General features: G+C 44.5%; 54 protein-coding genes and 2 pseudogenes (1 of these 56 cut by a window edge). 19 read left to right on the plus strand and 37 right to left on the minus strand.

The genetic code is table 11. The annotated features are described in order from the left end of the window. Nucleotides 1–172: 172 nt before the first annotated feature. Together OCU36_RS11290 and OCU36_RS11295 are read left to right on the plus strand one after the other, a co-directional pair. A complete protein-coding gene (locus OCU36_RS11290) occupies nucleotides 173–865 on the plus strand; it encodes a hypothetical protein (protein WP_261838090.1) in 693 nt (230 codons plus the stop codon). A gap of 116 nt (nucleotides 866–981) precedes the next feature. Further along, nucleotides 982–1,917, plus strand: a complete 936-nt coding sequence (locus tag OCU36_RS11295; RefSeq protein WP_261838091.1) for an LPD25 domain-containing protein — start codon at nucleotides 982–984, stop codon at nucleotides 1,915–1,917. Nucleotides 1,918–2,250: 333 nt separating this feature from the next. Here OCU36_RS11295 and accD read toward each other — a convergent pair whose 3' ends face one another. Then, on the minus strand, nucleotides 2,251–3,117 hold the full coding sequence (gene accD, locus OCU36_RS11300) for an acetyl-CoA carboxylase, carboxyltransferase subunit beta (protein ID WP_029189428.1): 867 nt from the start codon (nucleotides 3,115–3,117) through the stop codon (nucleotides 2,251–2,253). 108 nt (nucleotides 3,118–3,225) lie between these two features. Between accD and OCU36_RS11305 the strand changes: the two genes are divergently transcribed. From OCU36_RS11305 to OCU36_RS11345, 9 genes are all read left to right on the plus strand, one after another. After that, nucleotides 3,226–4,131 (plus strand): LysR family transcriptional regulator, encoded by a 906-nt coding sequence (locus OCU36_RS11305; RefSeq protein WP_261838092.1) that lies wholly within the window; start codon nucleotides 3,226–3,228, stop codon nucleotides 4,129–4,131. 465 nt (nucleotides 4,132–4,596) lie between these two features. Then, nucleotides 4,597–5,070, plus strand: a complete 474-nt coding sequence (radC, locus tag OCU36_RS11310; RefSeq protein WP_261838093.1) for a RadC family protein — start codon at nucleotides 4,597–4,599, stop codon at nucleotides 5,068–5,070. After that, nucleotides 5,067–5,504, plus strand: coding sequence for a DUF2787 domain-containing protein (locus OCU36_RS11315; RefSeq protein WP_207897955.1), 438 nt, complete (start codon nucleotides 5,067–5,069; stop codon nucleotides 5,502–5,504). Before radC ends, OCU36_RS11315 begins: the two co-directional genes overlap by 4 nt. Nucleotides 5,505–5,550: 46 nt before the next feature. Further along, nucleotides 5,551–5,994, plus strand: coding sequence for a DUF2787 domain-containing protein (locus OCU36_RS11320; RefSeq protein WP_261838094.1), 444 nt, complete (start codon nucleotides 5,551–5,553; stop codon nucleotides 5,992–5,994). A gap of 3 nt (nucleotides 5,995–5,997) precedes the next feature. Further along, the gene (locus OCU36_RS11325; RefSeq protein WP_004735711.1) at nucleotides 5,998–6,174 is read left to right on the plus strand and encodes a hypothetical protein; all 177 of its coding nucleotides are present in this window, start codon (nucleotides 5,998–6,000) and stop codon (nucleotides 6,172–6,174) included. A 137-nt stretch (nucleotides 6,175–6,311) separates the two neighbouring features. After that, nucleotides 6,312–7,079 carry a transcriptional regulator gene (locus tag OCU36_RS11330; protein ID WP_261838095.1) on the plus strand — a complete coding sequence of 256 codons (768 nt, stop codon included), beginning with the start codon at nucleotides 6,312–6,314 and terminating at the stop codon, nucleotides 7,077–7,079. Nucleotides 7,080–7,126: 47 nt separating this feature from the next. Continuing rightward, on the plus strand, nucleotides 7,127–7,456 hold the full coding sequence (locus tag OCU36_RS11335) for a hypothetical protein (protein WP_226088531.1): 330 nt from the start codon (nucleotides 7,127–7,129) through the stop codon (nucleotides 7,454–7,456). A gap of 55 nt (nucleotides 7,457–7,511) precedes the next feature. Further along, nucleotides 7,512–7,799, plus strand: a complete 288-nt coding sequence (locus OCU36_RS11340; RefSeq protein ID WP_261838096.1) for a hypothetical protein — start codon at nucleotides 7,512–7,514, stop codon at nucleotides 7,797–7,799. A gap of 13 nt (nucleotides 7,800–7,812) precedes the next feature. Next, the gene (locus OCU36_RS11345) at nucleotides 7,813–8,046 is read left to right on the plus strand and encodes a hypothetical protein (protein WP_261838097.1); all 234 of its coding nucleotides are present in this window, start codon (nucleotides 7,813–7,815) and stop codon (nucleotides 8,044–8,046) included. A 171-nt stretch (nucleotides 8,047–8,217) separates the two neighbouring features. Here the strand turns inward: OCU36_RS11345 and OCU36_RS11350 are convergent, their stop codons facing one another. Further along, nucleotides 8,218–9,180: an aldose 1-epimerase gene (locus tag OCU36_RS11350; RefSeq protein ID WP_132980893.1), complete on the minus strand. Its 963-nt coding sequence runs from the start codon at nucleotides 9,178–9,180 to the stop codon at nucleotides 8,218–8,220. A gap of 214 nt (nucleotides 9,181–9,394) precedes the next feature. Between OCU36_RS11350 and OCU36_RS11355 the strand changes: the two genes are divergently transcribed. Continuing rightward, the gene (locus OCU36_RS11355) at nucleotides 9,395–10,672 is read left to right on the plus strand and encodes an ROK family transcriptional regulator (protein ID WP_261838098.1); all 1,278 of its coding nucleotides are present in this window, start codon (nucleotides 9,395–9,397) and stop codon (nucleotides 10,670–10,672) included. 48 nt (nucleotides 10,673–10,720) lie between these two features. Here OCU36_RS11355 and OCU36_RS11360 read toward each other — a convergent pair whose 3' ends face one another. From OCU36_RS11360 to OCU36_RS11390, 7 genes and pseudogenes are all read right to left on the minus strand, one after another. Beyond that, the gene (locus tag OCU36_RS11360; RefSeq protein ID WP_132980895.1) at nucleotides 10,721–12,148 is read right to left on the minus strand and encodes a sugar porter family MFS transporter; all 1,428 of its coding nucleotides are present in this window, start codon (nucleotides 12,146–12,148) and stop codon (nucleotides 10,721–10,723) included. A 92-nt stretch (nucleotides 12,149–12,240) separates the two neighbouring features. Then, complete coding sequence (locus OCU36_RS11365) at nucleotides 12,241–15,669, minus strand: DUF5107 domain-containing protein (RefSeq protein ID WP_132980896.1); 3,429 nt, start codon at nucleotides 15,667–15,669, stop codon at nucleotides 12,241–12,243. A gap of 202 nt (nucleotides 15,670–15,871) precedes the next feature. Next, nucleotides 15,872–16,120: pseudogene (locus tag OCU36_RS11370) on the minus strand (RNase H family protein); the annotation flags it as partial. Between the two features lie 80 nt (nucleotides 16,121–16,200). Next, nucleotides 16,201–16,386 (minus strand): AlpA family transcriptional regulator, encoded by a 186-nt coding sequence (locus OCU36_RS11375; protein ID WP_017090816.1) that lies wholly within the window; start codon nucleotides 16,384–16,386, stop codon nucleotides 16,201–16,203. Nucleotides 16,387–16,455: 69 nt separating this feature from the next. Next, nucleotides 16,456–17,055 (minus strand): inovirus Gp2 family protein, encoded by a 600-nt coding sequence (locus tag OCU36_RS11380; protein ID WP_261838099.1) that lies wholly within the window; start codon nucleotides 17,053–17,055, stop codon nucleotides 16,456–16,458. Continuing rightward, nucleotides 17,025–17,727: pseudogene (locus OCU36_RS11385) on the minus strand (inovirus Gp2 family protein); the annotation flags it as partial. The pseudogene OCU36_RS11385 and the gene OCU36_RS11380, both read right to left, overlap by 31 nt. 118 nt (nucleotides 17,728–17,845) lie before the next feature. After that, a complete protein-coding gene (locus OCU36_RS11390; protein WP_132980898.1) occupies nucleotides 17,846–18,526 on the minus strand; it encodes an inovirus Gp2 family protein in 681 nt (226 codons plus the stop codon). A gap of 737 nt (nucleotides 18,527–19,263) precedes the next feature. On the opposite strand from OCU36_RS11390, the gene OCU36_RS11395 reads away from it, so the two are divergent. Next, nucleotides 19,264–20,442, plus strand: a complete 1,179-nt coding sequence (locus tag OCU36_RS11395) for a hypothetical protein (protein ID WP_132980899.1) — start codon at nucleotides 19,264–19,266, stop codon at nucleotides 20,440–20,442. 107 nt (nucleotides 20,443–20,549) lie between these two features. Here OCU36_RS11395 and OCU36_RS11400 read toward each other — a convergent pair whose 3' ends face one another. Continuing rightward, nucleotides 20,550–21,884, minus strand: a complete 1,335-nt coding sequence (locus OCU36_RS11400) for a tyrosine-type recombinase/integrase (RefSeq protein WP_261838101.1) — start codon at nucleotides 21,882–21,884, stop codon at nucleotides 20,550–20,552. Between the two features lie 174 nt (nucleotides 21,885–22,058). Between OCU36_RS11400 and mutS the strand changes: the two genes are divergently transcribed. Further along, nucleotides 22,059–24,644, plus strand: coding sequence for a DNA mismatch repair protein MutS (gene mutS, locus OCU36_RS11405; protein WP_390207001.1), 2,586 nt, complete (start codon nucleotides 22,059–22,061; stop codon nucleotides 24,642–24,644). Between the two features lie 149 nt (nucleotides 24,645–24,793). On the opposite strand, the gene rpoS is transcribed toward mutS, so the two are convergent. From rpoS to rlmD, 13 genes are all read right to left on the minus strand, one after another. After that, a complete protein-coding gene (gene rpoS, locus OCU36_RS11410; protein ID WP_261838102.1) occupies nucleotides 24,794–25,774 on the minus strand; it encodes an RNA polymerase sigma factor RpoS in 981 nt (326 codons plus the stop codon). 98 nt (nucleotides 25,775–25,872) lie between these two features. Then, the gene (gene nlpD / locus OCU36_RS11415) at nucleotides 25,873–26,775 is read right to left on the minus strand and encodes a murein hydrolase activator NlpD (RefSeq protein ID WP_261838103.1); all 903 of its coding nucleotides are present in this window, start codon (nucleotides 26,773–26,775) and stop codon (nucleotides 25,873–25,875) included. Nucleotides 26,776–26,809: 34 nt separating this feature from the next. After that, nucleotides 26,810–27,436, minus strand: coding sequence for a protein-L-isoaspartate(D-aspartate) O-methyltransferase (locus OCU36_RS11420; RefSeq protein WP_261838104.1), 627 nt, complete (start codon nucleotides 27,434–27,436; stop codon nucleotides 26,810–26,812). Next, nucleotides 27,437–28,180 carry a 5'/3'-nucleotidase SurE gene (surE, locus tag OCU36_RS11425; protein ID WP_261838105.1) on the minus strand — a complete coding sequence of 248 codons (744 nt, stop codon included), beginning with the start codon at nucleotides 28,178–28,180 and terminating at the stop codon, nucleotides 27,437–27,439. Nucleotides 28,181–28,256: 76 nt separating this feature from the next. Next, nucleotides 28,257–29,303, minus strand: a complete 1,047-nt coding sequence (gene truD / locus OCU36_RS11430; RefSeq protein WP_261838106.1) for a tRNA pseudouridine(13) synthase TruD — start codon at nucleotides 29,301–29,303, stop codon at nucleotides 28,257–28,259. 22 nt (nucleotides 29,304–29,325) lie between these two features. Next, on the minus strand, nucleotides 29,326–29,805 hold the full coding sequence (ispF, locus tag OCU36_RS11435) for a 2-C-methyl-D-erythritol 2,4-cyclodiphosphate synthase (protein ID WP_261838107.1): 480 nt from the start codon (nucleotides 29,803–29,805) through the stop codon (nucleotides 29,326–29,328). 2 nt (nucleotides 29,806–29,807) lie between these two features. Next, nucleotides 29,808–30,509, minus strand: a complete 702-nt coding sequence (gene ispD, locus OCU36_RS11440) for a 2-C-methyl-D-erythritol 4-phosphate cytidylyltransferase (protein WP_261838108.1) — start codon at nucleotides 30,507–30,509, stop codon at nucleotides 29,808–29,810. Beyond that, nucleotides 30,509–30,790 carry a cell division protein FtsB gene (gene ftsB / locus OCU36_RS11445; RefSeq protein WP_261838109.1) on the minus strand — a complete coding sequence of 94 codons (282 nt, stop codon included), beginning with the start codon at nucleotides 30,788–30,790 and terminating at the stop codon, nucleotides 30,509–30,511. The genes ispD and ftsB overlap by 1 nt, the downstream gene beginning before the upstream one ends. 352 nt (nucleotides 30,791–31,142) lie before the next feature. After that, nucleotides 31,143–32,441, minus strand: a complete 1,299-nt coding sequence (gene eno, locus OCU36_RS11450) for a phosphopyruvate hydratase (protein WP_017056575.1) — start codon at nucleotides 32,439–32,441, stop codon at nucleotides 31,143–31,145. 78 nt (nucleotides 32,442–32,519) lie between these two features. Next, complete coding sequence (locus OCU36_RS11455; RefSeq protein ID WP_261838110.1) at nucleotides 32,520–34,160, minus strand: CTP synthase; 1,641 nt, start codon at nucleotides 34,158–34,160, stop codon at nucleotides 32,520–32,522. A gap of 132 nt (nucleotides 34,161–34,292) precedes the next feature. Next, a complete protein-coding gene (gene mazG / locus OCU36_RS11460) occupies nucleotides 34,293–35,108 on the minus strand; it encodes a nucleoside triphosphate pyrophosphohydrolase (protein ID WP_261838111.1) in 816 nt (271 codons plus the stop codon). Nucleotides 35,109–35,335: 227 nt separating this feature from the next. Next, nucleotides 35,336–37,558, minus strand: coding sequence for a GTP diphosphokinase (relA, locus tag OCU36_RS11465; RefSeq protein WP_261839732.1), 2,223 nt, complete (start codon nucleotides 37,556–37,558; stop codon nucleotides 35,336–35,338). A 136-nt stretch (nucleotides 37,559–37,694) separates the two neighbouring features. Further along, complete coding sequence (gene rlmD / locus OCU36_RS11470) at nucleotides 37,695–39,014, minus strand: 23S rRNA (uracil(1939)-C(5))-methyltransferase RlmD (RefSeq protein WP_261838112.1); 1,320 nt, start codon at nucleotides 39,012–39,014, stop codon at nucleotides 37,695–37,697. A gap of 165 nt (nucleotides 39,015–39,179) precedes the next feature. Between rlmD and barA the strand changes: the two genes are divergently transcribed. Beyond that, a complete protein-coding gene (barA, locus tag OCU36_RS11475) occupies nucleotides 39,180–41,993 on the plus strand; it encodes a two-component sensor histidine kinase BarA (RefSeq protein ID WP_261838113.1) in 2,814 nt (937 codons plus the stop codon). 125 nt (nucleotides 41,994–42,118) lie between these two features. Here the strand turns inward: barA and acpS are convergent, their stop codons facing one another. The 11 genes from acpS to rpoE all read right to left on the minus strand — a co-directional run bounded on the left by acpS (nucleotide 42,119) and on the right by rpoE (nucleotide 51,432). Next, nucleotides 42,119–42,499 carry a holo-ACP synthase gene (gene acpS, locus OCU36_RS11480; RefSeq protein WP_017077798.1) on the minus strand — a complete coding sequence of 127 codons (381 nt, stop codon included), beginning with the start codon at nucleotides 42,497–42,499 and terminating at the stop codon, nucleotides 42,119–42,121. Nucleotides 42,500–42,577: 78 nt separating this feature from the next. After that, entirely contained in the window at nucleotides 42,578–43,315 is a 738-nt protein-coding gene (pdxJ, locus tag OCU36_RS11485) for a pyridoxine 5'-phosphate synthase (RefSeq protein ID WP_009847651.1), read from the minus strand. After that, the gene (recO, locus tag OCU36_RS11490) at nucleotides 43,312–44,040 is read right to left on the minus strand and encodes a DNA repair protein RecO (RefSeq protein WP_012604785.1); all 729 of its coding nucleotides are present in this window, start codon (nucleotides 44,038–44,040) and stop codon (nucleotides 43,312–43,314) included. Before recO ends, pdxJ begins: the two co-directional genes overlap by 4 nt. 102 nt (nucleotides 44,041–44,142) lie before the next feature. Further along, nucleotides 44,143–45,114, minus strand: coding sequence for a GTPase Era (era, locus tag OCU36_RS11495; protein ID WP_261838114.1), 972 nt, complete (start codon nucleotides 45,112–45,114; stop codon nucleotides 44,143–44,145). Then, the gene (gene rnc / locus OCU36_RS11500; RefSeq protein WP_261838115.1) at nucleotides 45,107–45,784 is read right to left on the minus strand and encodes a ribonuclease III; all 678 of its coding nucleotides are present in this window, start codon (nucleotides 45,782–45,784) and stop codon (nucleotides 45,107–45,109) included. Before rnc ends, era begins: the two co-directional genes overlap by 8 nt. A gap of 26 nt (nucleotides 45,785–45,810) precedes the next feature. Next, a complete protein-coding gene (gene lepB / locus OCU36_RS11505) occupies nucleotides 45,811–46,704 on the minus strand; it encodes a signal peptidase I (RefSeq protein WP_261838116.1) in 894 nt (297 codons plus the stop codon). 143 nt (nucleotides 46,705–46,847) lie between these two features. After that, nucleotides 46,848–48,641: a translation elongation factor 4 gene (gene lepA, locus OCU36_RS11510; RefSeq protein ID WP_261839733.1), complete on the minus strand. Its 1,794-nt coding sequence runs from the start codon at nucleotides 48,639–48,641 to the stop codon at nucleotides 46,848–46,850. Between the two features lie 137 nt (nucleotides 48,642–48,778). Next, nucleotides 48,779–49,249 (minus strand): SoxR reducing system RseC family protein, encoded by a 471-nt coding sequence (locus OCU36_RS11515; protein WP_261838117.1) that lies wholly within the window; start codon nucleotides 49,247–49,249, stop codon nucleotides 48,779–48,781. Next, nucleotides 49,246–50,208, minus strand: coding sequence for a sigma-E factor regulatory protein RseB (rseB, locus tag OCU36_RS11520; RefSeq protein WP_261838118.1), 963 nt, complete (start codon nucleotides 50,206–50,208; stop codon nucleotides 49,246–49,248). The genes OCU36_RS11515 and rseB overlap by 4 nt, the downstream gene beginning before the upstream one ends. Then, nucleotides 50,205–50,828: a sigma-E factor negative regulatory protein gene (locus tag OCU36_RS11525; RefSeq protein WP_261838119.1), complete on the minus strand. Its 624-nt coding sequence runs from the start codon at nucleotides 50,826–50,828 to the stop codon at nucleotides 50,205–50,207. Before OCU36_RS11525 ends, rseB begins: the two co-directional genes overlap by 4 nt. Before the next feature lie 25 nt (nucleotides 50,829–50,853). Beyond that, nucleotides 50,854–51,432, minus strand: coding sequence for an RNA polymerase sigma factor RpoE (rpoE, locus tag OCU36_RS11530; RefSeq protein WP_008223963.1), 579 nt, complete (start codon nucleotides 51,430–51,432; stop codon nucleotides 50,854–50,856). 388 nt (nucleotides 51,433–51,820) lie between these two features. Here rpoE and nadB point away from each other — a divergent pair, with 388 nt between their 5' ends. Further along, nucleotides 51,821–53,431, plus strand: coding sequence for an L-aspartate oxidase (nadB, locus tag OCU36_RS11535; RefSeq protein ID WP_261838120.1), 1,611 nt, complete (start codon nucleotides 51,821–51,823; stop codon nucleotides 53,429–53,431). Between the two features lie 73 nt (nucleotides 53,432–53,504). On the opposite strand, the gene OCU36_RS20045 is transcribed toward nadB, so the two are convergent. Together OCU36_RS20045 and OCU36_RS11545 are read right to left on the minus strand one after the other, a co-directional pair. Further along, nucleotides 53,505–53,924, minus strand: a complete 420-nt coding sequence (locus OCU36_RS20045) for a protein YgfX (protein ID WP_315972661.1) — start codon at nucleotides 53,922–53,924, stop codon at nucleotides 53,505–53,507. Beyond that, on the minus strand, nucleotides 53,872–54,132 hold the full coding sequence (locus OCU36_RS11545) for an FAD assembly factor SdhE (protein WP_261838122.1): 261 nt from the start codon (nucleotides 54,130–54,132) through the stop codon (nucleotides 53,872–53,874). The genes OCU36_RS20045 and OCU36_RS11545 overlap by 53 nt, the downstream gene beginning before the upstream one ends. 166 nt (nucleotides 54,133–54,298) lie before the next feature. Here OCU36_RS11545 and ygfZ point away from each other — a divergent pair, with 166 nt between their 5' ends. The 3 genes from ygfZ to OCU36_RS11560 all read left to right on the plus strand — a co-directional run bounded on the left by ygfZ (nucleotide 54,299) and on the right by OCU36_RS11560 (nucleotide 56,496). Continuing rightward, the gene (gene ygfZ, locus OCU36_RS11550) at nucleotides 54,299–55,270 is read left to right on the plus strand and encodes a tRNA-modifying protein YgfZ (RefSeq protein WP_261838123.1); all 972 of its coding nucleotides are present in this window, start codon (nucleotides 54,299–54,301) and stop codon (nucleotides 55,268–55,270) included. A gap of 4 nt (nucleotides 55,271–55,274) precedes the next feature. Then, nucleotides 55,275–55,736, plus strand: coding sequence for an aminoacyl-tRNA deacylase (locus OCU36_RS11555; protein WP_261838124.1), 462 nt, complete (start codon nucleotides 55,275–55,277; stop codon nucleotides 55,734–55,736). Between the two features lie 553 nt (nucleotides 55,737–56,289). Next, nucleotides 56,290–56,496: a DUF1107 domain-containing protein gene (locus tag OCU36_RS11560; RefSeq protein ID WP_261838125.1), complete on the plus strand. Its 207-nt coding sequence runs from the start codon at nucleotides 56,290–56,292 to the stop codon at nucleotides 56,494–56,496. 135 nt (nucleotides 56,497–56,631) lie between these two features. On the opposite strand, the gene OCU36_RS11565 is transcribed toward OCU36_RS11560, so the two are convergent. Further along, on the minus strand, nucleotides 56,632–57,671 hold the 3' portion of the coding sequence (locus tag OCU36_RS11565; RefSeq protein ID WP_261838126.1) for an FAD-dependent 2-octaprenylphenol hydroxylase. The gene runs 184 nt beyond the window's last position; only the last 1,040 of its 1,224 coding nucleotides appear in the window; its start codon lies off the right edge, out of view — the gene reads right to left on this strand; its stop codon occupies nucleotides 56,632–56,634.

Raw genomic sequence — 57,671 nt, forward strand, 5'->3', positions numbered from 1 at the left:
CATCATTACGTAAGAGAAAACTCACATTTCCCCTAAAAAGATAAAGTCTCCCTCAAGAGTAAAATACTCATGAACTGATTACCCGCCTAATGTTTAGACCTACCTAAAACAAATCCAAACAGATTCAGATATATATCATTGATAGGAATCCCCAACCACAGGAGCCCTCCTTATGTCCTATGACATTGTCTATGAGCAACTGGCGCTGCGTGTACCAAAAGAAGACGTTGTTCAGCAAGCCTGTATATTCTTCAAAGAACGTTTAAACCATACCGACATCCGAACCCCAAACGAACTCAAACAAGCCCTATACGAACGTTACAGACTTAGACTGCGAGCAGAAGACTTATTCATGCTCCATATACTTATTGGCTCTAGCAATCTCTTTGACACGGAGACAAACAAACGAGCACGTAGCTGGCAGTTCTGTGGTGTAAACACATTCAACCAACTACTCGTGAAATACGGTTGTGACTGGTCAGCAGCCGCTGAATCAGGAGATGTCAAACTCAATGGTCGCGATACCAAAGCAGAAAGTTGGATACGTGCATTACGTAACACACTGAATCTCGCTAAAGACTATGGCGTGATGCCGTATTGCCACACTCTAGAGATATGGCTTAAAGCGCCATTGGACACCTCGAAACAAACCCAACTAGATGAGTTAAAAACGCAGCTAAGTGATTTAGATGCAACTTGGAAAGAACGGCAACGATTTGATGACGATGGCTTTGATGTCTCAATAAAACCCAAGTCTGCTTTTGAGATGTGGCTCTTTCAGCAGCTCATCAATGGTTACCAAGGCAAGTGCTGGATAAATGGCTCAGAGCCGCCCTATCACGCTGTAAAGAAGCACTCTATCTAATACTCCACCCCGTTAACAAAACCGCTTAACAACCCAAAAACACGTTTATCCACCATCTATAGGCCATCTTTTAACAAGGTGGCCTTTTTTATTTTATTCGTAAAAAGGAAGCACTCATGCAAACAACACAACCAAACAGCTCATCCAAAGACCAACAGGATTCTTTACTCACATCAGAGGCAAAAAAAATTAAACCGATCACAGTACTTGTCCAATGGTCGGAATCTCGCGAGTTCACTGAAGAAACACTCTATGACTTTAATGAATTCGAAAAGAAAGCTCTGGAGGTTGCTAAACGCAATCCATTAGGCGGGTACGACAAAACAAAAGTAACCGTGACCTTTGACAATGAATATCAGCACGAATGCCGCTTAGATTTAGGCTGTGGTGGTAATGATCAGGGTTTTGCTGAACACTGTTTAAGTATGGCTCGTTATTACCGTCAGCATAAAGGGGATGTCGATAAGCCTTGGCTTTATGACAAACACCACCAGCAGTTAATCGAACTCATAAACACTTATGAATTGGACCACTCATTCGTAGACCTAGGGCGTATGCAAGTTAAACAGGTCGAGGAGCAAGCTAAAGCCGAAGAAGCTGCAAAAGAAGAAGCCAAACAACAGGAGCGGGAAAGAGCGTGGCGTGAACACCAACAAGCGGAGGAGGCGTTTCAAGAGACCTTAGAAGTACCACAATGGGCAAAGGGCGTGATTGTTGCCACACTCACGGACTATGACGCTGAAATCAGTGAGCCGTATGCAGGAGAGTTTCACACCAAAACATTAAAGACCATCATTCTCGCTTGGTCGAAACACTCTCGAAACCTATTCCCTGAGCTGCGTAAGGCATGTCTGAATCACCCTGAAACGGCTGTTCTTAACGATCCAGAGAAAAGCATTGAACACCGTGAACGCTTTGCCATGGGAGAAGGCTATTACCTAACTGACACCAAATATATTCGTTATGGATGGCAAATCAAGAAGCGAAACTTTTACAGAGAGGACAACAAAGCACGGTATGTGCCTTTAGGTGAGATCGCGATAGGCGAATAAAAGAAAGAGAGGCGATCAATTCGCCTCTTTCAATGTAGTCTTATTTTTTTTGCCATTATCAACGCCAAAGTCGCTTGGTGATCACAGTCAACTTGCAAGGTTTGAAACTAATTTCTGGACAAAAGCAAGTTAACGTAAATACTCTACAATCTAGCTTTCAGATAACTTCTCGTATCTCAAAAAGCAATCAAGCACCGCTTTCCGCAGTGCCTAAGATGGAAGATTCTGGACAATAACGAGCATCGTAACCATGCTTTGCTCAAAATTTTTATGCAAGTATTCAGTGAGTATCATTCTAGTTTGCTAGCTCAATTTCGTTACAGAACCTATAAACTATGTTTCCAGTGGAATAGTGGTATTAGTCATCTTAGCTATTAGCCCTCCAATTCGCTTGCGCATCTCACGTCTATCTACAATCATGTCGATAGCGCCATGCTCTAAAAGGAACTCACTTCGCTGAAAGCCTTGGGGTAACTTCTCACGAACGGTTTGCTCGATGACACGACGCCCAGCAAACCCAATAATTGCCTTTGGTTCCGCGATATTAATATCTCCCAGCATGGCTAGACTCGCTGACACACCACCCAATGTTTGGTCTGTTAATACAGATATATAAGGGAGACTTGCACTGGACAAACGATTTAACGCTGCGCTGGTTTTAGACATTTGCATTAACGACATCAGGGACTCTTGCATGCGAGCACCACCGCTGGCAGAAAAACAAACTAATCCACAATTTGCATCAATAGCAGCCTCAACCGCACGGACAAAACGAGCGCCGACAACAGAACCCATTGAGCCAGCCATAAAAGAAAACTCGAAAGCACAGGCAACAACAGGTAAGCCCAGCAACTTTCCTTCCATCACAACTAAGGCATCCTTTTCCCTTGTACTTTTCTGGGTTACAGCAAGGCGTTCCTTATAGCGTCTCAGATCTTTAAAGTTCAGTAAATCTTGTGGTTCATATTCACTGGCAATCTCAACGCGTTCGCCTTTATCCAGAAAGCTGTCTAAGCGGTGGCGTGCCGACATTCTCAAATGATGATTGCATTTAGGACACACCTCCAAATTTTCCTCAAGAGCCATGCGGTAGAGGATTTGGTCACATGAGGGACATTTAGTCCATACTCCTTCTGGGATCGACGCCTTGCGTGTACGGATTATATTCTTTTTATCTAATAGCTTTTCTAACCAACTCATGGGACACCTTTACCATACGACTTCAGTAATGGGTATTGTATAAGCCAGTTTCTGGTAATAAAGTATGGCTTATGGATTTAATAATCCAATATTATGGGATTAAACGAAATGTTAGATAAGATTGACCAGCAGTGGTTAAAAAGTTTTCATTGTGTCTACGAGAACAACAGCTTTAAACGTGCAGCGGAATTTCTAAGCTTGCCGACATCAAACGTCAGTCGCCATATCGCTTTGCTGGAAGAGCGATTGGATACACGACTATTTGACAGAACTACACGGCGAATTGCTCCGACAGATGCAGGAGAACATCTTTATTTACGAACACAGCCGCTGCTGGACAAACTTAATGATGCACTCGAGGAAGTGACCCTTCATTCTCATGAAGTAATAGGACAACTTAAAGTCCTAATGCCTGATTCTCCAGCTTTAGCCAAAGCAGTGGTTTCTTTTTGTACCCTGCATCCCTCAATTTCATTGTGCTGTGATACGAGCATTAGTCCCAAGGAAGATTTACTTGATGGGTTTGACGTCATTTTAAGTTTTCACAGAGGAAAGCTCGAAGACAACAGTTGGGTAGCTAAGGAAGTTAAACGTTGGCAAAGTGTTGTTGTAGCATCCCCTCAACTTCTACAGACCTCTCCCAGACCTTTTCAGATTACTGATTTGAAACACGTTCCTTGCATCAATAGTTTTACCGCATTAAATGGTACTCCTTGGGTTTTCAAAAACGTTAAAGGTGAGCTAATTACCCAGAAGGTGCAGTCCTCATTTAAAGTTAATAGTGGACATCTTGCCAAATCAGGTGCATTAGCTAGTTTGGGTTTCGCTATACTACCAATCGAATCCTGCCTTAATGAGATAGATGCTGGCTCTTTGGAAATCGTTGAACTGGAGTATGAACCTGAAGATCTAGTTTTGTATGTCTTTTATGCTTCCAGAAAACACTTGGCCAAAAAGATCCCGATGTTTATCGAACACTTACAGCACCAAGCAAACATAGATAAAGGTACATAGATACAAGAGTAGTTCTGATGACAGACTTTGTATTAGCCACCTCTTTTGGAATAAATGGCTAGCTATATGAATTGTTATGCAAAAGTACGGCTACTGGGTATAGGCCGTGCGATGCTCGGGAGTGTGAGTTTTCAGTCACGGCCTCTTAACTGGTAACTATGAGTAAAAGTACGGTGATTTCAATGGCACGAGATCCGCCACTGAGTAATTACGTTAACGCGCTTTGGGGCAGATCCGAGCTAACCACTGGGGCGGTTTGGTTGTGATCACCAGCGACTCTCTCCAGCCCTCTCTCATTCTAATGCCAGCAGCTTTCCCTCTTAAAACTAACAAGCCACCTACCCTCAGTAGGAACCAGCCATTCCCTTCATCCGTTTCCTCCTTAATCTATACTCTAAAACAAAAAAAATTCAGGCATATGTCATCAATGTGAAACCCCATCATTGAATCCGACAGGAGCCCGTAATGACTACCCCTAATTCTGATTACAAAAAACAACAGCGCTATCAAGAGAATGAAATCCTAGAGCATGCCGCTGAGATACTCGCGACACGCTATGTACGTGGTGATGCCTTAATTAGCCCAGATGCGACCAAAGAGTATGTACGCTGCAAACTCGGCAGCTATGAACGTGAAGTATTTGCTTTACTGCTACTGGATAACCAAAACCGACTGATTGAGTTTAAAGAGCTCTTTCATGGCACCGTCGATGCCGCCAGTGTCTACCCAAGAGAAGTAGTAAAAGCTGTGTTGGAAGTGAATGCAGCTGCGGTGATTATGGCTCACAACCACCCTTCAGGCGACTCTACCCCCTCACAAGCGGATAGACGTATCACCGAAAGACTCAAAGACGCTTTAGCGCTGGTGGATGTGCGCGTATTGGACCATATCGTAACAGGCGAAATCTGCACCTCATTTGCTGAGCGAGGCTGGTTATGATTGAACAACACTATGGTGATATCAGTATCAATGATGCACTGCTCTCGTCACTAGAAAGTCTTCTTACTGGTCACACACTACCTGAACAGGCTGAAAGACTGGTATTGAACTGCCGTCAAATGAGTTACTACCGCCATCGTCAAGGACTGCACCCTATAGAGATACAGCTCAAACGAGAGTCAATCTCAGAGCCTTGGGTCATCGTGTTCTTTGCGAGCTTTTCTTACCCTAATGACAACAGTACTAGCGTAGAGCCGGAGCTGTACTTTCATCTTGCTAATCGTTGGTTTTATCAACCCGATACAGGTACAGCGGATTTATCCCATCCAGAAGTGCAAGAGGTGCTCTCTGCTTGGGTGAATGCATTAACTCGCCACCTAAGCCGCAACGTCTTTGATAGCGTGCAACTCTCGCTAGTCAGCTCGTTTAACTAAATCCCTAACTACTTTCTGATTTATCCCTAAACAAGGAGGACTGTCGATGTCCCAATTAGCCTTTACGTCATTACCCCTACCTGTTTCTAAGAAGCTGTATGCGTTGCTTAATGCGCGTTACTCGGCTCATTTGCTTAACAATGAAACGCTCTCCACCAGCCGTCATGTGGTCTTTAACTTTCGTGATAAAACTTACAGTGCTGATGCTGGTGGCTTTCACCCTGTCGAAATTTCTATTTGCCAGTCTTCAAGAGAAGAATGGTGTATTGAGTACATCACAGACTTTGCTTATATGGGGAGCTACTACCCTGAGCTTGAGCGGAATTTGGATTTTGACTTTCGCGCTCGTCAATGCTTTGCCAGCTATCACGGTTGGTTTTCAATGAAAGATAACCGTAACGCTGTCGAGCTGTATCGATTGTGGGAGAGTAATTTTCTCGCATACGTCGAGATGGAGACATTCGACGATATTACTCTTACCCCGCAATAACTCATGACTTCCCTTCTTCTACAAACCATCAAACTTATCTCTGCCCTCATCACGTTACTTTCTCTTTCCCCTTTCTTTGGTGCCATAGGAACCCTAACGACTTTAGGCTTTCTGGTGGTACTGCTGATTGGGTTACTGGTAGCCATCTCAGAGCTGAGAGATAAAAACAACCATCGATAATGTTAATCGACTCACGCTTTCGCAAAGCCGATTGATGGCGCTTTAACCGTTGGACATTATGTGTCGAACCCACCTCTATTCTCCCGACATTAAATGTCCGACTCCAACATGGAGCGCTATGTATTGAGAGAGTAGTCATGAGCAATAAAACCAGCATTGAAGGCTTATCTGCTTTGCTGCACACGCTGATGCTTATTCCTCAACATCGATGGATCACCGTTAGGGAGTTGCAGCAGCAGTTAGCCCTAATCGATATCCACCGCACCACGCGCAGTATCAAACGTTATCTCGATGACATCATTGTGGAGGTGTTTAACGTAGAGTGCGATTCGATGAGCATGCCCCATGTTTACCGAAAAACATCCGAGCAATTACTGAAGCTAAATAAGCAAGAAATGCTCTATTGGCAACTGACCAACAAGTACTTACAGCCGCTTATTCCTGATGCGATGAATTATGGACAGGGTCGGTCCTCGGAGAGAGACAACCCCTTACGGGATAAGGCTTTAGCCATTTCAAAAGAACAACTTTGGCTAAGTAAAGTACACCTCAACCTGCCTAATACAAGAAGCTGGAGTAACAAGCAGCAACAAGTCTTAGGGTCAGTCCATGAAGCATTACTTAATAACCGAATGCTAAAGGTCTCTAGCCAAGCTTTGCAGCAAGAGCAAACGCTCATTGAACCACTGGGACTCTCGGTTCAGTTTGACGCGCTCTTGCTGCTCTTTCGGTTATCCGACCAACATCCAATACACACCGTTGCCTTACCACTCATCAATGAGGCCAGTGTATCGACATTTTCATTTACCTATCCCTCTGACTTCAATGTTGAGCAGTTCATGCTGGCTCACGAAGGAACAGGCTACCCAGAATTTCACTCACCAATGAGGAGAGTAAACCCATGACAAAAATAAAACATCGACTAAACCAATCGGTTCGATACGCAGTCACGATGGCCCTGTTTATAGGAGCAACAGGATGCACTGAACAGGAAGAATCTCCTGAAGCCGTTGCGGATATAGAAGTATCTATCTCCACCAACTCTCATTGGGGAAGCTTAGTCTTTGACCTACAAGCCATCACCAACAACACCGTCATCACCGACGTTGTGATTAACCGAGGTAATTGTCGTATTCCTGCTGGTACGGCCTCAGAGCTATCTAGAAACGTTTCATTGAAGTTCGGGGAAACCTACACGGGATACAGCAACAACTGCACTGTCGATAACGTGAAAGAAATTGAAGTCACTTCAACGGCTGGCACCTTTGTTTACACCTTCTAAACCGAAAGCAAAACAAAACAACTCATCTATTTTTCAACACCAATAAGGATCGAATATGAAAAAATCATACGTACTCATTGCGATTGCATTGAGCTCATCTCTAAGCGTTTCATCAATGGCAAACGCTGCGCTCGGTGGAACACCAAACATATCTAAGGAGCATCTGGAAAAACACTGGAATGGAAAACAAGGCCCTCAATCCACTCTTGTCGCTGGAGCGCTTCTACATTGGACAGCCGATGCGTGTGGAAAGCTTAACGGTCATATCTCCGATAAGAATAAGTGCTCATCTGAAGCTGAACAAACGTCTAACTACCCCCCAATTTTCTTTTTAAAATTATAGTGAGAATGACACCATGAAAAACATCACAAACACACTTGTTCTACTGACAACCCTAGCATCACCTTTTGTTTTAGCTCAAGGTGGTGGTTCGCTTGGAGGTAATCCATCGGTAGAAACGGGAGCGGTTAACGTCAGTGTAGGTAAATGCACTCAATACAAGTTGGATGTGAAAGCAGCCCTAAACGCAGGTAAACAGGCATCGTCGGTTGCGATACCTAAAGGCTGTGAAGCCATCAAAGAAAAGTAGTGCCACCAACAAAGGCTCAAAATGATATAATGGGGAGCGTGATTGCTCCCCATTCTTTTTTTTGCTTCTGTACATAAATACACTTGTATCTTATAGGCGGCACTCGTTACCTTGTACCTATAAATTAATGAAATAAAAGATGTATTTAAGTAGCCATCTAATTGAATTTTATCAAGCTTTAGAATTAAGCCTATATAAACTACTATCTATTTTAATGGTCATAGTAAGTTGCATACTCTGATGCATGGCAAGTATGGTAAGTCCTAAACTTTCATGAATTGAATTATCGTTAGAAGTGCCGAATGACGATAAACACGCATGCGCATTTACCGCTTGGCTTTGAGGCTCTAAACACAGAAAACTCGCTGGCCCTATGGGTTTATACACTTGCAGGTAATTACACGGACTAATAAGCGTTACTAATAACCCGTTACCGTGTTTTAATGTGGCTTTTACTCCTGATTTATCCAGACGGTAACCATTATTAAGCCATATTTCTGGAATAGGTTTTGCTCGTTCAAAACTGTACATAGGAGGGATAACGCTTGTATAGTCTATTGGTAGATAAGTCTCATCTTCTCGCCACCACCCAAGCGCAGGGAATTGCACACGCGTATCCGGTAAGCAATGAAAGAAAGGGTGGAAACCCGCCCCGAATGGAAAGGCTTCCTTGCTAAGATTGGTCACTGTCATGGTTACAATCAAGCTGTCTTGTTCAAGCTGAAAACGCTGCTTGGCTTGATAGTGACACACGCCTTTAATGTCTGATGTCATCGCTAATTCTAGCCATAACTCTTGTTGGTTCTGTCGACACAGTTGCCAATGGGTTAACCAGCCATCACCGTGTAAAAAGAAATCGGGATCTATTTGTGAATGAATAGGCAATGTTATTTGATGTCCTAGCCATTCAAAGCTATTACCTCTAATGCGGTTCACCATGGGTACCATAGGGAACATGCTGGCTTCTCCCGCATTATTTTCACTCAGCTTTGTTCGTGGTCTCAGAATATTGAAAGCATGTTCTTCACCTTGATTGCATTTATTGTTATGCGTGTATTGAAAGGCATCAATAACCCCACCCAACTCATTAATTATCAGTTTTAATGTGTCATTTTCGAGTGTGTGAATTGCCATAAATTAACCCTTCTACCGTTGTGATACCATGCTACTTGCTAATTAACCCGCAACCGGCTTAGAAGCTACTGTAAGTGGGTGATGGTTAGTTAAGTGATAGCGAGGTCACAGGGATTACTTAACACTTATTACTAAACGCTGATTCCTAAAGGTGCTTATTAATAGGGTTAATCATGCGGCCAATTGAGCGACTTTGATTAGGTGGTGACAAACAATGATGACCAATACCTTAGGGTTCAATGGCCAGAAGGGCCTTAACAACCAACAGGTGCGACAATATAACTGCCGTATCATCATGGAGTTGCTGTATAAAAACAAAGGGATGACCAAGTCACAACTAGCGCAGGCAACGCAGTTAAGCATTCCAGCAATCACCAAGATCATTGATGCATTAATCGATCAAGGTCGCGTTGAAAATACCGTGTCGCCAGAAGTAAGCAAGGGCAACTTTAAAGGCTTGTACAATGTATCGCGCCATCGCCCCGATACCATTTGTCTTAACGTGTCCCCGACTCGTATTCAGGCCGTCATGGTTGATAATCAAATTAACCCTTGCTCTGTGTTCATCAATCAAGCCATCGCCCCTGCTACGCCAGAGGCACTTATCGACGATATAGTTAATGTGATTGTTGCTTGTCGCCAAATAAACCGCACCACACCTTATCGGTTATCGATTGCAGTACATGGGCAAGTGGATACTCATGTTGGATCGTCAATGCGAATGCCACAAGCCCCATGGACACAATCCATAGAACTTAAATACATTCTCGAACAACGCTTACGTGTTGATGTGCTAGTTGATAATGATTGTGTAATGATGGCATTAGCAGAAAAATGGTTAGGTGGCCACAGCAGGCAAGATTTCTGTGTACTGAATATCGATTACGGGATCGGCTCTTCGTTCCTGATCAACAATAATATCTACCGCGGAAAAATGTTTGGTAGTGGACAAATCGGTCACACTAAAGTAGCAAATAACGGCATTATTTGCGGTTGTGGCCGAGAAGGGTGTTTAGAGACCGAAGCCAGTTCAAAAGCCTTGTGCGATCGCTACTCTCAACAATCTGCGTTACACAGTCAAAGTAAGGCGGATCATAAGAGTGAGATTACGCATTACCTGCAAACACTTGAGGCTATGATAGAAGAACAAGCTCTCGCGTTTGATGATTTTGTTCTGCGCTACCAACAAAACGATCCTATCGCATTAGATGTCGCTCAGCGCGCCGCAATAGTGCTTGGTCAAGCTTTATATAATTTTCTGATCACCCTGAACATCAATAAGATCATTCTGTACGGCAACACTTGTGCCTTGGGGCAACCTTGGTTGAATACGATCACAGATCAAACACTCACGAATCCGTTTGAAGATAAGAGTGCCCGCCGCCAAGATCAAACACTGGTGTCGTTTGGTCAGCTAAGCCAAATAGAACGAGTGATGGGAATGAGTTATTTATGGGTTGAACAGGAGCTAGATAGTTTGTTTCACGCATAAAAAAGATCACCTAACGGTGATCTTTTTAGTTATGGTTATTTGTATTGGTTATGCTTTTACTTCTTTGCCTAAATTAGCGGATTGAACCACCAACTCTTTCTCTAACTCTTCTAATGAACGACCTTTGGTTTCTGGCACGTGGCGATAGATGAAAACAAAGCCACAAGCACAAATAACACCGTACAGTAAGAAAGAACCCGATGCGCCGAGCCCTGCGTTAAGCAATGGGAAGGTATATGTGAGTGCGAAACACGCCACCCATAGTGCAAGCGTGCTAACCGACATGGCTGTACCACGTACTTTGTTCGGGAAGATTTCAGATAACAAAACCCAAGTCACTGGCGCTAAAGTCAGGGCGTAGATAGAAATAGCCACCAGCACTAATAACAACACAGGAAGCCCTAACATGCCGAATGCATAAGCTGCAGACATTAAGCCGTAAATAATGGTTAGGCCAAATGATCCGACAATCATTAATTTACGACGGCCAATTTTATCAACAAACGGAATTGCCAAAATCGTAAAGACTAGGTTGATTAATCCCGTGGCTACAATCGATTTCAAGGTGTCGTTAATGTCAAACCCAGCGGAAGCAAAAATCTCTTGGGCGTAGTTGAAAATCACGTTGATCCCACACCACTGTTGGAACGCTGCCAACACCACACCAATGATTAAAATGGGTTTTACATCTGGCTTTAACAACGCACTAAAAGGTAGCGAACGGGTTTCGGCTGACAGTGTACTTTCAATTTCTGCCACGGTGCGGCTAGCATAGCTTTCACTACCAATACGACGTAATGTGCCTTTAGCTTTTTTTGCCATTCCCATTTTCACTAACCAACGTGGCGATTCAGGCACCACAAACATCAGAAGTAAAAACGCGAGTGCTGGTACCAATTCTGCACCAAACATATAACGCCAACCCATTTGACCATTCCATGATTGTAAAATGTCAGCTTGTGCTGCGCCAGTTGCCACAGGTTCTGCAATCACCAAGTTAATGATTTGCGCCGCTAATACCCCGATAACAATGGTTAGCTGGTTAATCGCCACAAACTTACCACGTTTTTCCGCAGGTGCAATTTCGGCGATATACATAGGTGATAACGCTGAGGCTAAACCTATCCCTATCCCGCCAATAATACGAAAGACAATAAATGCATTAAAACTGCCTGCCATTGCGGTACCCCAAGCAGAAATCACAAACAAGAGTGCCGCTAAGATCAAAGGACGTTTACGCCCGTATTTATCAGAGACAGTACCAGCGATGAACGCCCCTGCCATACAACCCAGTAACGCTGAACTCATTGCCCAACCAGACAACGACGCACTAGTAATATTAAAATAGGCTTCATAGAAGGGCTTTGCCCCACCAATAACCACCCAGTCGTAACCAAATAACAACCCACCGCAGGCAGCAACTAGGCTGATGAGCCAAATATTTCTCATGTTAAGTTGATCGCTTGTCTTACTCATAATCAATCCTTGTAGAGGTACACGTTTATTCAAGTTATTGTTTTATAGTCATAGTCACCTCAGGCGATAGATCACCTGAGGTGACCTATCCATTACATTTGACCGTAACGGCCAAAGGCGTAGCGATGTTGCGCGACTTCTTTAAATAAGTTCGCTTTAGTATGTGCTGGCGATTGGGTTAACAATGCCTGCAAGGTGTGTTCAAACGTTAATTGTTTATCTGTATCGTGTTCTTCTGCGCTATACGCAATATGATTGCCCTGCTCGGTTATCAACGCCAACCCTAGCTGCCCCATTGTTTTTACGAATAAGCAATGCTGTTGATGCTCGGCCTGTAAATCACCGTCAAACACAATCAAAGCAGGCAGTGATACCGCGAAGAAGTCCGTCTCAACGAGTGTGTCAGCTTCCGCTTCAGCCCACGCCACCATATTTTCATATAATGAAACCGCTTTTTCAGTATCACCCAACTGATACAGTGCTGCGGCTTGATAGAACAAGTAATCAGCAGGTTGGTCGTTATAATAACGGCTTTGCCCTATTTCTTGTTTACCCTGTGTAGCACACTTGAAATGTTGAGCAGCCAGTTGATGTTGATCTAGCTTTTGGTAGCAATAACCTAGGTAGTAATACAGATCGTTATCGGTTTGCCCAACTAAACGCCCTTCACCCAAGTTATGTGGGTAATGCAGCGCACCTTGTAAACATTCAATTGCCTCGGTATATGCTTGTTGGTTTATTAAGCCAAGAGCGGTGCGTAATTTGTTCACGACAAACTGACCTGTAATGCGTCCTTCTCCTCCTTCCCACGGGTGAAATTGTCTCGTTGCTAAACACTCAGCAGCCTGCTCTAACTGCCCTGTGATATTGTATAAGTTGAGCAGTTCTGCGGTTAAATCATCCCGTCTGGCAACCACCTCTAAGTGCGATTGCAAAAGATCTATTCGCGTTGTAGGCTCGGTCGCTACAGCTTGATAAAGGAAATCTAACTCGTACAAAATACGAGCATCGTCAGACGAAAGGGCAAACGCACGCGACATCAAATCAATCGCTTTCTGTGAATCTTTGCATTTGTTGTATGCATAAACCGACAAGTTACGTAATACCGGCGCATAGTCAGGATTTAGGCATAAGACCTTTTCCCAGTGGTGTACGGCGCGAGAATAATTACGCTTGGCGTAAAAGAAGCAACCCAACAAATACTGAGTAAAATAATGATTGGGGAAGGCATCCAGCACACCAATTTCTGTCAAGGTATTGGGGAATAACACGTTATCAGCGAAGGTTTCTGCCGCCGAGTCTAACCAAGTTGTGACACTTGTTTTAACGTCAGTTTTTAGATCAGTGTCGGCGCTAGTGTGTTCATCAGATAAATAAGCTTGGTAAATATAAGTCATCGCTCCTTGGCTATCACTCTGAGCTAATACGACTTTTGCACTATCTGTTGCACCGATCGATAAATAGAAATTCACCAGATGGATCGCATTGGCTTCACGTCCGTTCATTAAATGCTTGAATGACGCTAAATCGGAGGTTGATTGACTGAGTTGGTATTTCTCGAAAGCCAACCCATACCCCAGCGGCTGAATCACTTTTTGTGCTTTAATAAAAGCAGCCGCTTCGCTGGCACGGTTCAGCGTGATCAGCAAGTATGCTTTCAGTGTCGCAGCTTGATAATGCATGCCGTTAAGCTGTAAAGCACGGTTCGTATAATCCAGCGCTTCCCCCCAACGAGATTGCTTAGTCGCAATACGGGCGGCGGCGAAAAATCCTGTATCACGGCAGTTCGCACTCCATGTAGCCTTGAAGACATCGCTAAACGCCTGATCTAAAAAGCCTAATTTCTCATTTGCACAACCACGCAAGTAGCTCGCTTTGCCACACAGCGGATTCTTATTGAGTTGATGAGCTCGTGCCAATGCAGCATTGGTGTAAGCAAGTGTTGCGGAGTAATCGGCACCTTCATACGCCAACGATGCCATTGCCACATTGGTTTGGTAATGGTTCGGATCGCGCTTTAACGCCTCCTTGTAATAATCAACTGGGCTTCGCGTTGCATGATGGTATTGCTGAAGGTGCTGGCCGATGAAATACAAGTCTTCGACACTGTCAACGTCAGCAGGTAATGCAGGTGACGTGGCGGGATCTGGTGTTATTTCATCTGCTGAAGCGACATGTTCACTATAAGACAGAGTGCTAAAACCATCTGCAGAAGTGACCGTCATGGTGAAGCGGTTAGTTGTTGTGAGTTCGCTCTGACCGACAAGACTGACACATTGACCATCAGGTAAGCACGTCCCTTGGCGAGTATCACCCGGCATCATGGTTAATGACGTTTCGTACACTGTATTCTTGCCGTCTGAAATCACCATAGTGTAATCAGTGATTTCCGCAATGGCATAAACTGCCCACTCTAGCTTGCCATTTGAGCGTTCAAGTTTTATCGCCACGTCAGTATTGGCGTTATGCACATTACCAAGATAACTGTATGGCAAGAAGTGTTGAACAAACACCTTCTCTTCATGGCTATCGATCCATGTAAAGTCGGGTTGGTTGTCGGTAAACACACCTGTCATTAATTCAATGTAAGGGCCATTGGTATCGGTGAGTTGACGATCCCATGCAATACCGAAATCGCAGTTACCCCATGTCCATTGTTTTTTACCCGGAGAAACATGGTGATTGGCAACATGAAGCAAACCGCCCTGTTCGTTGTGGCTGTATGCGCCCACAAAGTCGTAAGCCGATTTATCTGCCATGTAAGACGTCGGTACAGGCAGATTTTTATAACGCGAGATATCGGTACCAGGCGAGTAATCCACCTTGTAATATTCGCCCGTAGCGATTGGGAAATTAGAGACATCGCGCTTACCGTGATCGTATACTGCGGTGACATCTGGCGGGAAGATACTTTGATGATCGTCACCACCTTTAACTGCGGGATTCGACCACCATAAGAATTGACGGGGCGTTTCATTACCATTGTAGACTTTCCCCGTGATCTCAATCAGAGCTTTGTTTGGGTAAACCTTAAAGCCTGCCATGATTTGCAAACCGTACATGTGCTCAACTTCGCCCATCCACACCGTCACAGCGCCATCATCATGATGTTCAATGGTGAAATCAGTCGACATAAAGGTCGTCGGACGGTGGTGTTGCGGCCAGTTAAATTCGATACCACCAGAAATCCACGGCCCTAATAAACCAACCAGAGCGGGTTTAATCACTTCGTTGTAGTACACAAAATCACGGCCTTTTACCTTGTCATACGCACGGTGAATGCGCCCACCAAGTTCTGGCAGTAGCATGACTTTGATATAATCATTTTCGATATATACCGCTTGATAAATTTGATCGACTTTTTGATCCGTAATGCTATCAATTACACCGTAAGGATAAACGGAACCCGATGAACCTTGATAAACACGGTTCTCTAAAAACAGCGGATTGGGATCCACCTTGCCCGTTGGGTAAGTAGGAAGAACAACCTGTTCAACCCAAGCTTTTGCATTAGTACTCATGACTTATAACCACCTATAAGCTGTTATGATTAAGTTATAAGCAGTGTAAGGGATGTTTTATTAGCTGAATGTATGAAGCAATCACGGGCTTTACTAAACAGTGTTTAGTTGTAAATGTGACTATTAGACGAATTTGTTTTTATAAATATAAGCACATAAAAAAGAGGTTAGTCTGACCTCTTCCTGAACTTATATTGTTACCTAACCAACCGTTATAACCCTTCACACAAAAATCACTGTCTGAGTAGATGACATCACCATCCTGCGCATACTCTAAACCTTCGATTAAGGCCATTAGCTCTAATTCTGCATTGGTAGTACTGCGTCTGATAGTGATGCTATCTTGATACTCTACCTCACCGTCCTCATTAAAGGCTGGAATACCAATCCCACCCTGTGTGCATCCGTGTTGATTGTTCGGTGCCGCGCCAATGTAAATTGAATAACTCATTTTATTTCTCTCTAATTGAAAAGGGAGCCTTCGTGGGCTCCCTGTTGATGTGGTCAGTATGCTTTCTGCTACTTGGATTATTATTGGATCTCTCGTAATCCCAAGCATGATTCCATCCAATCATCAATCTCACCATCAACCCAAGCAACAGCTCTATCTCCAAGATTGACTGATAATGGAAAGTTACCGTTATTCATTTTTCGGTAAATCGCTGAACGACTTAAAGCAGTTTTTTCCATCACTTCTTTTAACTTTAGAAATCTCATTGGGAATGGTCTCCTGTATTTTGTATATACCCATGAGATAAGCCACTGCTGTAAAAAAGTGCGGTGGGGTTAATCCTCGCTAGAACCAAAACTGTGATGCTCTTCTTCCCATACCTCAGCTAGACGGCTCATGCGGTGAAATACACTGTTCTTTACTACGCTATTTTTGATCTTACAGCGCGTCCCTAAGCCGTAGTTACCTCGGTCGTTAAATAATACCAATGAACGCTCTTTGCCTTCGTAGTGGCTCTGTACAGCCTCTTGCCATGCCTCTTTAAGGTGGTTGGCTAATTGATTACGTTTATCCCAACAGATAGCGGAGCCAAAGTACTGGTTGTAATCAAGCAAGAGTATGACTTGGTAATTGTGTGAGGGGGATTTATCGGCTCGCTTACGCCACGAGTAATAGAGTGAGTCTGTATTGAGTTTCTTTTTAAGCTGGTGGATGTAGTCATTGATGACGGTTAAATCGGTGTCTGGGTGGTCTTTAGGAAGGTATAGCCCCAAATGCATGACTAACGTGAACTCAAACTGCTCTAGTGCCTGTTCAAAGAGGTTGGTCATACTCGTAAGGGCGGATTCATACAGCCCGTGCTCACTGTAGATCACGGGATAATCGTTAAAGGTGGTGGAATGGGTTATTGCTGGTGTATGGGGAGTGTGGGGCATGAGACAGTACCTATGACTAGTTGAATGACATAAGTACTGCTTGTGGTGTGATTTTTTAGGTTAACGACGACTGCAACCAAAACTCGTACTACGGTTATCGCCGTGTTTGGTGGTGGGCTTCGCGAGACGACTCATTCGATAGAAGAACTCGTTTAGCTGTAACGGGAACGTTTCTGTGTCGGAGAAAAGCTCAAAGCCTTCATTGTTAGGGGAATACGCTAACCCTGAGCATCGTTGGTTAGAGTGAGCTTCCATCACCCTATCCCATGTCTTTCTTACTTTTTTGTAGAGAAAACGCCCCCAACTATCTCGACCTGTTCCTAAGCTTTGGAAGAGCTCTCGATCAAAGAGCAAGATAAGATGATACTGGCTAGTGGAGTCACACTCCCTCGTCCAGATATAGCGGATCACCGTTTGTGGATGTTGATAGGTGTTATTGGTGTATTTGTCCTTACAGAGTTCATTAGTCTCCGATTCTAAAGTACGAAAGAAATGGGCAAACACCGTTAGGTAATCGTCCCTGAAGTGACTCGGTAGATTGAGGTGGAGGTGAACAGCAAAGAGTCTCGGATATTGATTTAGTGCTTCAGTCAGTACTTGATCGATATCCGCCAAATACTCAAGGATAAGACCACCCTCTTGGTAGTAGAGTGGCTTTCCATTAAATGAGTGACGGTGAGGTAGTTAGACACTTCTGAGTAATGTTGAGTGGCGTTAAGCTGGTTTGGCATTCTAGCTCCTGTGGTTTGTTGTTAATCCCACAGGAACTGTCACTACCGTAATTTTTTAGCTACTTGTGACTATGGCCGAAATTGCGCCTACCGCTACCAAAGTGCTTCGTGTCTTCTTTGGCTAAATAGCTAATGTGCTTAAAGAACTCGTCAAACGCATCGTCAAAGTCTTCTGAGTTACTATTCAAGCGGTGAATGACCACGCTGTCGCTATTCCTTCTCTTTGAAAAATGAACCAGTCCATTGGCTTCTTCGTAGTCGACACCAGCGACCCTAGCCCATGCCTCTACGATAAAAGAGCCTAAGTTCTCCTGTTGCGCTTGAGTTTTCCCTAACCAGTTAAACCTATCTTTGTTGAACATGAGCACTAGGTGGTAGTGGTCGTTTATCGAGCTAGAACGCTCTCTTACCCAAGCAATCCGCACTTTGCAGGGATGCACTCTAACGCTCCCTTCTCTTTTCTTTCGTTTGCCCGAGTGATCAATTTGTGACTGTAATGAGCGTAGAAAGTCAGTCATCACATTACCGCTCTTTTCGTTTTTCCTTAGCTTGGGAAACCTCAAATCCACACGAATAGCCATTAGCCGAGGATACTCGTCTAATGCGAGATCAACCGTATCGTACATTTTTTCTAAGTAGTCGATGTAGAGTGGACCGTGCTCGGTCTGGATAGGTCTACCCAAAAAGGTTGGCTTGGTAGTGAGTCTGAGATTTTTGTTTTTGCGAGAACGTACATTCATTCTTATCTACTCCTGTATTTAGGTTCATAGATAGGTCTGTGTCGTTATTTTTTATTGTGTACTGTGAGTCACTAGGGGTGACTCAGTGATGTGTGATAGGTATAAGTAGGTATGTGACAGTAATAATACTAACCAGACAGACATATCCTTCTTCCCCCGATCAAGGTTTAAAGCGTTTCAATTAGGCTTTCACACTATTCAAACCAACAACAAGCATACAAATAATCAACAACTGATGGTGCATTTTTATAGGAATGAAATACCCCTTCGCTTTCAAGTTACATGATGACAACTGAATACAAACAAAGGTGATAGGCTCATTTAACACTCCGGGTTAGCTGAATAACGCTCCTTCATCAACTAATCAAACTGATTCATTCCTACCATCTCTATTTCGTGTTTTCATTTGAGAAGTTGGATGACGTGCTCCCTTAACGTTTGAGTTTATACCAAAAGAAAGCAGCACTAATTTTTGCAAGACAGCACTTCTCAGTTGCACGTTCAAACAAATTTTTTCATAGAAGAAATAACAATAGATTACTTTAATACAAAACACCAAAATGTAGAACTTCTTAAAAAAAACCTTATAGTACCACGATCAAGTATAGCGCCCATCCCATCTCAATCAATGAAAATTCTTGCCGAAATATTTCGATTTTTCTTGTCTATAATTTGTAATTTTCAACTGAAAAATATAATGTATTTCTTTCGAAAATGCCTACGAGAGTGCATGACTTATGAAAGGTCCTAGCTATCGATTTACCCTTGTGCGAGATACGGCTGATAACACTCAGCTTCGCTTTTACATAAGCTACCTATACTTCAAACAAAACAATCATTTATTAAATGGCTATGACTTATCTGTTATGCAACAGCGCGGTCTCAAGCATCACTTCACTGAAATTGTTGCTGAAAAACTAGACATTGAAACAGAAGTGTTAGAGAACGGAAGTTTCAGTCTTGATGTGAAGGAGCAGCTACAAACACTCTTGAATGACCTACTCTACATAGCAAAAAAATGCATAATTCCAAATTTCTATATATCTTGGCTCAACAGTACAAGGGCGGATTTTTTTCTTTACTCACTAATTAAACTATCCATAAAAAGCAACATACTGATAACAAGCAACCGTTATTCAAAAATTTATATAGGTCAGGTTTTTTGGCCTAAATTTAACTCTATTGGACACCAAACACGGGAAAGTAAGCTGCGTGATATTAAACGGAAAAGAATTGTTAAGGATAGGGAGCGTGAAGGAAAAGCCTGCGATCCTGAGCTGGTTGATCAGCTAGTCGACAAACTTATAGTAAAAGATAAAGAAGAAATAACTAAGATCCAAAAGGAGTATGAACCATACATAGAAGCCTTAAGGCCAATAGAACACTATGACCCGGTAAATGACCCGAATGCTATAGAAAAAATGATTGATCACTTCCATACTATTGCTTTTACAAAAGAAGCATATCGTTCTGAAAACATACGTTTCATCACGCAAGCTAAGCGGCTCTATCAGCAATGTTATGGCAAAGTGCCTGCATCTCGAGGCATTATGAAAAATGATAGTAGTGAGCTGATTAACAAAACCTACGAAAGACTTATTAAACAATACAGTATCCTTCGATTTTATCCGCCAGTTGAAAACCCTACCATTAGGCAATACTGCATTATCTCATTTCTTGACATCCTCTATACGACGACGACGAAAGAAGAATTTGAAGATCGGTTCAAACTGATAGGAGATAAGTTTTCCTTAGACAAGAGTGAGTGCAAAGACTTCACTCTAACCTTTTCTCAAAAGCAATGGGATATGCTTATCGGTATCACTGAATCAAAGTATCCATCAAAAATCAAACAAGCTCTCAATAAAATAATCAGGCAAGAATATAAGAGTCTGAAAAAGACGAAAGAAGATTAACCATTTAAATGTCAGATGCAAATGGCAACGAGCAGAGCAGCCCTCAAGGTTAAAACTTATAGCGGTAAAGGGAGAAATATAGGCATCTCCCTCTTTACCCTACGACATTATACCACTTCGGGAAACTGAACAATATTAGCCTTAACGTTTACTATCGAGTCTAACTCATCAGCCCAGCGCTGTAGCCACTCTCGACACTCAGCCTCATAGCGGTGCAAATTATATGTTCCCTCAATGCCTTTAACACTATGCCCCAATACTGCTTCAGCAACTCCCGTTGGGCACCCCATACGTGCTAATTCCGTTCGTACTGTTCGTCGTAAATCGTGAGGAGTCCAAAGCGGCATATCAATCATTAATCCATCTCTACGCATTCGCCACGTATACTGAGTTAGTTGTTTTTGAACTACGTGAGAACTTCCTTTAGAAGTAGAAAAAACATAGATAGATTGAGGGTATGATTTAACATCTTTCCACTTACGTAACCACTGAACAGCTTGAGAAGGCAGCTGAACATAACGAGAGTTACCATTTTTTGTTTCAGTTAAATAAATGGTGTTCTTATCAAAATCAATCTGCTGCCACTCTAAGTCGCAAACCTCTCCAGTACGACAGCCTGTCCACAGCGTCATTCGGAGAATACCTCTTATATTTTTAGAAAAACTCGAATTCGGCAGCCATTTGATAAATCTAGATAACTCAGAATGGTCTAACACTCTCTTACCTTTATTATTAGTCAGCTTAATCTTACTCTTCTTAAACTTATTAATAGCCAACAGCGCTGGATTGACAAAGTTTTCAGGGAGATAATCCATACCAATAGCATACTCATAGGCACTGGATAGCTCTCGTAACACAGAGCCTGCTTGTACTGGCGCACCTCTATCAATGATCCCTTGAATTAAATTCGTGATGTCACTTTTGCCGACCTCCATAACAGATCTATCTCCAAGAAGAGCGACAATATCAACATACAAGGTTCGTCTAACTTCTTTTTGTCCTTTTGCCTTACGAGCTCCTGAGATCACTCCACCAGAAGAAGTCAATCTGTCTTGAATATAATTTTCTAAATAATGATCGATCACATCTTTGAGAGTAATGCTATTAACACGCTCAGTCTTTAATAACTTACGCCGCTCTTGTTCTTGCCTTTCTAAGTCAGCCTTTGGACATATTCCCCGCTCTCTTATGGCCTTCATTTCACGAAGCTTAATGCGAGCTTGCTCAAGTGACATATCAGGGAAGGTACCTAGCTTAATCTGTACAAGTTTACCACCTGACTCTGGGCTTCTATAACGATAGGTAAAAGTTTTCCTGCCCGTCTTTCCACGGGCTATTCTTAGCCCTCGGTTTTCTCCAGTATCAGACAAGACACCTTTCTTAACCGTTAGCGCCTCAATTGTCTTATTCGTTATAGATTTGATATTCTTCTTCTCAGCCATTTATCGGGGTCCCTTATCGCAATATTGTGCGGCGATTGTATTATCTAGTATAAGAAATAAAAAAACTATACTTTTACCTACACTAATGATCGCGCTGTAGTGAAATCCTTTGATACTTAGTGGGACTTGTTGAAGATCCCAAAAATTCATAACTCATTGATTTAAAGTAACTTAATGCAAAAAGAAACCACTAAAAACAAAGACATAAAAGCAGCGCATACACCTATGATGCAGCAGTACCTAAAACTCAAAGCAGAAAATCCAGATATTTTGCTGTTCTACCGCATGGGAGATTTCTACGAGCTTTTCTACGATGATGCAAAAAAAGCCTCTCAACTCCTCGATATTTCGCTGACTAAGCGTGGTTCATCAAATGGTGAGCCTATTCCTATGGCTGGCGTTCCATACCATGCTGTTGAAGGGTACCTTGCAAAGTTAGTGCAGCTAGGCGAGTCCGTAGCGATTTGTGAGCAGATCGGCAATCCAGCCACTTCAAAAGGCCCGGTGGATCGCGCTGTTGTACGCATCGTGACCCCAGGAACCGTCACTGACGAAGCGTTACTTTCTGAGCGTGTTGATAACCTGATTGCTGCTATTTACCACCACAATGGTCAGTTTGGTTACGCGACTCTGGATATTACTTCCGGCAGATTCCAGCTATGCGAACCGACAACCGAAGAAGCGATGGCGGCAGAGCTACAAAGAACCTCACCGCGTGAGCTACTGTTCCCTGAAGATTTCGAGCCCGTAAATCTAATGGCAAGCCGTAATGGTAACCGCCGCCGCCCGGTATGGGAATTTGAATTAGAGACAGCAAAGCAACAGCTCAACCAACAGTTTGGCACTCGTGATCTTGTCGGCTTTGGCGTTGAAGGTGCAAAACTTGGGTTATGCGCGGCTGGTTGTTTGATTCAATATGTAAAAGACACCCAACGTACGGCTCTTCCACACATCCGCTCACTAACGATGGATAAACAAGATCACTCGGTGATCCTTGATGCGGCTACTCGACGCAATCTAGAGATCACCCAAAATCTTGGTGGTGGTACTGATAACACCCTTGCCGAAGTACTTGATCATACTGCGACAGCTATGGGTAGCCGCATGCTTAAGCGCTGGTTACATCAACCAATACGTAATATCTCTGCACTCGATCAGCGCCTAGATGCGATTGGTGAAATGAAAGATTTGGCTCTATTCACAGAGTTACAGCCAACCTTAAAGCAGATTGGTGATATCGAACGTATTCTTGCTCGATTAGCACTTCGTTCTGCTCGCCCTCGCGATATGGCACGTCTTCGCCAAGCCATGGAATATTTGCCAGAGCTTGCTGAAACACTGACCCAGCTGAAGCACCCGTACCTAACTCAACTTGCTCAATATGCTTCTCCTGTGGATGAGGTTTCTGAGCTGCTTGAGCGTGCAATCAAAGAGAACCCACCGGTGGTGATTCGCGATGGTGGCGTAATAGCAGAAGGCTACAATGCAGAATTAGATGAATGGCGTGACCTAGCAGCAGGTGCTACCGAGTTTCTGGATAAGCTTGAAAAAGAAGAACGTGAACGTCACGGTATCGACACATTAAAAGTCGGCTACAACAACGTACACGGTTTCTTTATTCAAGTCAGCCGCGGGCAGAGTCATCTTGTGCCGCCACACTATGTTCGCCGCCAAACGCTGAAAAACGCCGAACGTTACATCATTCCTGAGCTAAAAGAGCACGAAGATAAAGTGCTTAACTCTAAGTCGAAAGCGCTGGCTATCGAGAAGCAGTTGTGGGAAGAGTTGTTTGATCTGCTACTCCCTTATCTAGAGCGACTGCAAAACATCGCTTCTTCCGTATCACAGCTTGATGTGCTACAAAACTTGGCTGAACGTGCTGATACGTTGGATTACTGTCGCCCAACAATGACAGAGTCTGCTGGCGTACACATTCAGGCGGGGCGTCACCCAGTGGTTGAACAGGTGATGGATGAACCTTTTATTGCGAACCCTATTGACCTTAATGATCAACGTAAAATGCTGATCATCACGGGTCCAAACATGGGGGGTAAGTCGACCTACATGCGTCAGACTGCGCTCATTGCACTAATGGCTCATATCGGTTGTTATGTACCAGCAGAAAGCGCGACCATTGGTTCGATAGACCGCATCTTTACGCGTATTGGCGCATCCGATGATTTGGCTTCAGGTCGCTCTACCTTCATGGTAGAGATGACAGAAACCGCAAATATTCTGCACAATGCAACGCCTAATAGTCTTGTGTTAATGGATGAGATTGGTCGCGGCACCAGTACTTATGATGGCCTGTCTCTGGCTTGGGCAAGCGCAGAATGGCTAGCAAATCAGATCAATGCGATGACGTTGTTTGCCACGCACTATTTTGAACTAACCGAGTTACCAAACCAGCTTCCAACACTGGCCAACGTGCATTTGGACGCCGTTGAACACGGCGACAGCATTGCCTTTATGCACGCAGTTCAAGAAGGCGCGGCAAGTAAATCTTACGGCCTAGCGGTAGCTGGATTAGCCGGCGTACCGAAAGCGGTGATCAAAAACGCTCGTGCTAAGCTAACTCAGTTAGAAGCATTGAGTATCGACTCTCAAACCTCAAAGCCAAGCGGCGTTGATATCGCAAACCAACTGAGCCTGATCCCAGAGCCGAGTGAAGTGGAACAGGCACTAGCGAATGTTGATCCTGATGATCTGACTCCTCGCCAAGCATTAGAAGAACTTTACCGCTTGAAGAAACTGCTTTAGTCCCTTTTCCTTTCCAAGTCGCTTGTTGCCGTTTTGTGCTATCTTTTTGATTAAGCGGCATACAATACCCAAAGCCACGAACAAAAAAACGCTGACTTAAAGTCAGCGTTTTTATTTGCCTTCCATTCAAAGAAAGATCATTCGTTCATTTAGTCATTTTCTACGTTGAACAGATTTTCCATATTCAGACCTTGCTTGATTAAAATCTCACGTAGGCGACGCAGACCTTCGACTTGGATTTGACGAACACGTTCGCGAGTCAGGCTGATTTCACGACCAACTTCTTCTAATGTTGATGGCTCATAGCCCAGTAATCCAAAGCGACGTGCAAGCACCTCTTTCTGCTTAGGGTTAAGCTCATCAAGCCAAAAAATCAACGAATTTTTAATATCGCTATCTTGAGTAGAAACCTCAGGATCAGAGTTGTTAACGTCTGGAATAATATCGAGTAGCGCTTTCTCACCATCACCACCAATTGGCGTATCTACAGAGCTCACTCTTTCGTTTAAACGGAGCATCTTACTGACATCACCCACCGGCTTATCCAGTTTAAAAGCGATCTCTTCAGCGGTTGGTTCATGGTCAAGTTTTTGAGATAACTCTCTTGCGGTACGCAAGTAAATGTTCAGCTCTTTCACAACATGGATTGGTAAACGGATAGTGCGAGTCTGATTCATTAAAGCACGTTCGATGGTTTGACGGATCCACCATGTCGCGTAAGTCGAAAAGCGGAAGCCACGCTCAGGATCAAATTTCTCAACGGCGCGAATTAAACCTAAGTTACCTTCTTCAATAAGATCAAGAAGTGCAAGGCCTCGGTTACTATAACGGCGTGAAATTTTGACTACCAAACGCAGATTACTTTCGATCATGCGTTTACGTGCGGCTTCATCACCGCGTAAAGCTCTACGTGCATAAAGCACTTCTTCTTCAGCGGTTAGCAGTGGTGAGAAACCGATTTCGCCTAAGTAGAGTTGAGTGGCATCTAAACTTTTAGACGTAACTTCAGCGTCTTCTTTCGCTTCGGTTTTCTTAGTGACTGTTCGTTTGGCTTTCCCAAGTTTTGCCGGTTCCGTGGTTGCTTGGTCAAGGTCAAACTCTTGTTTGGTTACTGCATTGCTTATACTCATAACGCCTCCCCCTGGCGAAATTAGCATGACATTACAACTTCATATGTCGCTAAATGACTATGTCACTCCATACAATACGTAATTTTTGCATATTGTATTTAAGGTAAATATCGTTTTGGATTAACGGATTTACCTTGGTAACGAATCTCAAAGTGCAGCCGAACACTGCTGGCTCCAGAGCTTCCCATTGTTGCAATCTTCTGCCCTGGTTTCACACTTTGCCCTTCAGATACTAATAGTCGATCGTTATGCGCGTATGCACTTAAGTAATTATCATTGTGCTTCACAATCACTAGATTGCCGTAACCTCGTAGTGCATTACCCGAATAAACAACCGTTCCCCCTGCAGTAGATACTATTGGCTGACCTCGCTGTCCTGCTATGTCTATGCCTTTATTTCCTTGTTCACCTACAGAGAAATTCTTGATGACTCTCCCTTTCGTTGGCCATAACCATTTGGATATTTTATCACTTGCTGGCTTGGCAGGTGGTTTAACATTTTGTTTACCTTTAGAACTAACATACACTTTTGATTTAGATTGTTCAACCTTCTTTGGTGGGTGTTTTTTAACCGCACCTGTCTTAGCTTGAGCTGGGGATGGTTTAGACGTTTTATTCTTTTGTACAGTCGTTTTAGATTTACTTGCTGTTGTTCCGTGAATAGGAGTAGTAACTGCTGCAACCGCGACCGTCGACTTACCATATGCGGGAGCATTGTAAGTCGGGTGCCATAAATTAAGCTTCTGCCCAGGGTGAATAGTATAAGGCGCAGAAAGCTTGTTATAACGAACCAAGTCATTAACATCTTTATTAGTGACATAAGCGATAAAATAAAGGGTATCGCCTTTTTTCACTTCATAATAGCTGCCACGATAACTGCCTCGGTCAATCGATGAGTAACTCTTGTTGAGACCAGAAACGGGGGCAGGTGAATGCGCTGCGCATCCGACAAGTGCCAAGCTCAGTAGTAAACGACTTCCTTTTAATAACTTTGAACGCATCGACTCTCTATCCACCTACACCGTTAGTCTTTTATTAAGCCAGCTCACCAGGAACAAGAGGGACAAATCTTACCACTTCGATAACACTCGATAAAAACTCATCGCCGTGGCGAACAATTTTCAGCAACTGTTGTTCGTCATCACCGACTGGAATTAATAAACGGCCGCCATCTTTCAACTGTTGCAGAAGTGCTTGAGGGATCGACTCTGCAGCCGCGGTGACAATAATCGCATCAAAAGGGGCTTTTGAAGACCACCCTTGCCAGCCATCACCGTGCTTAGTTGAAATATTGTAGAAATCGAGTTGCTTTAACCTACGTTTGGCATCCCATTGTAGCGACTTTATTCTTTCAACCGAATAAACATGATCAACCAGTTGAGCCAATACCGCGGTTTGATAACCTGAACCAGTACCAATTTCTAACACATGACTCTCTTGTTTCAATTCAAGTAACGCCGTCATTTTAGCAACAATATACGGCTGAGAGATTGTCTGCCCATGTCCGATAGGAAGCGCATTATTATCATAGGCTTGGTGATACATCGCTTGTGATAAAAAGCGCTCTCTCGGCAGTTGATAGATCGCATCAAGAACCTTTTGATCCTGAATACCATTTTCAATCAGAAAAGTAATTAAACGCTCAGCGTGCGGATTACTCACTTACTTCTCCCCTAACCATGTTGCCATCGCACCCAGCGACTCATGTGCCGTCAGATCAACCTGTAACGGTGTTACCGACACAAAGCCATGCTCAATCGCGTAAAAATCGGTGCCTTCACCGGCATCTTGCTCTTTACCCGGAGGGCCGAGCCAATAGATATCATGACCACGCGGGTCTTTTTGCTTAATCATATCTTCAGCGTGGTGACGAGCACCTAGGCGAGTCACCTGAGTACCGGACAGTTGTTCTAAGGCTAAATCAGGAACGTTTACGTTTAACAAGCGATTGGTCGGGATTGGATTTGCTAAATGTTGTTCGACAATACGACGAGCAATCGCTGCCGCTGTCTTAAAATGTTTTTTTCCCACCAGAGAAAACGCGACCGATTGAACACCAAGAAAGTGACCTTCCATTGCGGCTGCTACTGTACCCGAATAAAGCACGTCATCACCCAAGTTAGCACCGTGATTAATGCCCGTTAAAACCAGATCAGGCATATCATTCTTTAGCAGTTCGTTTAACGCAAAATGCACACAGTCGGTCGGCGTTCCTTGTACTGAATAGGTATTTTCAGCAATCGCTTGAACACGCAGAGGCTGCTCTAAAGTTAATGAATTTGACGCACCCGAGTGATTACGGTCAGGGGCCACAATGATAACTTCAGCAAGATCACGTAGCTCATTCGCCAACTCATGAATACCTTGAGCGTGCACACCATCATCATTGCTGAGTAAAATCTTCATCTTGTATCCTTTCTTTTGTTCCCATACCAAGCCACTTAAATGCCAATATCAAGTGACCCGGCTCCAAGCAGAAGCGTTATTGCTCGTAGGTTCTTTCTACTTGCACTTCTTCAACCAACTCACGAACGATAGCGGTTGCGAAACAGCCTGCGTCTAGAGAGAACTTAAGAGTGACACTATCTTCATTCACTTCCCAAGTTAGATCGGTTGGTTTTAACGATGCTTCACGGCGGTCATGGCGCATGCGGTTACCGCGAATCAGCGCCATGAGATCAGGTTCAGAATCAAGATGTTTTTGCTCTAACGCTTGAGACTCATCAGTCGTTGGCAAGATATTATCCCCCGCCAAAGCAACAGTAACCGATGCTGAGCCATTCGCGACGTCTTGGTTTACCGTTTCGATATTGTCTGCCGTAACCGCGATTTGAGCGCCGTCTTTCACGACAATATCGCCAACCAATACCGATGCAAATGCATCTTGCTCAATTCGATCGGAAAGGATTAAGTTGTAGATCCAAGAACGAGCCGCAGAGAGATACAAACTGCGCTTATTTTGATTGCGCGTACGAACGTTTTCACGCCCCCAACGACGAGCTTCAGATAAATTATTACCTTCATTACCAAAGCGTTGAGCACCGAAATAATTTGGCACGCCGACTTGTGCAACTTTTTCTAAACGCTTGATCACATCATCGCAATCCGTGACTTCAGACAAAGTCAGCTCGAATTGGTTGCCAACTAAATCACCCGGACGTAACTTTTTGTTGTGACGCGCTGTCGCCAAGATCTCAATGCTTGGGTACTGTGCTAAGAAAGCTGAAAAGTCAGGCTCACCTTTCGGTAGGTGCACACTCAACCACTGCTCAGTCACCGCGTGACGGTCTTTTAAACCTGCCCAGCTGACGTCTTTCGACTTAACACCGCAAGCTTTAGCCAGTTCGTTTGCTACGAAACTCGTGTTTTCACCAGTTTTACGAATACGAACCATTAGGTGTTCGCCTTCACCAGTAAACTCAAAACCTAAGTCTTCATTGACGACAAAGTGTTCGGCTTTTGCTTTTAGTTTTGCTTTCGCAGTTGGTTTACCATTTAGGTAAGCCAATGAAGATAAAATATCTGACATGCTGTTCTTTTCGTGTTGGTGCTTACGCACTTTTAGTAATTAGGACCACCGCTTCACATGCGATGCCCTCTTTGCGACCTGTAAAACCTAAACGCTCAGTGGTCGTCGCTTTTACATTCACATTGCTGATGCAGGTTTCTAGGTCTTGAGCAATCGCTTGGCACATAGCGTCTATATGAGGTGCCATCTTTGGAGCTTGCGCCATGATAGTAATATCAGCATTACCAATCACGTAACCTTGTTCTTTTACTCGACGGTAAACATCTTTCAGTAGTTCACGGCTATTCGCACCTTTCCATTCATCATCGGTATCAGGGAAATGACGACCAATATCCCCCGCAGCAATGGCCCCCAATAGAGCGTCACACAACGCATGAAGGGCAACATCACCGTCTGAGTGTGCAATAAGACCTTGCGCGTAAGGGATGCTGACTCCCCCAATGATTACCGGGCCTTCACCACCAAACTTATGTACATCAAAGCCATGACCAATACGAATCATCACTATTCCTTATTCTGGCTTAAATAGAACTCAGCAAGCGCTAAATCTTCCGGCTGAGTAATCTTAAAATTATCTGAACGCCCTGCCACTAAAGCGGGTGATAAACCTTTCAATTCAAAGGCTGAGGCTTCATCAGTAATCGAAGCACCTTGGTGCAACGCCTCACTTAATGCATTCCACAGAGGCTTTGCTCTGAACATTTGCGGCGTAAGTGCATGCCATAAATCGGCTCGTTCAACGGTATGCTCAATCTGCCCTTGGGCACCTCGCTTCATCGTGTCACGAACGGGAGCGGCCAAAATAGCCCCTACATCATGGTTCATCGCACCTGAAATCAACTTATCGATATCACTTAGCTGAACACAAGGTCTTGCAGCATCGTGAACCATCACCCAATCACCGAGCTGTTGCTCAGCAATATAGTTTAAAGCAGAGAGTACTGAGTCCGCTCGCTCGCTTCCACCTGACACTCTGAGCACTTGTGAGTTCAGGTTAAGTGCAAGCTCAGGGTAATACGGGTCATCATCACTGATCGCAATCACAACTTGAGAGACTTGTGGGTGAGATATTAATTTCTCAACGGTGTGCTCTAAAATTGTTTTGCCGTGGATTTTAAGGTATTGCTTAGGGCGGTCTGCCTTCATTCGGCTACCCACACCCGCCGCAGGTACAACGGCAATCACGCTTTGAAGTTGAGTCGACATTAATCGGATTCCTCACCAATAATGCGATAAAACGTTTCGCCATCTTTGACCATACCAAGCTCATGACGCGCACGCTCTTCAATCGCATCTAGGCCTTGGCGTAGATCGTCGATCTCCGCGAACATCTCAGCATTTCGAATGTGCAGTTTTTCATTTACTTGTTGTTGAACTTGAATTTCGTTGTTCACACCGTAATAGTCAGAGATACCATTTTTGCCGAGCCACAGTGTATGTTGTAGCCAACCCAACACTAAAAATAGTACTAAAGCAAAAATTCGCATAACACCTTTCGCCGATTGAAAAATAAGGAACTGGAGTAAGGGACATATATACCATAATGCGCCTAGTGGTGCGAGATGTGTGGTGAAAGGGAATTAATTAGTCGGGAAAATATTGTTATTCGAAACCCGTGATGAGATTCCCTATTCCTTCGTCAGTCTAGAATGACGAAACCAATACTGTCATCCTCAAGAATGAGGGACGAATGAGTTGGCGATCTCTTACAGCGAGCCGAATTTTTGAGGAGATTCCCTACTCTCTCCTTCGTCGCTCTATGGAATGACGAATTTTAGGCAAAAAAAATGCCCCGCATAAGCGAGGCATTCAAAGCTTAGATTAATAATCTACGAGAGATTATTGACCTTTAACTTCTTTAAGACCGTTGAAAGGTGCTTTAGAACCTAGAGCTTCTTCGATACGGATAAGTTGGTTGTACTTAGCAACACGGTCAGAACGGCTCATAGAACCAGTCTTGATTTGACCTGCAGCTGTACCTACCGCTAGATCAGCGATAGTTGCATCTTCAGTTTCGCCAGAACGGTGAGAGATTACTGCAGTGTAGCCAGCGTCTTTAGCCATCTTGATAGCAGCTAGAGTCTCTGTTAGAGAACCGATTTGGTTGAACTTGATAAGGATAGAGTTAGCTACGCCTTTCTCGATACCTTCAGCAAGAATCTTAGTGTTTGTAACGAACAGATCGTCACCAACGATTTGAAGCTTGTCGCCTAGAAGTTCAGTTTGGTGCTTGAAACCATCCCAATCTGACTCGTCAAGACCGTCTTCGATAGAAACGATTGGGAAGTTGTTCGCTAGTTCAGCTAGGTAGTGGTTGAACTCTTCAGAAGTGAAAGTTTTACCTTCGCCCTTCATGTTGTAGATGCCAGCTTCTTTGTCGAAGAACTCAGATGCTGCACAGTCCATAGCAAGAGTAACGTCTTTACCTAGTTCGTAACCAGCAGCTGCAACAGCTTCTGCGATAACTTCTAGAGCTTCAGCGTTAGATTTAAGGTTAGGAGCGAAACCACCTTCATCACCAACTGCAGTGCTGTAGCCTTTAGACTTAAGAACTTTAGCTAGGTTGTGGAATACTTCAGCGCCGATACGCAGACCTTCTTTAAGAGTTTTAGCGCCAACTGGTTGGATCATGAACTCTTGGATGTCAACGTTGTTATCAGCGTGCTCGCCACCGTTGATGATGTTCATCATTGGTAGAGGCATAGAGAACTGACCAGCAGTACCGTTTAGCTCAGCAATGTGCTCGTATAGAGGCATGCCTTTCGCAGCAGCAGCAGCTTTAGCGTTCGCTAGAGAAACAGCAAGGATAGCGTTCGCGCCGAACTTAGACTTGTTATCAGTACCGTCTAGGTCAAGCATGATTTGGTCAACGTCAGCTTGTGCTTTAGCGTCTTTACCCACTAGCGCTTCAGCGATTGGGCCGTTTACAGCTTCAATCGCTTTAAGAACACCTTTACCTAGGAAACGTGATTTGTCGCCGTCACGTAGCTCAAGAGCTTCACGTGAACCAGTTGATGCACCAGATGGAGCAGCAGCCATACCGACGAAACCGCCTTCTAGGTGTACTTCAGCTTCTACAGTTGGGTTACCACGTGAATCGATGATTTCACGACCTAGAACTTTAACGATCTTAGACATTGAATGTTTCCTTCTCGTTGAATATATAAATGTCAAATTTAAAGGTAGCAGCACAACTTACGCAGCTACCTGTATTTTTTACTTCTCTAATTCGCCACGCTGGTACTCACCAGCTGCTTTTACGAAACCTGCAAACAATGGGTGACCATCGCGAGGTGTTGAAGTGAACTCTGGGTGGAATTGAGCAGCAACGAACCATGGGTGGTTCGGGTTCTCAATAACTTCAACCAGTTTCTTGTCCGCAGATAGACCCGATACTTTTAGGCCCGCTTTTTCAATTTGCGGACGAAGATTGTTATTCACTTCGTAACGGTGACGGTGACGTTCATGGATCGTCGCGCTACCGTATAGTTCATAAGCTTTCGTCCCTTTAGCTAGGTGACAAAGCTGTGATCCAAGACGCATTGTGCCGCCAAGGTCAGATGTTTCTGTACGCTCTTCAACGTTACCTTCGCCATCAGTCCACTCAGTGATAAGACCTACAACTGGGTACTTAGTTTCAGTACAGAATTCAGAAGAGTGTGCCCCTTCCATTTTCGCAACGTTACGAGCGTACTCGATAAGTGCAACTTGCATACCTAGACAGATACCTAAGTACGGCACTTTGTTTTCACGAGCGTATTGAGCAGCAAGAATCTTACCTTCAACACCACGATCACCAAAGCCACCAGGAACTAGGATTGCATCTAGGCCTTCTAAAATTTCGACACCACGAGACTCAACGTCTTGTGAATCTACGTATTTAATAGTAACGCTTAGGCGATTTTTCAAGCCCGCGTGTTTTAGCGCTTCATTTACGGATTTGTATGCGTCTGGTAGTTCAATGTACTTACCAACCATACCAATCGTCACTTCACCCGTTGGGTTTGCTTCTTCGTAAATGACTTGCTCCCATTCAGACAAGTCTGCTTCTGGAGCAGTAATGCCGAAGCGCTTACATACAAGATCATCTGTGCCTTGAGCTTTAATAAGCTGAGGGATCTTGTAGATAGAGTCAACATCGCGCATAGAAATAACGGCATTTTCTTGCACATTACAGAACAGAGCAATTTTCTTACGCTCGTTCGAAGGAATGTTACGGTCTGAACGACAAACTAGGATGTCAGGCTGAATACCAATCGATAGCAACTCTTTTACAGAGTGTTGCGTTGGCTTGGTTTTCACTTCACCCGCAGCAGCTAGGTAAGGAACAAGAGTCAGGTGCATGAACATTGCGCGTTCACGGCCTAGTTCTACGGCTAGCTGACGAATCGCTTCCATGAATGGTAGAGATTCGATATCACCAACCGTACCACCCACTTCAACGATCGCGATATCGTGACCGTTAGCGCCAGATATTACACGTTCTTTGATAGCATTAGTGATGTGTGGGATAACCTGAATGGTTGCACCTAGGTAATCACCACGACGCTCTCTAGCGAGAACGTCTGAGTAAACACGACCTGCTGTGAAATTGTTACGCTTAGTCATTTTGGTGCGAATGAATCGCTCATAGTGACCAAGGTCAAGGTCAGTTTCAGCGCCATCTTCCGTAACGAACACTTCACCGTGTTGAGTCGGGCTCATTGTGCCTGGATCAACGTTGATGTAAGGGTCAAGCTTCATCATAGTCACTTTAAGACCACGAGCTTCTAAAATAGCCGCAAGAGATGCTGCTGCAATACCTTTACCTAGAGAGGATACAACCCCGCCAGTAACAAAAATGTAATTTGTCGTCATGTTTAACCTGAAATTGGTTGAATGAGGGAAATGGATTACTTCTGGACGGGATGAAAATATACCAGAAGCCCCGTATCGCCACAACGTGAAATCTATCACACTGCTATTTTTTATTTTTTGCTTCAAATCAATTCATGATAAAAGCTTTGCTGAACTTTTCTCCGCCACTTTGACTTCATCCCACATGGAATCAAGCTGTTGCAGTGAAAAATCGGTCAAAACTCTATCTTGTTGACGGACGATTTGTTCCACACCTTTAAAGCGACGTGAAAACTTTAGATTGGCTTTTGCCAGAGCTAATTCTGGGTTTTTACCTAGATGACGGACCAAATTAACCGTCGCGAACAGTAAATCCCCCAACTCTTCTTCCACTAAATCTTCGTTTGGCGTCACTTGAAGTGCTTCCTCTAGCACCTCATCAACTTCCTCTAAAACCTTGTTCGCAACTGGACCAATAGAGTCCCAATCGAAACCATATTTCGCGACCTGTTTTTGAATTTTTGTAGCACGCGAAAGTGCAGGTAGAGAGTTTGGTATTGAGTCTAGAATACTTTCTTGATTTTTTCCTGCCTGTGCCTTTTCTTTGGCTTTTTCAGCTTCCCAGTTGGCATTGATTTCTTCATCGTTCGCAAACTCGGTATCAGAAAACACATGCGGATGGCGGCGCGTGAGCTTCTCATTGATGCCGTCAACCACATCAGAGAACTCAAATAGCCCCTGCTCTTTCGCCAGTTGGCTGTAGAAAATCACCTGAAACAGTAAGTCACCCAACTCTTCTTGTAGGTTCGGCCAGTCTTTGTTGTGAATCGCATCCACTACTTCGTAGGTCTCTTCGATAGTATGCGGCACAATGGTTTCAAAATTTTGTTTCAAATCCCAAGGACAGCCACCTTCTGGATCGCGCAGCTTAGTCATGATCTGTTCAAGTTGTTCAATCGGGTGATTCATCGTTTTCTTCCTATTACTGTCTTTGATTTTTAAATTTATAACGTCTTATAAAACTAAAAAGGTGAGCAGCCAAAACCACTCACCTTTATTGATACTGTCTAATTCTCTAAATAATTGAAGCTGTGGCTAGGCGACAAGCAAGCGAGACTCCTGAGCATAGCTTGCCTATGTGATTGAGCGAGTGCGCGCAGGCAACAACGCCATCAGCTTCAAGTATGACGAGAATTTTAGCCGAGGCGTTTGACGCTCATTACATCTTTGATCTGCTCGACTCGGCTGGTCACACGACTTAAAACCTCAATATTGGTCAACTCCAAGTCAAAATCCATGACCGACAGTTGACGTTTATAGTCAGTACGGCTCTTCATTGTCGTCACGCTGATCTTTTCATTCGAGAACAGTGCGGTGATATCTTTCAACAAGCCATTACGCTCTAAGGCTTCAACACGTAACGTTAGAATGTAAGAACCGACAAAACCATTGCCCCAAACTGTATCAATAATACGCTCTGGCGCGTGCAAATTAAGCTCACCCAATTGCTCACAATCAGCACGATGCACGGAGATGCCTCGACCTTGAGTGATGTAACCTTTGATTACATCTCCCGGGATAGGTTGACAGCAACGAGCCAAGTGGGTCATTAGATTATCAACCCCTTCCACTACAACTGCATCTTTCTTAGGACGACTTTGCTGTGCTGGCTTATTTTCCGACTCAAGCAATTTCTCTAGCGCTTTCTTGTCTTCTTCTTCCGCTGTGGGTTTATTAACCAAAGCATTGATGTGATTAACCACTTGGTTAATGCGCAAGTCGCCACTGCCGATACCGGCATAGAGCTCGTCAGGCGTGTTGACGTTAAAGCGTCTCAGTGCGTATTGATCTGCATCTTTTAACGTTGCACCGATTTTCGCGAGTTCCACTTCAAGGATATCTCGGCCAGCTTCTAGGTTCTTCTCGCGGCTTTGAGCACGGAACCATGCGTTAATTTTGGCACGAGCCCGACTCGAATGAACAAAACCTGTGGTTGGATTTAACCAGTCACGTGATGGGTTCGGTTCTTTCTGGGTAATAATTTCAACCTGATCGCCCATCGATAATTTATGAGTAAACGGTACGATACGTCCCGCGACTTTAGCACCAATACAGCGGTGTCCAACCATGGAGTGAATATGGTAAGCAAAATCCAATGGGGTTGCACCCATCGGCAGATCGACCACATCACCGCGTGGTGTAAAGGCATAAACACGGTCATCAAACACTTGACTGCGAACTTCATCCAGCATCTCGCCAGAATCCGACATCTCTTCTTGCCAATCAATAAGTTTACGCAACCAAGTGATTTTCTCGTCGTAACCACTGCGTCCGCTTGAAGCGCCCTCTTTGTACTTCCAGTGCGCAGCCACGCCCAGCTCCGAGTCTTCATGCATTTGCTTGGTACGGATCTGAATTTCAATGGTCTTGCCTTCTGGACCCAAAACCACAGTATGAATCGATTGGTAACCGTTTGGCTTAGGGTTCGCCACGTAATCATCAAATTCACTGGGTAGGTGTTTATATTTGGTGTGTACGATACCGAGGGCTGCATAACAATCTTGAAGCTGATCAGCGATGATACGTACCGCCCGTACGTCAAAAAGCTCATCAAAGGCCAAGCCTTTTTTCTGCATTTTGCGCCAGATACTGTAGATGTGTTTTGGTCGTCCGCTGACTTCTGCATTGATGTTTGAACGCAGCATCTCTTCCGTTAAATCATCAACGAAGTCTGTGATGTATTGCTCGCGGACGATACGACGCTCAGACAGTTGTTTAGCAATCTGCTTGTAGGTGTCTGGCTGTTGATAGCGAAATGCGTAATCTTCGATTTCCCACTTAAGCTGGCCAATGCCTAAACGGTTTGCAAGAGGCGCATAGATGTTAGAGCACTCTTTAGCGGCTGCGCGGCGCACAGCATCAGGGGCCTTTTTTACCTCAATGAGGTTACAGATTCGCTCCGCAAGTTTGATGACCACGCAGCGAAAATCATCCACCATTGCCAACAACATGCGTCGAACGTTGTCAACTTGTCCCGAGGCTGCACTGCCTTCAATGGTCACGTTGAGCTGCCCTAAGGCCGCCATTTCTTCAACACCATCAATCAATTTTACGGTTTCTTTACCGTAGCTTTCCTCGAATACTTCGCGTTCAAAAACGCCACTTGATACCACGGGGAAGAGTTGCGCGGCGACTAATGTTGCACGGTCCATGGACAAGGTGACCAAAATTTCGATCATCTCTCGACCACGCCAAAGCAAGAGCGACGCTTGCTCATGATCTTTTAATAGCTCTTCACAGTGACGATAAACTTTATTCAGTTTATTTGAGGTTTTTGCATCTTGATTCAGTGACGCAATCCAACTGTCTAGCTCAAACTGTTCGCTTGGGTTTAAATGTGCGCTTCGTACCGCAACCATCATGTCTTCCTAGTTATTATGTTTATACCCAACTCAATATGACTAACTGATTCCAAGTTAGTTCGACTCATATTGATATCAGCACAGGCGGCTACCCTGTACCTTTACATGTCACTCAAACCTTGTTGAAGGGCTTCTAAGCCTTAATAAAGAGTGCCATCGACTCGAGATGACTAGTATAAGGGAACATGTCCAACATACCCAACTTAGCTAACCGATAGCCTTGCTTTTCTAAGCTCTCGGAGTCTCTCGCTAGAGTAGCAGGATTACAGGAAACATAAACCACGCGCTTCGCTCCTAACGTCGAAACTTGATCCACGATCCCACTCGCTCCAGCTCGTGCTGGGTCAAGTAGAATTTTATCGAATTTCTCTTTTGCCCAAGCTTGCAAAGATAAGTCTTCTTCCAGGTTCGCTTGATAAAAAGCTACATTGCTTAACTGATTTAACGCTGCATTAGATGTGGCTTGCTGAACCATTTCATCCACCCCTTCCACACCAACCACAAACGCCGATTGTTGTGCGATAGGTAAACTGAAGTTACCTAGACCACAAAACAGGTCTAGCACTCGCTCATCAGCTTGAGGCTCTAGCCACTCAATCGCTTGAGCCACCATCTGCTGGTTCACTTTCTGATTCACTTGGATAAAGTGGTTTGGCTCAAACGGTAACGTCACGCCAGTTTCGCTATAAGAAGGTGCATCACCCACCCAACGAACCAACTTATCGGTTTCAGGCATCGAGTACAGCGTAGCGCCTTCTTCGTTAGCTAACGCAATCAACGCTTGCTTATCTTTTTCAAGCAAAGGCTTAAGGTGACGTAGCACCATAACCGGACCAGTATCGCCCAACACCAATTCAACGTGTCCTAAAGACGTAAGGTTGTTGAAAGTGTTGAGTAAATTTTTCAGTTTTGGCAGTAATACATTAAGGCGAGGATCCAGCACGGCACAGTCAGTGATGTTTTCAATCATCTTACTCTGTTTCTTACGGAAACCGAATTGAAGCTGCTGTGTCTTCTTATCAACAAATAGGCTGATACGAGCGCGGCGTCGATAACCGGTTTCATCACCAAGAATAGGTTGGGCTAGCTGAGTATCAATCGTTTGATACTGGCTCATCAGGTGTGTCAAAGACTGCAATTTATGCTCCACCTGAGAAGCGTAACTCAGGTGTTGAAGATGGCAACCACCACACTGATTAAAGTGCTTACAAAATGGCGTTAAACGCTGCTCGCTCGGCTTCAGTAATTTGATGAGTTTTGCTCGCGCAAATTTACTCTTGCTTTCAGTCAACTGAATGACCACTTGCTCACCAGGCAATGCACCGTCAATGAAAACCGGCTTATTCTTCTGATAAGCGATGCCCGCGCCATTGTGATCCATTCGCTCAACCAAAACCGATTGATGCTTTGTCTCGAATTGAGTTTTCTTTTTTGGTTGGAAAAAACGTGCCATTACTTGTGCCTAATGTCTCTTTTAATGAGTAATTGGTATCCAGGACTCACTATTATGCCTTGGAATCATTGTCGAACGTCACGGCTTTGATTAAGCTTACCGTTCACTTAACCGCCCTTGTGTGCGTTATTTTCCCATATCCAGACCTCGATGTAATTAAAGAACATGAACAGATATGGCTTAAGAGCCCGTGTAATCACCTTAACTCTAGCTCCTACCCTGATTATTGGGTTGCTATTGAGTGCATTTTTCTCATTTAACCGCTATCAAGACCTTGAAGGGCTGGTGGTTAACACAGGGACGAGTATCATTGAACCACTGGCGATTGCGAGTGAATCAGGGATGAAGCTCGGAAGTCGAGAGTCTGTTCGTCAGCTGATTAGCTATGCACACCGAAAGAATTCCAAACTGGTGCGCAGTATCGCGGTATTTGATAAGCATCATGAGCTGTTTGTGACCTCAAACTTCCACCCTAATTTTGAAAGCCTGACCTACCCGAAAGATAAGCCAATACCGCACTTGAGCTCATCAAGTCTCATCGATAATACACTGATTCTTCGGACGCCTATCATTTCAGAAGGGCAGTACATCAACTCAGCCAATGGTCAATCTGAAGCTAACCAGGCGATCGGTTATATCGCGATTGAGCTCGACCTGTCTTCATTACGGTTACAACAGTATCAAGAAGTGTTTTCTGCTTTCTTGGTTCTTATTCTCGGACTTGGCCTTTCGGCCGTCTTTGCCTTCCGTTTAATGCACGATGTCACTCAACCAATCACACACATGAAAAACATGGTTGACCGCATCCGTCGAGGTCATTTAGATGTGCGTATCGAAGGTAAAATGCATGGTGAGCTCGACTCACTCAAAAACGGGATCAACGCGATGGCAGTATCGTTATCTGAATATCACGTTGAGATGCAACACAGTATCGACCAAGCGACATCGGATCTGCGCGAAACACTTGAACAACTAGAAATTCAAAACGTCGAATTAGACATAGCAAAAAAACGAGCACAAGAAGCAGCACGTGTTAAGTCTGAATTCTTAGCAAACATGTCTCACGAACTGAGAACGCCACTCAACGGAGTGATTGGCTTTACTCGTCAAATGCTTAAGACTCACCTATCGAACAGCCAAACCGATTACCTGCTAACCATCGAACGCTCGGCGAACAATCTGCTGAGCATCATTAACGATATCTTGGACTTCTCGAAACTGGAAGCCGGCAAGCTTGCCCTAGAAAACATTCCTTTTGAGTTACAAGCGAGTCTTGAGGAAGTCGTGAATCTTCAAGCAACGAATGCTCATGAGAAAGGCCTAGAACTGACCCTTAAGATCGATCCGAAAGTGCCACCTGGTGTTGTTGGCGATCCATTGCGTATTCAACAAATCCTAACCAACCTCGTTGGCAATTCAATCAAGTTTACAGAGCGAGGCAACATTGATATCAGCGTTGAGCTTCGCTCACAAAGTGAAGACAACATCGAACTACAATTCATGGTTCGAGATACCGGTATAGGTATCTCTGAGCGTCAACAAGCCCAACTATTCCAAGCCTTCAGCCAAGCCGATGCTAGTATCTCTCGTCGCTATGGCGGTACAGGCTTAGGTCTGGTTATCACTCAGAAGCTTGTTAGCCAAATGGGGGGAGAGATCAGCCTCACTAGTCGCCTACACCAAGGTTCAACGTTCTGGTTTACATTAAGACTTTCGACCACCGATATGCCGATGACAGAACTGATTGATACTCAGTGTCTCCAAGATAAACAGTTACTGTTGATCGAACCCAACATGCAAGCGGCTTCAATTACTCAGCAAACCTTGACTCAAGAAGGCTTGATCGTCACTTATCGTTCGGTGATGCCGGATGAGTCAATCTCGTATGACTACGTCCTGCTTAACCTTGCGGCAAACCAAGACTACCAATTCGATACCGTAAGTGGTTGGGCGATTGGGGCTAAAAAAATTGCTCAGAACGTAATTATTGGCACGCCAAGTACTGAGCTGGCACTCGGTGAACAACTGATGAAAGAGGTGGATGTGCAATGCATTACCAAGCCTCTATCTCGTAAGAAACTACTGCAAACGTTGGTGTCTAACCAAGCACCAACCTTAATTGCACCTGCGATTGAAACACATTCCGAAGAGAAACTTCCGCTTACGGTATTGGCGGTCGATGATAACCCAGCCAACCTTAAGCTGATCACCGCACTACTCAAAGAGCGTGTCGAAACTGTCATCAGCTGTACCAGTGGTCAGCAGGCAATAGACAAAGCGACCGAAATACCATTTGATATCATTTTTATGGACATTCAAATGCCACAAATGGATGGGGTGACGGCTTGTCAGAACATTAAGAAACTGCCGAACCATGCGAATACACCTGTAATCGCCGTTACCGCCCATGCGATGATTGGTGAACGTGACCGACTGCTTGACGCGGGCATGGATGACTACTTAACCAAGCCAATCGAAGAGCATGTCTTGCAGCAAGTATTGATTCACTGGAGCCCACTCTCTAAAGTTGAACACATCGAAAAGATAGACCCAGATCATCCTGCCGTTTCCACTGAAATCCATAATAGTCAGGTTTCAGAAACGGAAACCAGCGTGCATAAAGACATCATCATTGATTGGCAAGCCGCATTGAAGCAAGCCGCCAATAAAGAAGACCTTGCCCGAGACATGTTGCAGATGCTCGTAGATTTCATCCCTGAGGTTTATGAGGCCGCAGACAAAGCAATAGAAGACAGTGATTACCCCGTTGAGCAACTGATACACATCATCCACAAGATGCATGGCAGCAGCTCATACAGTGGTGTGCCAAGGCTAAAATCGGTATGTGCAACGATAGAACGCGAGTTGCGTTCTGGTACTTCTGTTGAAGACATCGAACCGGAGCTTTTCGAACTTCAGGATGAATTAGATAAGGTTCAAGCAACCGCGATTCATTACTTGAAATCCGCCAAGACCTAGCGAGTACTTGTTACTCTCATCTATTCGTTCGACGGTTTCCCACCAATAAAAAAGCAGAGCTCATAAGCTCTGCTTTTTTCTGTCTAGAACCTAGAGCACTAGATTATAGAGTAACGGTAATCTATTTATGACTCGAGTAGTACCGTCGCCACCGCATAATGGCGCTCATCGGAAATAGTCAGATGAATCGACTTTGTACCACTCGCTTCTGCGATTTCACGCGCCTTTTTATGTAGGCTTAGAACGGGCTTGCCATGCTCATCGTTTGAAATCTCGAAATCGTGAAAGGTCACACCCAGCGCGATACCCGTGCCCAACGCCTTAGAGGCCGCTTCTTTGGCAGCAAAGCGTTTTGCAAGGTAACGTCCTTTTTGCTTCAGTTGCTGAAATACTTCAAACTCAGAGTCGGTCAAAATACGCTGAGCAAAAGCGTCGCCACTTCGTGACAGCGCCTTTTCAACACGTTCGATTTCTGCGATATCTGTACCTAATCCAACAACAGCCATGTTTACCCTACTACCAAGCTTCTATCTATTAACTCTACTAATTAGTCGCTTACGACTTAACGCTTACTGTCTAGAAAATTAAGCGTTGTTGCGTGCTGTTTCCATCACGGCTTTCATGTCTGCAACGGCTTTATTCAAACCATCAAAGACTGCGCGTCCCATGATCGAGTGACCGATGTTCAACTCGTAAATCTCAGGAAGTGCCGCAATCGGCGCTACGTTATGATAAGTCAGACCATGACCCGCATTCACTGTGATACCAAGATCGTCCGCGTAGCTTGCGCCTGCAGCAATCTTTTTAAGCTCATCTTGCTGATCTTCTTCTGTTTTCGCATCAGCGTAATGACCAGTATGCAGTTCAATGAACGGTGCGCCACACGCTTTTGCTGCGTCGATTTGCTCACGATCTGCATCGATAAACAGAGATACTTTGATACCTGCAGCCGACAGTTTTTCCGTCGCTGCTTTGATCTTTTCAAGTTGACCAACCACGTCCAAGCCGCCTTCTGTGGTCAGCTCTTCGCGCTTTTCTGGAACTAGACAAACGAACTCAGGATTAGTATCGAGTGCAATTTGCACCATCTCGTCGGTCACTGCCATCTCTAAGTTCATGCGAGTCTGGATTGTCTCAGCAAGAATACGTACATCGCGATCAACTATATGACGGCGATCTTCGCGCAGGTGAATGGTAATGCCATCAGCACCCGCACGTTCAGCAATTTCAGCTGCGTGTACTGGATCTGGGTATTTAGTACCACGTGCATTACGTAGTGTAGCAATATGGTCGATATTAACGCCTAAAAGGATTGAGCTCATTTTCCAATACTCCGTGCTCTAGAGAGGGCTATTGTTGGCATAAATAGCTCTCTACTTTTTAATGGTTTGCCGCCAAGATACGGCTTTAAGGCTATGCGTGTAAAGCGTTTTGCTGCTTTTAACTGCTCTTTAGTGATAAACCTACGTTCACTAATTGCGATAAGTTCATCGCCCATAAATGTCAGGTTATCTCGACGTACAGAAGCGATGAAACCTTTCTGCTCTCGATAGCGATAAGTCATACTTGGATCGATCGCTTCACCGGTACCAGCACAATGCAAAAAGTCGACGCCATACCCCATAGCGGAAAGTAGAGCCAATTCAAAACGACGTAGCGCTGGCTCAGGGTTCTCATTATGAGCGAGTTCGGTTAAAGCATGAAGATAGTCGTGAAAAAATGCGGGCATGGCCACTTCAGCCATCAACACACGGCCAACTAGCTCATTGACATACATAGCGGAATACAGATTAATACCGGCAAGAGGAAGCCCCAAGCTGATGGGTTCGGCTTGGCGTAACGTTTTCATTGAACCATTGCCAGACCACTTAAGCAGTAGCGGCGTAAAAGGTTGCAATGCCCCTTTCAAATTAGAACGCTTACTCCTTGCACCTTTAGACATCAACGTCACCCTTCCATACTCTTCACTGAAGACGTCCAGAATTAGGCTCGACTCACTGTATGGTCGACGGTGCAACACAAAGCATCGCTGTAACCCTTCGCTCAATCACTTACCCTTCTTACCGATACAAAAAGAGAGAGTTCGCACTCTCTCTTGAAATTATATTCAGTTCAACTTTCTTAATCTCAGAAAGTGACGTTCAATATATTATAGATCGTCGATGTAGCCTAACGAGCGAAGTGCACGCTCATCATCAGCCCAACCAGATTTAACTTTAACCCAAGTCTCTAGGTAAACCTTACGACCGAACAGTTCTTCCATGTCGATACGCGCTTCACGACCAATCGTTTTGATCTTCTCGCCCGCTTTACCAATCACCATCTTCTTCTGACCAGTACGTTCAACAAGAATCAAAGCATTGATGTGGAAGCCATCGTTATCAGGGTTGTAATCGAAACGCTCGATCTCAACCGTTACTGAGTAAGGTAGCTCTTCGCCTGTGAATCGCATCAGTTTTTCACGGATGATTTCAGAGGCCATAAAGCGCTGTGAACGATCCGTTACGTACTCTTCAGGGAAGTGATGCGTCGCTTTAGGTAAAGCGTTACGCACGTGCTTACGCAGTACATCGATATTCTTACCTTGCTTCGCCGAGATTGGTACAACATCAAGGAAGTCCATCTTCTTAGACACTTCCATCATGTGCTGCATCACGTCAGTACGGTCTTGAACGTTGTCTACCTTGTTAATACAAAGGACCACTGGGAAATCTGTTTTTCTCAGCTTGTTCAGTACCATTTCATCGTCGTCAGTCCAGTGAGTACCGTCAACAAGGAAAAATACTAGGTTTACATCGCTCAGTGAGCTGTTCGCCGCACGGTTCATCAAACGGTTGATTGCACGCTTTTCTTCGATATGAAGTCCAGGAGTATCAACGTAGATCGCTTGGTAATCACCTTCAGTTTCTACGCCCATAATACGGTGGCGTGTCGTCTGAGGTTTACGTGATGTGATCGAGATTTTCTGACCCAAAATATGGTTCAGAAGCGTCGATTTACCAACGTTTGGTCGACCCACGATAGCGATAAAGCCACAGTGTTGGTTTTCCGGTAATACGGTTTTTTTGCTATCCGATGAAAAGAATGCATCGATATCGAAATCTTGATTGTTATCAGACATTGCTTAGTTGCTCTAATGCTGTTTCAGCAGCCGCTTGTTCTGCCTTGCGGCGGCTAGTACCTTTACCGATAACAGGTTTATCCACACCTGCCACTTCACACTCAACCGTAAACTCTTGGTTATGTGCTTCACCTTTAATATTAGTCACTGTGTAGACAGGCAGAGGATTTCTTCGACCTTGTAAAAACTCTTGTAAGCGAGTTTTTGGATCTTTTTGAGAGACACCAGGTTGAATCGCATCCAGGCGAGATTGGTACCAGCTTAAAATGATACTGCGCACCATCTCAGTATCACTATCTAAATAGATAGCCCCGATAATCGCTTCAACAGCATCCGCTAGAATAGAGTCACGGCGGAAACCGCCACTCTTCAACTCACCTGGACCTAATTTTAAGTAATCTCCTAGCTCGAATTCACGACCTAGTTCTGCCAATGTATGACCACGCACTAAAGTTGCACGCATGCGGCTCATATCACCTTCATTTACCTTAGGAAAACGGTGGTAAAGATCATCCGCGATAACAAAACTTAAAATTGAATCGCCCAGAAACTCAAGACGTTCGTTATGTTTACCCGCGGCGCTGCGATGAGTCAGCGCCAAATGGATAAGATCGGCATCATTAAACTGATAGCCAATCTTTCTCTCTAGTTTATCAATTGGAGAATTCATGCTCTCTCGATGTAGTATGTGATCGATTAATGAATCCCACCGATGCGATTAAAACGCACACCAGTAGGAATCCATGCTGGAAGTATACTGTCAGTACCGCGTTCGAATTCAAAACTGATCCAAATAGCAACGGCCTTACCAACAAGGTTTGCTTCAGGGACAAAGCCCCAGTAACGGCTGTCTGCACTGTTGTCACGGTTATCCCCCATAACAAAGTACTCGCCTTCTGGAACGATCCACTCGTTGACACCATGACGAGGCTGATATGCTTGAACACGATCGCGACGCAATGGATTCACTAGAATCTGATGTTCCACGTCTCCAAGCTGCTCTTTCATCTGAATCAAAGGCACACCATCTTGGGTGAATGGACTCTCTTCAACATGATTGAGCTTCACGGTTTCACAGCGGCTTGTCCCTTTCGCTTGAATACAGATCTCTTTGTTACTGTAACGAATGGTATCACCAGGCATACCAACAACACGTTTAATGTAGTCGATACTCGGTTGAAGTGGGTACTTAAATACAATGGCATCGCCACGTTCTGGCTTGCCTATGTCTACCAATTGAGTGTGCCATACCGGATCTTTTAGACCGTACGCGTACTTCTCAACTAAGATAAAGTCACCCACTAACAGTGTTGGCATCATTGAGCCTGACGGAATCTGAAACGGTTCATAGATAAATGAGCGTAAAACCAAAACAAAGGCAATAACGGGGAAAATGGACACACTATTTTCAACCCACCAAGGCTGAGCTGTAACTTTGGCACTGGTTTCAGCGTCTAGACCATTTGATTGTGCTTCAACGTCAGCAAGCTTTTGCTGGCGCTTCTTCGCCCACACCAACTTCTCCAACGTCCATACAATGCCGGTCACTAGAGTTACGATCACTAAGATAAGCGAAAATGTATTAGCCATTGATATCCCTTAAATTTCATTTCTTTAAAAATAACGAAAGTGAAAGAGCATAACTCTTTCACTCTGCTTGATATTTCTAATGCGGTTCAACCATGTTCACTCACTGCTTATCCAATTTTGTAAACAGCGAGTACGATTGATATCTAGTCTTTTCCAACGTGAAGAATTGCTAGGAACGCTTCTTGAGGCAGTTCAACATTACCGATCTGCTTCATGCGCTTCTTACCTTCTTTTTGTTTCTTAAGAAGTTTCTTCTTACGACTGATATCACCACCGTAACACTTCGCAATCACGTTCTTACGCAGTTGTTTCACTGTCGAACGAGCAATGATGTGGTTACCAATTGCGGCTTGAATCGCGATATCAAACATTTGACGAGGGATGAACTCTTTCATCTTCTCAACCAGTAGACGACCACGAGACTGTGCGATGTCTTTATGAGTAATGATCGCCAATGCATCAACCGTTTCACCATTCAGCAATACGTCGACACGAACCATCTTAGACATTTCAAAGCGTTGGAAGTTGTAATCCAATGATGCATAGCCACGTGAGGTTGACTTCAAACGGTCGAAGAAGTCTAGAACCACCTCGGCCATTGGTAGGTCGTATGTCACAGCGACTTGTTTACCGTGGTAAACCATATCAACTTGAACACCACGTTTTTCTACACACAAGGTGATCACGTTACCTAAGTAGTCAGACGGAACCAGGATATTACAACGAGCGATAGGCTCACGAATTTCCTCTATATCATTAATTGCTGGCAATTTAGCCGGGCTATCAACGTACAAAATCGTTTTATCTGTTTTGACAACTTCATACACTACGGTTGGTGCCGTCGTGATCAGGTCTAGGTCGTATTCACGCTCTAAACGCTCTTGGATGATTTCCATGTGAAGCATTCCTAAGAAGCCACAACGGAAACCAAAACCAAGTGCTGCTGAACTTTCTGGTTCGTAGAACAGTGATGCATCGTTAAGGCTTAATTTACCGAGTGCGTCACGGAAGTTTTCATAATCATCAGACGATACTGGGAATAGACCCGCATACACCTGAGGTTTCACTTTTTGGAAGCCAGGTAGACGTTCTGTACAGCCGCCTTTCGCCAGCGTCAACGTATCACCAACCGGGGCGCCAAGAATGTCTTTAATACCACAAACAACCCAACCAACTTCGCCAGTATTTAGCTCCGTTGTGTCGATTTGCTTAGGTGTGAAGATACCGAGACGGTCAACACCCCAAACTTGGCCTGTCGACATCACTTTAATCTTGTCGTTCTTCTTCAGCTTACCGTTTTTAATACGAACCAAAGAAACAACACCAAGGTAGTTATCAAACCAAGAGTCGATGATCAGCGCTTGTAGAGGCGCTTCTGGATCACCTTCCGGTGGTGGGATAGCCGTTACGATGTTTTCAAGAACGTCTTCAACACCTAAACCGGTTTTCGCAGAACAGCGCGTCGCTTCCATCGCGTCGATACCAACGATCTCTTCGATTTCTTCAGCTACACGTTCAGGTTCAGCCGCTGGCAGGTCAATCTTGTTCAAGATTGGCACGACTTCCAGCTCCATTTCTATCGCGGTGTAACAGTTTGCTAGAGTTTGTGCTTCAACACCTTGCCCAGCATCCACGACAAGTAGCGCGCCTTCACAAGCCGCGAGAGAGCGAGAGACTTCGTAAGAGAAGTCTACGTGTCCAGGAGTATCGATAAAGTTAAGTTGGTAAGTTTCACCATCTTTAGCTTTGTAATCCAAAGTCACACTTTGCGCTTTAATGGTAATACCACGCTCGCGTTCTATATCCATAGAATCGAGGACTTGAGCTGCCATCTCACGTTCACTTAACCCTCCACAAACTTGGATTAAGCGGTCAGAAAGGGTCGACTTACCGTGGTCGATGTGGGCGATTATCGAAAAATTACGAATGTGCTTCATAGGCTTGGTGTGACTAAACTCTTTGAATAGGGATAATAAGAAAACCGCCATGCTTCCAATTTGTATTCTGCATTGGTGGCGGCATTTCAATCAAGTTGGCAGATTCTACCCAATTTAAGGGCAAGACGCATCATAAATTAGACGAGAGGCTCACCTAGAATTCGAATCAAGACGACTTCCTGCTTGGATTTATCTTCCATGGGTTTAGCTAAGCGCTTCGCTAAAGCAATACCACCAGCAGTAAATAGTGCAGCACTGAGTATAATCACCCCTTCCCCCCCATCGAGTAAGGGTTGTAATAAGAGTTGCCCAAAACCAGCACCTATCATCAACATGAAAAGTGGAATCAGATAAACAATGGCCGCCGACTGAAGCAGGCTTTTTTCGGGGAAACCTATCTCTACGATTTGCCCTTCTCTCACCAGGCTTTGTGTTTTCAACTGCCAAAACAGAGACTTATTGCCAACAGCCTTAGTCACAATACCTGTACCGCAACTTTTTTGAGAAGAGCAACTACTGCAACTGGTTTGTTGTTCACAGCTCAGTTGAACAAAATAGTGTTTACCTTTTTGTTCGACTGAGCTAACCGTTGCCAGTGCGGTCATCATTGCACTGGTACCGAATGGTTAAACGTTACGGATTGAGCAATGCGCTTTGCCGTTGCCGGTGGAATATCACCAACCACAGAGATTTCTTTGTCACCAATGACTAAGCTATGTAAGGTTCTGCGTCCTTGACGAACCAACTGGCCCCTCAATGAATGCTCGTCTTTATCAGCAATGTACACCGAAAAACTGAACAGTCCATCACTGAAAAGCTGACTTTCGACCATTTGGTTGGTCGCCGCTATTTGGTAACGACTGAGCTCTTTTGACTGAAACCCTTCAGGAACCCAAGACGCTTGCCAATTGGTTTCACTGACCAAGCCTTCTGGTAACGACAAAACTTTCGGCAGTTTTGCTTGGTTTAACCCGCCCATCGCCTCCGCAATTTTATCGTTCACCACGTAAGATATTGTACGGTACTGCTCCAAAACTTCACCATCACGGTCTAAAAGATCAGCGCGTAAAGGAAGGTTCGTTTTTTCATCTACCCAAACCACATAAGAGTAACGAAGGCCATCTTTCGGCACGATGCGTAACACCTGCGCCGTGCTACCCGCTTCACGAGAGCGACCAACTTTTACGAAATCGTAGTATTGTTTGAGAGCGTCGACATCTCGATTAATCATCGGAATGACGGGGGCAACCATGCTACCAGATTCAATGGTAAATGGCTCTGTACCCGGCTCAATGTAGCTCACTTCGTTACCACGTCGAATGACTTCACGGACAGGACCGCTTAAGTAAACGAGGTGTGCAAGTTGTTGGTCGTTGTTTACTGCATGACGATAAAGCAAAGGCTCAATGCTGTTCTTCTTTATCAATATGTAAGAGAGTTCATAATTTAGATGCTGACTGGCCTCGCTCATTTGATGCAACAACGCCTTTGCAGTGGTTTCCTCTGCAAAGGCTGTTGGAGATATCAAACTGAGCAGTGTCAGTGCACTGACCAGGATTTTCTTCATTCAATGTCCGATTCTAGATGTGCATCTTGTGTCGCCGATGCATTGCTGTTTAGTCTTAGCTGTAGCTCATAATCTTCTAACAATGCATGAACGCGTTTGCGTTGTTCTTGCAAATTCGCTTCAGATGTAGGCTTCTCGATAGAGTCTCGTGTCAAGCTCACCGGTTCAGCAGACCCTGAAAATGGAATGGTTTGCAGCACAGGTAATTGCTCTGGTGTTGCGGGGTCATTACCACCGTATTGCTGAACACCTAAAACAACCACTAATGAGACACACGCAGCAACAGCAACCTGTCCAAACTGTTGTAACCAAGCTGGTAGCTGACGCTTCGCTTGTTGAGGTTTAGGCTGCTCTTCGATAGGGGCGACAGTAGGCTCAACATTGACTTGATGCTGATTCCACATTGAACCATGTACTGGTTCATTATCAAGCGCTGCAGCGACATTGAGAGCAATGTTCCATTCTGGAGTTTCTGGCGTATCACCACGCATGACATCCCCAATTAAATGATAACTCTGCCAGGTATCCATGCTTTCTTGATCCGATTCGAGATCTACAATGAGAGCTTTATCGACCGTTTCACCATCCATGAGTGCCGAAAGCTTTTCTTTATCAGCCATTATTTTCACCATAATTATTACAAGTTTAGCGTTGTAAAAGAGGTTTAATTTTCTTTTCCACCGCTTCTCGAGCTCGGAAAATACGCGAACGTACGGTTCCTACAGGGCAATCCATTACTTCTGCAATCTCTTCGTAGCTCAAACCTTCGAGCTCTCGCAATGTCATTGCAGTTTTCAAGTCTTCAGGTAACGCTTCTATCGCTCCAAAAACGACTTGTTTCAATTCTTTTGACAACGTTAAGTTCTCAGGGTTCGATATTTCTTTTAATGCACTGCCTGTTTCGTAATATTCAGCATCTTCTGCATCGACATCCGTCGCAGGCGGCCTGCGGCTCTGGGCTACGATATGATTTTTAGCGGTATTCACGGCAATTCGGTATAACCATGTATAGAAGGCACTCTCGCCACGAAAGTTAGGGATCGCGCGGTAAGCTTTAATAAAAGCTTCTTGTGCTACATCAGGTACATCACCGGAATTATTCACGTATCGAGAGATAAGATTACAGACTTTGTTTTGATACTTAACCACTAATAAGTTAAATGCCTGCTTATCTCCACTCTGAACTCGCTCAATCAGCACTTGATCGGTTAGCTGCTCGTTCATTCGAGCGGGTACTCCTATTGTTATCACCCTTACCTTCACAGATATGGGTACTAATTATGAGAAATGTAATATTGACACCACCGTCTACAAGAGCATTATTGTGACTGAGCCAAATACCGAAAGTTCAACTTTCTTAAAATTATTTGCCATTATTGTTTCACAATGTGATGTAATAAAAATAGATGTCCCTATACATTTAGGGCAATTTGAGCAAAAGCAACGGTATTGAGCAATTAAATATTTCTAGATAGCTGTCTATATCTTGATTTTGCGTAGTGTTTTAGGGTGACTATTAGAAGACTATAACATTCTTACTGCAACGCCTAGAACAAGACAAAGTCAATTGAGAGTGGACAACTCGACTATAGCCTGGGATTGAATAAGTTTTATGAACGCAAACCGTGAACATCAGTGTGATGTATTAGTGGTAGGGAGTGGTGCGGCAGGCTTGTCATTAGCCTTACGTGTAGCTGAACATGCAAAAGTAATTGTATTAAGCAAAGGACCACGCAGCGAAGGATCGACGTATTACGCACAAGGTGGTATCGCCGCGGTATTCGATGAGTCGGACAGTATTGAGTCTCATGTAGAAGATACTCAAATTGCCGGTGCTGGATTATGCGAAGAAGATACCGTTCAATTCATTGCTGAAAATGCGAAAGAGTGTGTGCAATGGCTGATTGATGGCGGTGTTCCATTTGATAAAGATGAGAACAGCACTGAAGGCCAACCCAAATATCACCTCACTCGTGAGGGGGGCCACAGTCACCGCAGAATTCTGCACGCTGCCGATGCCACTGGCATGGCAATGCAAACCTCACTACAAGATAACGTCAACAATCACCCAAATATCGAGATTTTCGAGCGCCACAATGCGCTGGATTTGATCACTGAAGATAAGATTGGCGGCTCGAAAGACAAAGTTATTGGTGCCTATATTTGGAACCGTAACCAAGAACACGTTGAAACCGTGCGCGCAAAATTTGTTGTACTCGCAACAGGCGGCGCTTCAAAAGTTTACCAATACACCTCTAACCCAGACGTCTCTTCAGGGGATGGGATTGCTATCGCTTGGCGTGCAGGTTGTCGTGTGGCAAACCTTGAGTTCAACCAGTTCCACCCGACTTGCTTATTCCACCCAGAAGCACGTAACTTCCTACTAACGGAAGCACTGCGTGGTGAAGGTGCATACCTACGCCGCCCAGACGGTTCTCGTTTCATGAAGGACTTTGATGAACGCGGTGAACTGGCTCCACGTGATGTGGTTGCTCGTGCAATCGACTTCGAAATGAAGCGACTAGGTGCAGACTGCATGTATGTTGATATCAGTCACAAGCCTGAAGAGTTCATCACAACGCATTTCCCGATGATCCACACTCGCTTGATGGACTTGGGCATCGATATGACCAAAGAGCCAATCCCTATCGTGCCTGCCGCTCACTACACTTGTGGTGGCGTCATGGTCAATAAAGACGGTCAAACGGATCTGCAAAACCTCTACGCGATTGGTGAAGTAAGTTATACCGGCCTACACGGTGCAAACCGTATGGCATCAAACTCACTGCTAGAATGTGTGGTTTACGCGTGGTCAGCTGCGAAACACATCGTAGAGAACATCGAACAATCTCAACTTTGTGCTGAACTTCCTGCATGGGATGAAAGCCAAGTCACCAACAGTGATGAAGAAGTGATTATCCAGCATAACTGGCATGAGCTACGCCTATTCATGTGGGATTACATGGGCATTGTACGAACCGATAAACGACTAGAACGTGCATTACGTCGAATTCAGATGCTGCAGCAAGAAACTCATGAGTACTACAGCTACTTCAAGGTTTCGAACAACCTGTTAGAACTGCGTAACTTGCTGCAAGTGGCTGAGCTAATGGTTCGCTGTGCGATGCAACGCAAAGAGAGCCGCGGCCTTCACTACACATTGGATTACCCTGAACTTGCAGAAGACAGTGGCCCAACGATTTTGACGCCAGAGAAGCGCTAACCGCAACTAGGCACATTAGCCAATCGCGACAAGTCATGAAACGAAAAGGAGCCGAGTGCTCCTTTTTCTTTATTTATCGCTCTCTTTGCAAATGCGCCAAAAAGTGTCGATATTCTCCCTCACAGCAACTGTCTCGCCAAAGCAATACCGAGTGCCCGCATTCAAACTGCAATTTAACGAAGAACTGCGCCCAGATCTTATCAACGGACTTGAGTCGGTAAGTTCGGTTATTCAGCCTGATCTCACCATCTTCTTTGTAATCAAAACATCCATGGGCACTGTTTAGAATCGCATGATTGGTTTGGAACAAATTGATCAACAGCGCTAAACAATAGAGACTAGCCGCCAGAGGGATAGAAGACAGGACGATGGAAAACAAAAGGCACCCAAAAAGCGTGCCTTTTGTACATAATGCGGAATATGAAGGGGTAAGCTGAAGCTTAACGAACCTTGCTGAGGTTATGTGCAACAATTTTATCAACCATTGAAGCATGGCCTAGATTTTCACTGCGCCCATGTCCCATTACCCAAGTAAACAGATCTGGGTCATCACACTCTAATAGAGAAACAAAGTCGCGCTGTTCCTGCTCTTGCAATGAATCAAAACACTCTTCAAAAAATGGCATGATAACGACATCAAGCTCTAACATGCCACGACGGCAACCCCATTTAATTCGTGCTTTCTGCTCTACGGTGTACATTGGCTATCCTCACCTATAATTTCTCTTTCTCTGAGTGTACCAAGTCATACGCTCCGCAACTACTGTGTGAGTCACAGTCCCTATCTAAGCTCACAAAAAACCTAGGCTGACAAAGAAACAGAACCGGATTAACATAGGACTAACTAAAATGCTTAGGAAAGATAAAATGGATTGGAAAAACACATTTCAGCCACTTGCTCATACGCAAAATGAATCGCTTCCAGAACTGATGATGACACACGTATCAGATTGGAGTGCTATTACCATGATAGGCGATGACAAAAAATCATACCTGCAAGGTCAAGTAACGTGTGATGTCGTGACTCTTCCTAATGATGAATCCACATTAGGCGCACACTGTGACGCGAAAGGAAAGGTATGGAGTATCTTCCGCCTGTTCCATCACAATGGCGGCTACGCTCTCATGCAGCCTAAATCTGCGATTGAACGAGAGTTAGTTGAAATCAAAAAATACGCCGTGTTCTCTAAAGTGGATATTGAGCAAACGTCTGACGTTGTTATCGGTGTGATGGGCCCTTCAGCGGATCAATACATTGACTCTATTTCAGAAAGCCAAGCTAACGTGCGAGCACTCTCTGGTGGTACTGCGGTTAAAGTTTCGGATAATCGTTGGGCACTGCTCATTACCGAACAAGCTGCTGCAACCTTAGTATCGAGCAGCTCAGCAGCTAAAGTATCGGAAGCGCTTTGGCAGTATCATGAAATTCTTGATGCTCAGCCTAACGTAACGAAAGCAGAGCAAAACGAGCACATCCCTCAAGCGCTTAACCTGCAAGCGATTGGCGGTATCAGCTTTTCAAAAGGCTGTTACACAGGTCAAGAAACCGTTGCTCGTGCCAAGTATCGGGGCATCAACAAACGTGAGATGCGCATTGTTTCCGGGACGACAGCAGAAGCATTGTCTCTAGAAAATACAATTGAACTGGAGCGCAGTGTCGGTGAGAACTGGCGTGGCGCAGGCCGACTATTAAACGTCTATCAATTTGCTGATAACCAAGCGGTTGGTTTGATGGTACTGCCAAACAACCTTGATGACGATGTCCAGCTTCGATTGACTGCACAACCTGATCAAGCATGGAATATTCTGCCATTGCCTTACAGCCTCAACGACGAGTAACCGCGTGGAAACTCTGATTACACAATGGCTGGATCAACAGCAGGTGGACTATCGCCTGCTGATACAAAGCAAGCCAACCACCAGCATCGAAGAGACCGCGCAAGAGCGAGGCATTGACGCCTCTCAAATGGTGAAGTGCATCCTACTCAAGGATATGGGTAACCAATATGCGTTAGCCTGTACCGCCGGTGATCGTTCTATCGATCCTAAGAAAGTGCGCTCAGTGCTCAATTGCCGCCGAATGACCTGCGTATCACTAAAAGATGTTGAATCCATTACTGGTTTTCAAGTCGGATGTGTCGGCCCCATTGCGCTAAAGAGGCATATGCCGATCATTTTTGACCCTTCAATTCAAAACAACACCACCGTTACCATTAGCTCCGGCGAGCGAATGGCAGGTATCGCTCTAGCTCCCGGTGATCTTATGGCACTCTGCACACCCATTGTTGCGGCCATCAGTCGATGATCCTTTCGCTCGCAAACTTGATCTAAACTTTTCATTCAATACATTTTTCGTGTGAATGTCGTCGTAATAAAAGCGTATGATCAATGATTCTTTAGTCAAGATAAGGGCATAAGTAGTCACACCATGCAATTTGCGTTATGGTAACTTTACTGACGAACCTATAGGCAAATCAGTACAAGTGAATCCACTGAGTAACATCAGCATCCACTTTTGTGTAATGCATCTGTGACTATTCGCCCGTTTTAGACGGGCTTTTTTTATGCCTAAATTTTACAATTTTATTACACAAAAACAAAAAGAACGCCTATTCTTATATCTGTAACATCTCTACTGCTTAATAACTAAACAGGAAAGTTCATGGCGGTTTCCTTACTCACTATTATTTTGAGGAGAAGCTCACGTAAAAATGGATATTTACTACAAAAAGTGCTTAGAACAGCACAAATATCTAATTAACGTCAACTCTACTGCATATTAATCCACGCTTATCACAATTATTATTTCGGATTTTTTCTACAATATGCTGGCTAAGTAAATATAAGGATAATTAAGAATGAGACTGTTTAAGCGCTATACACCGGGTATGATTGCTAAACATGTAAGTCGACTTTTCAAAGGACGAATCTACATTTACGGCGTCGGAAAATTTGAGTTTGATCATGGCAAACTCGTATTACCGGAGCGAGCAGAAAAACGTCACTTTCAAACCGTGAAAGAGATCAACAATGAAATCATGAAACTGCGTTGCGCATACGCCTAATCTGATTATCTAAAGAATTAAAAACAAAAGGGTTGGCATATTAATGCCAACCCTTTTTAGCGATTCTAATTCTGAGCCTCATATTTTGCCGCGAGTTATTCTTTAAAACGACTCAACAGCTTAGCTATTGAGTGGCTATCGGTAAGTCATGGGACGTTTCGCTAAATCAGGAAGGTTTCCGGATAGGCCGAGCGCCCTTTTCATTATTTCATCTTTTGCGCCAGGCAGCTGGCCCGCAAGCTTCATACCGATACCACGAATCAACTTCTTAGCTGGATTATCGCCTTCAAACAGATCTTTAAAACCCTGCATAGAGGCAATCATTTTGGCCGCCTCTGCTTTTCTCCAGCGTTCATAGCCACGGAGGTGACGCTTGGTACCGATGTCCTCGCCTGCGGCCCATAGCTTTAGCAACTCTTGCGCTAAGCTTGCTGCGTCTAATAGACCCAGGTTCACGCCCTGCCCGGCTAACGGGTGAATGGTATGTGCAGCATCCCCCACTAAAGCCACACGTTCTACAACAAAGTCACGCGCATAACGCATACGCAGTGGAAAGGCAAAACGCTCACCCACCACTTCGCATAGCCCAAGTTTTGAGTCAAACTCAGCCGTCAGTTGCTTATTAAAATCAGCATCCGACATAGATACAAGTGTCTCGGCACGATTGGGGTCTGTAGACCAAACAATCGAGCTCATGTTGCTCGGTTGCATTGGTAGGAATGCCAATGGGCCTTGAGGTGTGAATATTTGACGAGCAACGCTGTGATGCGGCTCTGCGGTTTTGATGTTCGCAACAATCGCACTGTGCCCATAATCCCAATGCGTTAGAGGAATATCTTGCTGCTTACGAACCCAAGAGTTCGCGCCATCCGCGCCCACGACTAACTTAGCGGTCAATGCTTGGCCATTGTCTAGAGTTAACCATGCTTCACTTTCACCAATCGCCATCGTTTTGCACGTGGCGGGCATATACAGGCTGACATTGTCTTGCTGCTTAACCTGATCAAGCAGTGCCAGTTGAATCACGCGGTTTTCAACGATATGACCGAGATTCGGCTGAGCCAAGCGTGTCGAGTCAAACTCGATGCGAGCAAAGCTGTCTTGTTCCCACACTTCCATCGCTTGGTAGGGCGCAGCACGTCTTTGCTCAATGCCTTGCCATGCACCTAGGTTAC

It is taken from the genome of Vibrio artabrorum (assembly GCF_024347295.1).
Taxonomy (GTDB): domain Bacteria; phylum Pseudomonadota; class Gammaproteobacteria; order Enterobacterales; family Vibrionaceae; genus Vibrio; species Vibrio artabrorum.

Bases quoted from the DNA above. Each gene is read 5' to 3' on its own strand.
- OCU36_RS11290 (WP_261838090.1), top strand. From the start codon at position 173: ATGTCCTATGACATTGTCTATGAGCAACTGGCGCTGCGTGTACCAAAA.
- OCU36_RS11295 (WP_261838091.1), top strand. From the start codon at position 982: ATGCAAACAACACAACCAAACAGCTCATCCAAAGACCAACAGGATTCT.
- accD (WP_029189428.1), bottom strand. From the start codon at position 3,117: ATGAGTTGGTTAGAAAAGCTATTAGATAAAAAGAATATAATCCGTACA.
- OCU36_RS11305 (WP_261838092.1), top strand. From the start codon at position 3,226: ATGTTAGATAAGATTGACCAGCAGTGGTTAAAAAGTTTTCATTGTGTC.
- radC (WP_261838093.1), top strand. From the start codon at position 4,597: ATGACTACCCCTAATTCTGATTACAAAAAACAACAGCGCTATCAAGAG.
- OCU36_RS11315 (WP_207897955.1), top strand. From the start codon at position 5,067: ATGATTGAACAACACTATGGTGATATCAGTATCAATGATGCACTGCTC.
- OCU36_RS11320 (WP_261838094.1), top strand. From the start codon at position 5,551: ATGTCCCAATTAGCCTTTACGTCATTACCCCTACCTGTTTCTAAGAAG.
- OCU36_RS11325 (WP_004735711.1), top strand. From the start codon at position 5,998: ATGACTTCCCTTCTTCTACAAACCATCAAACTTATCTCTGCCCTCATC.
- OCU36_RS11330 (WP_261838095.1), top strand. From the start codon at position 6,312: ATGAGCAATAAAACCAGCATTGAAGGCTTATCTGCTTTGCTGCACACG.
- OCU36_RS11335 (WP_226088531.1), top strand. From the start codon at position 7,127: ATGGCCCTGTTTATAGGAGCAACAGGATGCACTGAACAGGAAGAATCT.
- OCU36_RS11340 (WP_261838096.1), top strand. From the start codon at position 7,512: ATGAAAAAATCATACGTACTCATTGCGATTGCATTGAGCTCATCTCTA.
- OCU36_RS11345 (WP_261838097.1), top strand. From the start codon at position 7,813: ATGAAAAACATCACAAACACACTTGTTCTACTGACAACCCTAGCATCA.
- OCU36_RS11350 (WP_132980893.1), bottom strand. From the start codon at position 9,180: ATGGCAATTCACACACTCGAAAATGACACATTAAAACTGATAATTAAT.
- OCU36_RS11355 (WP_261838098.1), top strand. From the start codon at position 9,395: ATGATGACCAATACCTTAGGGTTCAATGGCCAGAAGGGCCTTAACAAC.
- OCU36_RS11360 (WP_132980895.1), bottom strand. From the start codon at position 12,148: ATGAGTAAGACAAGCGATCAACTTAACATGAGAAATATTTGGCTCATC.
- OCU36_RS11365 (WP_132980896.1), bottom strand. From the start codon at position 15,669: ATGAGTACTAATGCAAAAGCTTGGGTTGAACAGGTTGTTCTTCCTACT.
- OCU36_RS11375 (WP_017090816.1), bottom strand. From the start codon at position 16,386: ATGAGATTTCTAAAGTTAAAAGAAGTGATGGAAAAAACTGCTTTAAGT.
- OCU36_RS11380 (WP_261838099.1), bottom strand. From the start codon at position 17,055: ATGCCCCACACTCCCCATACACCAGCAATAACCCATTCCACCACCTTT.
- OCU36_RS11390 (WP_132980898.1), bottom strand. From the start codon at position 18,526: ATGAATGTACGTTCTCGCAAAAACAAAAATCTCAGACTCACTACCAAG.
- OCU36_RS11395 (WP_132980899.1), top strand. From the start codon at position 19,264: ATGAAAGGTCCTAGCTATCGATTTACCCTTGTGCGAGATACGGCTGAT.
- OCU36_RS11400 (WP_261838101.1), bottom strand. From the start codon at position 21,884: ATGGCTGAGAAGAAGAATATCAAATCTATAACGAATAAGACAATTGAG.
- mutS (WP_390207001.1), top strand. From the start codon at position 22,059: ATGCAAAAAGAAACCACTAAAAACAAAGACATAAAAGCAGCGCATACA.
- rpoS (WP_261838102.1), bottom strand. From the start codon at position 25,774: ATGAGTATAAGCAATGCAGTAACCAAACAAGAGTTTGACCTTGACCAA.
- nlpD (WP_261838103.1), bottom strand. From the start codon at position 26,775: ATGCGTTCAAAGTTATTAAAAGGAAGTCGTTTACTACTGAGCTTGGCA.
- surE (WP_261838105.1), bottom strand. From the start codon at position 28,180: ATGAAGATTTTACTCAGCAATGATGATGGTGTGCACGCTCAAGGTATT.
- truD (WP_261838106.1), bottom strand. From the start codon at position 29,303: ATGTCAGATATTTTATCTTCATTGGCTTACCTAAATGGTAAACCAACT.
- ispF (WP_261838107.1), bottom strand. From the start codon at position 29,805: ATGATTCGTATTGGTCATGGCTTTGATGTACATAAGTTTGGTGGTGAA.
- ispD (WP_261838108.1), bottom strand. From the start codon at position 30,509: ATGTCGACTCAACTTCAAAGCGTGATTGCCGTTGTACCTGCGGCGGGT.
- ftsB (WP_261838109.1), bottom strand. From the start codon at position 30,790: ATGCGAATTTTTGCTTTAGTACTATTTTTAGTGTTGGGTTGGCTACAA.
- eno (WP_017056575.1), bottom strand. From the start codon at position 32,441: ATGTCTAAGATCGTTAAAGTTCTAGGTCGTGAAATCATCGATTCACGT.
- OCU36_RS11455 (WP_261838110.1), bottom strand. From the start codon at position 34,160: ATGACGACAAATTACATTTTTGTTACTGGCGGGGTTGTATCCTCTCTA.
- mazG (WP_261838111.1), bottom strand. From the start codon at position 35,108: ATGAATCACCCGATTGAACAACTTGAACAGATCATGACTAAGCTGCGC.
- relA (WP_261839732.1), bottom strand. From the start codon at position 37,558: ATGGTTGCGGTACGAAGCGCACATTTAAACCCAAGCGAACAGTTTGAG.
- rlmD (WP_261838112.1), bottom strand. From the start codon at position 39,014: ATGGCACGTTTTTTCCAACCAAAAAAGAAAACTCAATTCGAGACAAAG.
- barA (WP_261838113.1), top strand. From the start codon at position 39,180: ATGAACAGATATGGCTTAAGAGCCCGTGTAATCACCTTAACTCTAGCT.
- acpS (WP_017077798.1), bottom strand. From the start codon at position 42,499: ATGGCTGTTGTTGGATTAGGTACAGATATCGCAGAAATCGAACGTGTT.
- pdxJ (WP_009847651.1), bottom strand. From the start codon at position 43,315: ATGAGCTCAATCCTTTTAGGCGTTAATATCGACCATATTGCTACACTA.
- era (WP_261838114.1), bottom strand. From the start codon at position 45,114: ATGTCTGATAACAATCAAGATTTCGATATCGATGCATTCTTTTCATCG.
- rnc (WP_261838115.1), bottom strand. From the start codon at position 45,784: ATGAATTCTCCAATTGATAAACTAGAGAGAAAGATTGGCTATCAGTTT.
- lepB (WP_261838116.1), bottom strand. From the start codon at position 46,704: ATGGCTAATACATTTTCGCTTATCTTAGTGATCGTAACTCTAGTGACC.
- lepA (WP_261839733.1), bottom strand. From the start codon at position 48,641: ATGAAGCACATTCGTAATTTTTCGATAATCGCCCACATCGACCACGGT.
- OCU36_RS11515 (WP_261838117.1), bottom strand. From the start codon at position 49,249: ATGATGACCGCACTGGCAACGGTTAGCTCAGTCGAACAAAAAGGTAAA.
- rseB (WP_261838118.1), bottom strand. From the start codon at position 50,208: ATGAAGAAAATCCTGGTCAGTGCACTGACACTGCTCAGTTTGATATCT.
- OCU36_RS11525 (WP_261838119.1), bottom strand. From the start codon at position 50,828: ATGGCTGATAAAGAAAAGCTTTCGGCACTCATGGATGGTGAAACGGTC.
- rpoE (WP_008223963.1), bottom strand. From the start codon at position 51,432: ATGAACGAGCAGCTAACCGATCAAGTGCTGATTGAGCGAGTTCAGAGT.
- nadB (WP_261838120.1), top strand. From the start codon at position 51,821: ATGAACGCAAACCGTGAACATCAGTGTGATGTATTAGTGGTAGGGAGT.
- OCU36_RS20045 (WP_315972661.1), bottom strand. From the start codon at position 53,924: ATGCTTCAATGGTTGATAAAATTGTTGCACATAACCTCAGCAAGGTTC.
- OCU36_RS11545 (WP_261838122.1), bottom strand. From the start codon at position 54,132: ATGTACACCGTAGAGCAGAAAGCACGAATTAAATGGGGTTGCCGTCGT.
- ygfZ (WP_261838123.1), top strand. From the start codon at position 54,299: ATGGATTGGAAAAACACATTTCAGCCACTTGCTCATACGCAAAATGAA.
- OCU36_RS11560 (WP_261838125.1), top strand. From the start codon at position 56,290: ATGAGACTGTTTAAGCGCTATACACCGGGTATGATTGCTAAACATGTA.